This is a genomic window from Streptomyces sp. NPDC001933 (assembly GCF_042890955.1).
Lineage (GTDB): Bacteria > Actinomycetota > Actinomycetes > Streptomycetales > Streptomycetaceae > Streptomyces.
Window position 1 is genome coordinate 1 of sequence record NZ_JBIASS010000029.1, and the last position, 55,855, is coordinate 55,855.

56 protein-coding genes (1 of these 56 cut by a window edge) are annotated in these 55,855 nt (G+C 70.6%); 20 read left to right on the forward strand and 36 right to left on the reverse strand.

The window, feature by feature from the left end; translation table 11 throughout:
* Nucleotides 1-387: 387 nt before the first annotated feature.
* Complete coding sequence (locus tag ACFYY7_RS39350; protein ID WP_388669359.1) at nt 388-1,029, reverse strand: DNA-3-methyladenine glycosylase; 642 nt, start codon at nt 1,027-1,029, stop codon at nt 388-390.
* 73 nt (nt 1,030-1,102) lie between these two features.
* On the opposite strand from ACFYY7_RS39350, the gene ACFYY7_RS39355 reads away from it, so the two are divergent.
* The 3 genes from ACFYY7_RS39355 to ACFYY7_RS39365 all read left to right on the forward strand — a co-directional run bounded on the left by ACFYY7_RS39355 (nt 1,103) and on the right by ACFYY7_RS39365 (nt 3,141).
* Complete coding sequence (locus ACFYY7_RS39355) at nt 1,103-1,885, forward strand: sporulation protein (RefSeq protein ID WP_388669362.1); 783 nt, start codon at nt 1,103-1,105, stop codon at nt 1,883-1,885.
* Nucleotides 1,886-1,937: 52 nt separating this feature from the next.
* The gene (locus ACFYY7_RS39360) at nt 1,938-2,468 is read left to right on the forward strand and encodes a YbhB/YbcL family Raf kinase inhibitor-like protein (RefSeq protein WP_356080677.1); all 531 of its coding nucleotides are present in this window, start codon (nt 1,938-1,940) and stop codon (nt 2,466-2,468) included.
* Nucleotides 2,469-2,634: 166 nt separating this feature from the next.
* Complete coding sequence (locus ACFYY7_RS39365; protein ID WP_266421215.1) at nt 2,635-3,141, forward strand: HNH endonuclease; 507 nt, start codon at nt 2,635-2,637, stop codon at nt 3,139-3,141.
* A gap of 60 nt (nt 3,142-3,201) precedes the next feature.
* On the opposite strand, the gene ACFYY7_RS39370 is transcribed toward ACFYY7_RS39365, so the two are convergent.
* From ACFYY7_RS39370 to ACFYY7_RS39385, 4 genes are all read right to left on the reverse strand, one after another.
* A complete protein-coding gene (locus ACFYY7_RS39370; protein ID WP_388669365.1) occupies nt 3,202-3,969 on the reverse strand; it encodes a sulfite exporter TauE/SafE family protein in 768 nt (255 codons plus the stop codon).
* 61 nt (nt 3,970-4,030) lie between these two features.
* Entirely contained in the window at nt 4,031-4,960 is a 930-nt protein-coding gene (locus tag ACFYY7_RS39375) for an SPFH domain-containing protein (protein ID WP_093895790.1), read from the reverse strand.
* A gap of 146 nt (nt 4,961-5,106) precedes the next feature.
* Nucleotides 5,107-5,535, reverse strand: a complete 429-nt coding sequence (locus ACFYY7_RS39380; protein WP_266736316.1) for an NfeD family protein — start codon at nt 5,533-5,535, stop codon at nt 5,107-5,109.
* Nucleotides 5,536-5,655: 120 nt separating this feature from the next.
* Nucleotides 5,656-6,453, reverse strand: coding sequence for an ABC transporter ATP-binding protein (locus tag ACFYY7_RS39385; protein WP_388669369.1), 798 nt, complete (start codon nt 6,451-6,453; stop codon nt 5,656-5,658).
* 153 nt (nt 6,454-6,606) lie between these two features.
* Between ACFYY7_RS39385 and ACFYY7_RS39390 the strand changes: the two genes are divergently transcribed.
* Entirely contained in the window at nt 6,607-7,392 is a 786-nt protein-coding gene (locus ACFYY7_RS39390) for a hypothetical protein (protein ID WP_376319267.1), read from the forward strand.
* Between the two features lie 171 nt (nt 7,393-7,563).
* Here the strand turns inward: ACFYY7_RS39390 and ACFYY7_RS39395 are convergent, their stop codons facing one another.
* The 3 genes from ACFYY7_RS39395 to ACFYY7_RS39405 form a co-directional block, all read right to left on the reverse strand.
* Nucleotides 7,564-7,812 (reverse strand): chaplin family protein, encoded by a 249-nt coding sequence (locus ACFYY7_RS39395; RefSeq protein WP_388669373.1) that lies wholly within the window; start codon nt 7,810-7,812, stop codon nt 7,564-7,566.
* Nucleotides 7,813-7,988: 176 nt separating this feature from the next.
* Nucleotides 7,989-8,633 carry a response regulator gene (locus ACFYY7_RS39400; RefSeq protein ID WP_388669376.1) on the reverse strand — a complete coding sequence of 215 codons (645 nt, stop codon included), beginning with the start codon at nt 8,631-8,633 and terminating at the stop codon, nt 7,989-7,991.
* Complete coding sequence (locus ACFYY7_RS39405) at nt 8,626-9,771, reverse strand: GAF domain-containing sensor histidine kinase (RefSeq protein ID WP_388669379.1); 1,146 nt, start codon at nt 9,769-9,771, stop codon at nt 8,626-8,628. The genes ACFYY7_RS39400 and ACFYY7_RS39405 overlap by 8 nt, the downstream gene beginning before the upstream one ends.
* Before the next feature lie 541 nt (nt 9,772-10,312).
* Between ACFYY7_RS39405 and ACFYY7_RS39410 the strand changes: the two genes are divergently transcribed.
* A complete protein-coding gene (locus tag ACFYY7_RS39410; RefSeq protein WP_388669382.1) occupies nt 10,313-11,083 on the forward strand; it encodes a transglycosylase SLT domain-containing protein in 771 nt (256 codons plus the stop codon).
* A gap of 95 nt (nt 11,084-11,178) precedes the next feature.
* Here the strand turns inward: ACFYY7_RS39410 and ACFYY7_RS39415 are convergent, their stop codons facing one another.
* The gene (locus ACFYY7_RS39415; protein WP_388669385.1) at nt 11,179-13,755 is read right to left on the reverse strand and encodes an FHA domain-containing protein; all 2,577 of its coding nucleotides are present in this window, start codon (nt 13,753-13,755) and stop codon (nt 11,179-11,181) included.
* A 423-nt stretch (nt 13,756-14,178) separates the two neighbouring features.
* Between ACFYY7_RS39415 and serB the strand changes: the two genes are divergently transcribed.
* Entirely contained in the window at nt 14,179-15,465 is a 1,287-nt protein-coding gene (serB, locus tag ACFYY7_RS39420) for a phosphoserine phosphatase SerB (protein WP_382935733.1), read from the forward strand.
* A 156-nt stretch (nt 15,466-15,621) separates the two neighbouring features.
* Here serB and ACFYY7_RS39425 read toward each other — a convergent pair whose 3' ends face one another.
* From ACFYY7_RS39425 to ACFYY7_RS39440, 4 genes are all read right to left on the reverse strand, one after another.
* Nucleotides 15,622-16,140: a SixA phosphatase family protein gene (locus tag ACFYY7_RS39425; protein ID WP_388669388.1), complete on the reverse strand. Its 519-nt coding sequence runs from the start codon at nt 16,138-16,140 to the stop codon at nt 15,622-15,624.
* 74 nt (nt 16,141-16,214) lie between these two features.
* Nucleotides 16,215-16,421, reverse strand: coding sequence for a hypothetical protein (locus ACFYY7_RS39430; RefSeq protein WP_388669391.1), 207 nt, complete (start codon nt 16,419-16,421; stop codon nt 16,215-16,217).
* A 170-nt stretch (nt 16,422-16,591) separates the two neighbouring features.
* Nucleotides 16,592-16,702 (reverse strand): SGM_5486 family transporter-associated protein, encoded by a 111-nt coding sequence (locus ACFYY7_RS39435; RefSeq protein WP_323185911.1) that lies wholly within the window; start codon nt 16,700-16,702, stop codon nt 16,592-16,594.
* 26 nt (nt 16,703-16,728) lie between these two features.
* Nucleotides 16,729-18,042 (reverse strand): CynX/NimT family MFS transporter, encoded by a 1,314-nt coding sequence (locus ACFYY7_RS39440; protein WP_388669394.1) that lies wholly within the window; start codon nt 18,040-18,042, stop codon nt 16,729-16,731.
* Between the two features lie 176 nt (nt 18,043-18,218).
* On the opposite strand from ACFYY7_RS39440, the gene ACFYY7_RS39445 reads away from it, so the two are divergent.
* Nucleotides 18,219-18,893 (forward strand): FadR/GntR family transcriptional regulator, encoded by a 675-nt coding sequence (locus ACFYY7_RS39445; protein WP_266736333.1) that lies wholly within the window; start codon nt 18,219-18,221, stop codon nt 18,891-18,893.
* A 96-nt stretch (nt 18,894-18,989) separates the two neighbouring features.
* Here ACFYY7_RS39445 and ACFYY7_RS39450 read toward each other — a convergent pair whose 3' ends face one another.
* From ACFYY7_RS39450 to fabG, 3 genes are all read right to left on the reverse strand, one after another.
* On the reverse strand, nt 18,990-19,367 hold the full coding sequence (locus ACFYY7_RS39450) for a hypothetical protein (RefSeq protein ID WP_388669397.1): 378 nt from the start codon (nt 19,365-19,367) through the stop codon (nt 18,990-18,992).
* Between the two features lie 167 nt (nt 19,368-19,534).
* On the reverse strand, nt 19,535-20,302 hold the full coding sequence (gene fabI / locus ACFYY7_RS39455) for an enoyl-ACP reductase FabI (protein ID WP_388669400.1): 768 nt from the start codon (nt 20,300-20,302) through the stop codon (nt 19,535-19,537).
* A 5-nt stretch (nt 20,303-20,307) separates the two neighbouring features.
* Nucleotides 20,308-21,027: a 3-oxoacyl-[acyl-carrier-protein] reductase gene (fabG, locus tag ACFYY7_RS39460; protein ID WP_266736337.1), complete on the reverse strand. Its 720-nt coding sequence runs from the start codon at nt 21,025-21,027 to the stop codon at nt 20,308-20,310.
* 231 nt (nt 21,028-21,258) lie between these two features.
* On the opposite strand from fabG, the gene ACFYY7_RS39465 reads away from it, so the two are divergent.
* From ACFYY7_RS39465 to tyrS, 3 genes are all read left to right on the forward strand, one after another.
* Nucleotides 21,259-22,782 (forward strand): TldD/PmbA family protein, encoded by a 1,524-nt coding sequence (locus ACFYY7_RS39465; protein WP_351255111.1) that lies wholly within the window; start codon nt 21,259-21,261, stop codon nt 22,780-22,782.
* Nucleotides 22,779-24,173 carry a metallopeptidase TldD-related protein gene (locus ACFYY7_RS39470; protein WP_388669404.1) on the forward strand — a complete coding sequence of 465 codons (1,395 nt, stop codon included), beginning with the start codon at nt 22,779-22,781 and terminating at the stop codon, nt 24,171-24,173. The genes ACFYY7_RS39465 and ACFYY7_RS39470 overlap by 4 nt, the downstream gene beginning before the upstream one ends.
* Before the next feature lie 63 nt (nt 24,174-24,236).
* Nucleotides 24,237-25,502: a tyrosine--tRNA ligase gene (gene tyrS, locus ACFYY7_RS39475; protein ID WP_351255115.1), complete on the forward strand. Its 1,266-nt coding sequence runs from the start codon at nt 24,237-24,239 to the stop codon at nt 25,500-25,502.
* A gap of 75 nt (nt 25,503-25,577) precedes the next feature.
* Here tyrS and ACFYY7_RS39480 read toward each other — a convergent pair whose 3' ends face one another.
* Nucleotides 25,578-25,853 (reverse strand): GlsB/YeaQ/YmgE family stress response membrane protein, encoded by a 276-nt coding sequence (locus ACFYY7_RS39480; protein ID WP_388669407.1) that lies wholly within the window; start codon nt 25,851-25,853, stop codon nt 25,578-25,580.
* Between the two features lie 248 nt (nt 25,854-26,101).
* Between ACFYY7_RS39480 and ACFYY7_RS39485 the strand changes: the two genes are divergently transcribed.
* Nucleotides 26,102-26,467 (forward strand): DUF3099 domain-containing protein, encoded by a 366-nt coding sequence (locus ACFYY7_RS39485; protein ID WP_388669410.1) that lies wholly within the window; start codon nt 26,102-26,104, stop codon nt 26,465-26,467.
* Nucleotides 26,468-26,705: 238 nt separating this feature from the next.
* Complete coding sequence (locus ACFYY7_RS39490) at nt 26,706-26,969, forward strand: hypothetical protein (protein ID WP_388669413.1); 264 nt, start codon at nt 26,706-26,708, stop codon at nt 26,967-26,969.
* 8 nt (nt 26,970-26,977) lie between these two features.
* On the opposite strand, the gene moaA is transcribed toward ACFYY7_RS39490, so the two are convergent.
* The 3 genes from moaA to ACFYY7_RS39505 all read right to left on the reverse strand — a co-directional run bounded on the left by moaA (nt 26,978) and on the right by ACFYY7_RS39505 (nt 30,162).
* Nucleotides 26,978-27,967 (reverse strand): GTP 3',8-cyclase MoaA, encoded by a 990-nt coding sequence (gene moaA / locus ACFYY7_RS39495; protein ID WP_356080631.1) that lies wholly within the window; start codon nt 27,965-27,967, stop codon nt 26,978-26,980.
* A 192-nt stretch (nt 27,968-28,159) separates the two neighbouring features.
* Nucleotides 28,160-29,800, reverse strand: a complete 1,641-nt coding sequence (locus tag ACFYY7_RS39500) for a cation acetate symporter (protein ID WP_266736349.1) — start codon at nt 29,798-29,800, stop codon at nt 28,160-28,162.
* Nucleotides 29,797-30,162: a DUF485 domain-containing protein gene (locus tag ACFYY7_RS39505; RefSeq protein WP_266736351.1), complete on the reverse strand. Its 366-nt coding sequence runs from the start codon at nt 30,160-30,162 to the stop codon at nt 29,797-29,799. The genes ACFYY7_RS39500 and ACFYY7_RS39505 overlap by 4 nt, the downstream gene beginning before the upstream one ends.
* Nucleotides 30,163-30,453: 291 nt before the next feature.
* On the opposite strand from ACFYY7_RS39505, the gene ACFYY7_RS39510 reads away from it, so the two are divergent.
* Nucleotides 30,454-31,989 carry a S8 family serine peptidase gene (locus ACFYY7_RS39510; protein WP_388669418.1) on the forward strand — a complete coding sequence of 512 codons (1,536 nt, stop codon included), beginning with the start codon at nt 30,454-30,456 and terminating at the stop codon, nt 31,987-31,989.
* A 174-nt stretch (nt 31,990-32,163) separates the two neighbouring features.
* Entirely contained in the window at nt 32,164-33,648 is a 1,485-nt protein-coding gene (locus ACFYY7_RS39515) for a CoA transferase (protein WP_388669421.1), read from the forward strand.
* On the opposite strand, the gene ACFYY7_RS39520 is transcribed toward ACFYY7_RS39515, so the two are convergent.
* The 11 genes from ACFYY7_RS39520 to ACFYY7_RS39570 all read right to left on the reverse strand — a co-directional run bounded on the left by ACFYY7_RS39520 (nt 33,638) and on the right by ACFYY7_RS39570 (nt 47,862).
* Nucleotides 33,638-34,681, reverse strand: coding sequence for a zinc-dependent alcohol dehydrogenase family protein (locus tag ACFYY7_RS39520; RefSeq protein WP_388669424.1), 1,044 nt, complete (start codon nt 34,679-34,681; stop codon nt 33,638-33,640). The genes ACFYY7_RS39515 and ACFYY7_RS39520 overlap by 11 nt on opposite strands.
* A 21-nt stretch (nt 34,682-34,702) precedes the next feature.
* Nucleotides 34,703-35,392: a lysoplasmalogenase gene (locus ACFYY7_RS39525; protein ID WP_388669427.1), complete on the reverse strand. Its 690-nt coding sequence runs from the start codon at nt 35,390-35,392 to the stop codon at nt 34,703-34,705.
* The gene (locus ACFYY7_RS39530) at nt 35,389-36,267 is read right to left on the reverse strand and encodes a sterol desaturase family protein (protein WP_376415361.1); all 879 of its coding nucleotides are present in this window, start codon (nt 36,265-36,267) and stop codon (nt 35,389-35,391) included. Before ACFYY7_RS39530 ends, ACFYY7_RS39525 begins: the two co-directional genes overlap by 4 nt.
* A 452-nt stretch (nt 36,268-36,719) precedes the next feature.
* Nucleotides 36,720-37,433 (reverse strand): VIT family protein, encoded by a 714-nt coding sequence (locus ACFYY7_RS39535; protein ID WP_388669430.1) that lies wholly within the window; start codon nt 37,431-37,433, stop codon nt 36,720-36,722.
* A gap of 51 nt (nt 37,434-37,484) precedes the next feature.
* Nucleotides 37,485-38,099: a hypothetical protein gene (locus ACFYY7_RS39540; RefSeq protein WP_388669433.1), complete on the reverse strand. Its 615-nt coding sequence runs from the start codon at nt 38,097-38,099 to the stop codon at nt 37,485-37,487.
* Entirely contained in the window at nt 38,096-38,404 is a 309-nt protein-coding gene (locus ACFYY7_RS39545; RefSeq protein ID WP_383708679.1) for a hypothetical protein, read from the reverse strand. Before ACFYY7_RS39545 ends, ACFYY7_RS39540 begins: the two co-directional genes overlap by 4 nt.
* Entirely contained in the window at nt 38,383-43,575 is a 5,193-nt protein-coding gene (locus ACFYY7_RS39550) for a caspase family protein (protein ID WP_388669437.1), read from the reverse strand. The genes ACFYY7_RS39545 and ACFYY7_RS39550 overlap by 22 nt, the downstream gene beginning before the upstream one ends.
* An 88-nt stretch (nt 43,576-43,663) precedes the next feature.
* Entirely contained in the window at nt 43,664-44,893 is a 1,230-nt protein-coding gene (locus ACFYY7_RS39555) for an amidohydrolase family protein (protein WP_388669440.1), read from the reverse strand.
* A complete protein-coding gene (locus ACFYY7_RS39560) occupies nt 44,893-46,170 on the reverse strand; it encodes an amidohydrolase family protein (RefSeq protein ID WP_388669443.1) in 1,278 nt (425 codons plus the stop codon). The genes ACFYY7_RS39555 and ACFYY7_RS39560 overlap by 1 nt, the downstream gene beginning before the upstream one ends.
* Nucleotides 46,171-46,180: 10 nt before the next feature.
* Nucleotides 46,181-47,065: an SDR family NAD(P)-dependent oxidoreductase gene (locus tag ACFYY7_RS39565; protein ID WP_388669446.1), complete on the reverse strand. Its 885-nt coding sequence runs from the start codon at nt 47,063-47,065 to the stop codon at nt 46,181-46,183.
* Nucleotides 47,062-47,862, reverse strand: coding sequence for an acetoacetate decarboxylase family protein (locus ACFYY7_RS39570; protein ID WP_388669449.1), 801 nt, complete (start codon nt 47,860-47,862; stop codon nt 47,062-47,064). The genes ACFYY7_RS39565 and ACFYY7_RS39570 overlap by 4 nt, the downstream gene beginning before the upstream one ends.
* A gap of 155 nt (nt 47,863-48,017) precedes the next feature.
* Between ACFYY7_RS39570 and ACFYY7_RS39575 the strand changes: the two genes are divergently transcribed.
* From ACFYY7_RS39575 to ACFYY7_RS39600, 6 genes are all read left to right on the forward strand, one after another.
* Nucleotides 48,018-48,689 carry a TetR/AcrR family transcriptional regulator gene (locus ACFYY7_RS39575; protein WP_388669452.1) on the forward strand — a complete coding sequence of 224 codons (672 nt, stop codon included), beginning with the start codon at nt 48,018-48,020 and terminating at the stop codon, nt 48,687-48,689.
* Nucleotides 48,690-48,718: 29 nt separating this feature from the next.
* Nucleotides 48,719-49,693 (forward strand): DEDDh family exonuclease, encoded by a 975-nt coding sequence (locus tag ACFYY7_RS39580; protein ID WP_388669455.1) that lies wholly within the window; start codon nt 48,719-48,721, stop codon nt 49,691-49,693.
* 238 nt (nt 49,694-49,931) lie between these two features.
* The gene (locus tag ACFYY7_RS39585) at nt 49,932-50,165 is read left to right on the forward strand and encodes a hypothetical protein (RefSeq protein ID WP_072482991.1); all 234 of its coding nucleotides are present in this window, start codon (nt 49,932-49,934) and stop codon (nt 50,163-50,165) included.
* Between the two features lie 68 nt (nt 50,166-50,233).
* The gene (locus ACFYY7_RS39590) at nt 50,234-51,046 is read left to right on the forward strand and encodes an SURF1 family protein (protein ID WP_388669458.1); all 813 of its coding nucleotides are present in this window, start codon (nt 50,234-50,236) and stop codon (nt 51,044-51,046) included.
* A 99-nt stretch (nt 51,047-51,145) separates the two neighbouring features.
* Nucleotides 51,146-52,945, forward strand: a complete 1,800-nt coding sequence (locus ACFYY7_RS39595) for a glycoside hydrolase family 15 protein (RefSeq protein WP_388669461.1) — start codon at nt 51,146-51,148, stop codon at nt 52,943-52,945.
* 5 nt (nt 52,946-52,950) lie between these two features.
* Nucleotides 52,951-53,706, forward strand: a complete 756-nt coding sequence (locus ACFYY7_RS39600; protein WP_266736379.1) for an SDR family oxidoreductase — start codon at nt 52,951-52,953, stop codon at nt 53,704-53,706.
* Nucleotides 53,707-53,736: 30 nt separating this feature from the next.
* Here ACFYY7_RS39600 and amaP read toward each other — a convergent pair whose 3' ends face one another.
* The 5 genes in view from amaP to ACFYY7_RS39625 are tightly spaced (at most 32 nt apart) and all read right to left on the reverse strand, a layout consistent with a single transcriptional unit that may run on beyond the window.
* Entirely contained in the window at nt 53,737-54,324 is a 588-nt protein-coding gene (amaP, locus tag ACFYY7_RS39605; protein WP_388669464.1) for an alkaline shock response membrane anchor protein AmaP, read from the reverse strand.
* Entirely contained in the window at nt 54,321-55,007 is a 687-nt protein-coding gene (locus tag ACFYY7_RS39610; RefSeq protein ID WP_388669468.1) for a DUF6286 domain-containing protein, read from the reverse strand. The genes amaP and ACFYY7_RS39610 overlap by 4 nt, the downstream gene beginning before the upstream one ends.
* Nucleotides 55,004-55,366 (reverse strand): Asp23/Gls24 family envelope stress response protein, encoded by a 363-nt coding sequence (locus ACFYY7_RS39615; protein WP_388669471.1) that lies wholly within the window; start codon nt 55,364-55,366, stop codon nt 55,004-55,006. Before ACFYY7_RS39615 ends, ACFYY7_RS39610 begins: the two co-directional genes overlap by 4 nt.
* Nucleotides 55,363-55,554, reverse strand: a complete 192-nt coding sequence (locus tag ACFYY7_RS39620; RefSeq protein WP_388669474.1) for a hypothetical protein — start codon at nt 55,552-55,554, stop codon at nt 55,363-55,365. Before ACFYY7_RS39620 ends, ACFYY7_RS39615 begins: the two co-directional genes overlap by 4 nt.
* 32 nt (nt 55,555-55,586) lie before the next feature.
* Nucleotides 55,587-55,855, reverse strand: the 3' portion of a protein-coding gene (locus tag ACFYY7_RS39625; RefSeq protein WP_388669478.1) for an Asp23/Gls24 family envelope stress response protein. It continues 205 nt past the right edge of the window; the window shows 269 of its 474 coding nt (coding positions 206-474); the start codon falls outside the window, past its right edge; the stop codon is at nt 55,587-55,589.

Consider the following 55,855-nt stretch of genomic DNA (forward strand, 5'->3'; position numbering starts at 1 on the left):
GACTCTATCAGACTCTTTCGTGTCCGATTCCCGGTCGAAGCGGGATCCTGCTTTTCGCTTTCCAGTTCTTCGCTTTCGCGTTTCCCTTTCCGGCGGTTCCAACCTTACCAGACTCTTTTCGTTCCGTTTCCGGTCCGAATTTGAATTCCGGTGGCCTTGGAGGGGCCTTGCCTTTCGGCGTGTCCACTACATTAGCCGGTTTCCTTGGCGACTCATAATCGAGCCGAAAGGGATTGAATTACGGCATGCCGAATTCGCACCCGCCAGGGTGATTCGTAGGTAGTGGTTGGCCGCTTCGAGATGCTCGGATGGGGTCCGATGGACCTCATCGACAGCAGTGCCCGTCTCAAGCGGCTCGGACTACATTAGGCATCCCTCAAGGGCGAGTCAAGTTGCGCGGCGACGTGGCACATGGGCCCGGTAGGGGCTCACCGTGGGGTCCCCGTCGATCCAGAAGCGCCAGGGATGTGCGGCGCCGTCGCCGCCCACTCCGGTGCGGGGACCATTGCGTACCTGGTCACGTGGGGGTGGGGTGCCGTGCAGTACGGACAGCGAGGCCCCGGGGTGGGCGATGGCGTCGGTGCCGTTCAGTGTTCGGTCGACGTCGAGGGCGGTGGCCAGGCGGGCCGGGCCTTTGGCCAGTTCCTTGTCGTTGCGGGCCGAGTTTCGACGTTCACGGGTGAGTTCGGCGCCGACCTGGATGTCGCCGGCGCGGAGCAGGACCCCGCTCGCCCTGCCCTCGGGGCCGCACACCAGGTTGAGGCAGTGCCACATGCCGTAGGTGAAGTAGACGTACGCGTGGCCGGGCGGTCCGAACATGACGCTGTTGCGTGCGGTGCGGCCTCTGAAGGCGTGCGATCCCGGGTCGATCTCACCGGCGTACGCCTCCACCTCGGTCAGGCGCAGCTCGATGGGTCCGTCCGGTGTGGCCCGCACCAGGATCCGGCCCAGGAGGTCGGGTGCCACATCCAGCACGGGGCGGTCGAAGAAGTCGCGCGTCAGCGGCGTACGGTCCAAGCCCACGATCATGGCGGTCGAGGGTACCGGGAACCGAATACGGTCGTGGCACGTATGTAGAGGTCAAGACCAAGGAGGAGTAAATATGGGCTTCAAGCGGCTGCTCGCGAGCCTGGGTGCCGGTGGCGCTTCGGTGGAGACCGAGCTTTCCGAGCTCAACGTCGTACCGGGCGGCGTCGTCCAGGGCGAGGTGCGGATCCAGGGCGGTTCCGTGGATCAGCAGATCGAGGGACTCTCCGTGGGTCTGCAGGCCCGGGTCGAGGTCGAGGGCCAGGACACGGAGACCAAGCAGGACATCGAGTTCACCAAGCTGCGGCTCGGTGGCGCGTTCGAGGTGCGGGCCGGTGCCGTGCACGTCGTACCCTTCGGGCTCGAAATTCCGTGGGAGACGCCGATAACGATGTTCGCCGGTCAGCACCTGCACGGCATGAACATCGGCGTGACCACGGAGCTGGAGATCGCGCGGGCGCTGGACTCGGGCGACCTGGACCCGGTCAATGTGCACCCGCTGCCGGCCCAGCAGGCCATTCTCGACGCCTTCGGACAGCTCGGCTTCGGCTTCCGCAGCGCGGACATGGAGCGCGGTCACATTCGCGGTACGCGCCAGCGGCTGCCGTTCTACCAGGAGATCGAGTTCGTCCCGCCGCAACAGTACCGCGGGCTGAACCAGGTGGAGCTGACGTTCGTCGCCGACGACCGTGAGATGGATGTCGTCCTGGAGATGGACAAGAAGCCGGGGCTCTTCAGCGAGGGCAGCGACTCGTACCGCTCCTTCAAGGTCGGGCTGAACGACTTCCAGGGGACCGACTGGGCGGCGTACCTCAATCAGTGGCTGGCGCAGGTCGGCGGTCAGCGCAACTGGCTCTAGGGTCGGTGGGAGATCCACTGACAGCAGAAATGCGACCAGGAGAGGTGCTGACGTGACCGAGCCGAAGAGGGCGCCGCTGCCGCACGACTTCCATCCGGAGGTGCCGTCGTTCACGGTGGTGAGCGAGGATCTCGCCCCCGGCGCCGTGCTGGCGGACGCTCAGGTGTTCGCGGCCGGGAACACCTCGCCGCAGCTGCGGTGGGAGTCGTTCCCGGCGCAGACCAAGAGTTTCGCCGTGACCTGCTTCGACCCCGATGCTCCTACCGGCAGCGGGTTCTGGCACTGGGTGGTCTTCGACATCCCGGCGTCGGTCACGGAGCTGCCGGCCGGTGCGGGCAGCGGGAAGTTCGAGGGGCTGCCCGCCGGTGCCGTGCAGGTCCGCAACGACTACGGCTCGAAGGAGTTCGGCGGTGCCGCGCCGCCGGCCGGCGAGAACCACCGCTACGTGTTCACGGTGTACGCGGTGGACACCGAGAAGCTGGGTGTCGACAGCGATGCGTCGCCCGCGGTCGTCGGGTTCAATCTTCGGTTCCACACGCTGGGCCGTGCTCAGCTGATCGGTGAGTACACCGGCCCCGCCTAGTACTGGCCTGGTACTGGGTGAACCCGGAGTTCCCCTGCTGTTTGCCCTGCCCTGGTCCTGGAGAGATCAGGGCAGGGCATTTTTATTGCGTTGTCCATCACGGCCCGCCCGGACAGAGTTGATCCGGGCCTGCCAGGGGGCGGGCGGCACACGGGAGGTGGGCGAGATGCGGGACACTCTGGTACTGAACGCGAGCTTCGAGCCGCTGTCGACAGTGACGCTGAATCGTGCGGTGGTGCTGATTCTGCAGGACAAGGCCGTGGTCGAGCAGTCGCATCCCGATCTCCGCATGCGTGGCGCCGCCGTGGACATTCCGGTGCCCCGGGTGATCAGGCTCTGCCGGTACGTACGGGTGCCGTTCCGAAGACATGCCCCGTGGTCCCGGAGGGGTGTGCTGATACGGGACCAGCACCGGTGCGCGTACTGCGGGCGGCGGGCGAGCACCGTCGACCACGTCGTACCGCGCGCCCAGGGCGGTCAGGACACCTGGCTGAACACGGTGGCGTCCTGCGCCGAGGACAATCACCGAAAGGCGGCCCGGACGCCGGAGCAGGCGGGGATGCCGCTGCTGCGTCAGCCGTTCGTACCGTCTCCGGCGCAGGCGATGCTGCTGGCGCTGGGCGCCGGTGAGCGGTCGGAGCTGCCGGAGTGGCTGGACCGCGCCGCGGCGTAATCGGCGTACGCATTTCGTCGTGGTGGAAGCCCGTCTCCGGGGGAGGCGGGCTTCTGTATGTCAGCGGAGCAGCAGCTGGACGATGGCGACCGTGCCGACCGCGACGATGAGGACGCGCAGGACGGTGGGGCTGAGGCGGCGGCCAATTTTGGCGCCGATCTGGCCGCCCAGCGCGGAGCCGACCGCGATCAGTACGACGGCCGTCCAGTCGAAGTCGGCGACGAACAGGAAGAAGAGCGCGGCGATGCTGTTGACGACGGCCGCCAGGACGTTCTTGACGGCGTTGAGGCGCTGCATGGTGTCGTCGAGCAGCATGCCCATCAGGGAGAGGTAGATGATCCCCTGGGCGGCGGTGAAGTAGCCGCCGTAGACGCTGGCGAGCATCAGCCCGGCGAACAGGAGCGGTCCGCCGTCGGGGTGGGCGGGGGTGCCGCTGTGCTCGCGCCGGCGCTGGACCGCTTTGCTGATGCGTGGTTGCAGGATGACCAGGACGAGAGCCAGGGCCACCAGGATCGGCACGATGGTCTCGAAGGCCGTGGAGGGCAGGGCCAGCAGCAGGGTGGCGCCGGTGAGACCGCCGATGAGGGCACCGACGGCGAGCTTGAGAACGCGGCGGCCCTGTCCTTTGAGCTCCTCGCGGTAGCCGATGGCGCCGCTGACGGAACCGGGGATCAGGCCGAGGGCGTTGGAGACGGTCGCCGTGACCGGGGGAAGACCGGTGGCGAGCAGCACGGGGAAGGTGATCAGCGTTCCCGAGCCGACGATCGTGTTGATCGTGCCGGCGCTGATGCCCGCGGCGAAGACGGCGAGCATCTCCCAGATGTTCATTGCGGATCCCCCGTGCGTGATCGGTGCTTGGTGCACTGATCATGCACGGGGCGTGTACGCGTCAATCGACCGGGGGCTGTTCCCGGCGCTCCTTGCCCGTGTCGAACCCGGGGGCGCCGTTGCCGAGGTTGCCGAAGGCGCCGCTGAGACCCTTGAGGGCGTCGCCGATCTCGCTGGGCACGATCCAGAGCTTGTTGGCGTCGCCCTCGGCGATCTTCGGGAGCATCTGGAGGTACTGGTACGAGAGGAGCTTCTGGTCCGGGTCGCCGGCGTGGATCGACTCGAAGACCGTACGGATCGCCTGGGCCTCGCCCTCGGCGCGCAGGGCCGATGCCTTGGCCTCACCCTCGGCGCGCAGGATCGCGGACTGCTTCTCGCCCTCCGCGGTGAGGATCGCGGACTGGCGCGTTCCTTCGGCCTGGAGGATCGCGGCGCGCTTGTCACGGTCGGCGCGCATCTGCTTCTCCATCGAGTCCTGGATGGAGGTGGGCGGTTCGATCGCCTTGAGCTCGACGCGGTTGACGCGGATGCCCCACTTGCCGGTGGCCTCGTCGAGGACGCCGCGCAGGGCCGCGTTGATCTCCTCGCGGGAGGTCAGGGTCCGCTCCAGGTCCATGCCGCCGATGATGTTGCGGAGGGTGGTGACGGTGAGCTGCTCGATCGCCTGGATGTAGCTGGCGACTTCGTAGGTCGCGGCCCGCGCGTCGGTCACCTGGTAGTAGATGACGGTGTCGATGTTGACGACCAGGTTGTCCTGGGTGATCACCGGCTGGGGCGGGAAAGGCACGACCTGTTCACGGAGGTCGATGCGGTTGCGGATGGAGTCGATGAATGGAACGACGATGTTCAGGCCTGCGTTGAGCGTGCGGGTGTAGCGGCCGAAGCGCTCCACGATGGCGGCGCTGGCCTGCGGGATGACCTGGATCGTCTTGATCAGGGCGATGAAGACGAGCACCACCAGAATGATCAGAACGATGATGATCGGTTGCATCGTGTTCCTCGTTGCCCTTCGGTTGCCGACGGATCGCGATGATCGAGGTCGAGGTCGTGGGTGGGGCCGGAAGTCGTACCGGCCCCGATCTCATGATGATCGACTTCGAGTCTGACAGAACGCGCTCTGCATTGTGGGTGGTTCGGTCACATGACGACTGCCGTTGCTCCGTCGATGTCGACGACATCGACCTGTTGGCCGGGATCGAAGCTCTGGCCCTCGTCGAGTGCGCGGGCGGACCAGACCTCCCCGGCCAGTTTGATCCGGCCGCCGCTGCTGTCGACCCGTTCCAGTACGACGGCTTGACGGCCTTTCAGCGCATCGATGCCGGTGGCGAGTTGGGGCCGGTCGTCGCGGTGTCTGGCGGCGATGGGGCGGACCACGGCGATGAGCGCCACGGAGACCACGACGAACACCAGTACCTGGGCCACGATGCCGCCGCCGAGTGCCGCGACGACTGCCGCTGCGACCGCTCCGACGGCGAACATGCCGAACTCGGGCATCGCGGTCATGACGAGGGGGATGCCCAGTCCCACCGCGCCGATCAGCCACCACACCCACGCGTCGATGTCCACGTGGTCATGGTAGAACCGCGAACGCCCTCGCGGACAGGGCGCAAGCAGGCCGCTCGGCCCGTTGGGCCCTTCGGGCCGGAAGTCGTCGTCGGCCGTGCCCGGGAGAGCGGCAGGCCGTACCTACGAGAGCGGCAGGCCGTGGGCCGTGTAGCGGTCACCGGTGCGCTCGACGATGAGCGGCAGGCCGAAGCAGAGGGAGAGGTTGCGGGAGCTGAGTTCGGTCTCCATGGGGCCCGCGGCGAGCACCTTGCCCTGGCGGATCATCAGTACGTGGGTGAAGCCGGGGGCGATCTCCTCGACATGGTGGGTGACCATGACCATGGAGGGGGCGTACGGGTCGCGGGCCAGTCGGCCCAGGCGGCGGACCAGGTCCTCGCGGCCGCCGAGGTCGAGTCCCGCCGCCGGCTCGTCGAGGAGCAGCAGTTCGGGGTCGGTCATCATGGCGCGGGCGATCAGGGTGCGCTTGCGCTCGCCCTCGGAGAGGGTGCCGAACTTCCGGTCGAGGTACTCGGTCATGCCGAGCCGGTCGAGGAAGGCGCGGGCGCGGTCCTCGTCGACGGCTTCGTAGTCCTCGTGCCAGGTGGCGGTCATGCCGTACGCGGCGGTGAGCACCGTCTGCAGCACGGTCTGGCGCCGGGGCAGCTTCTCGGCCATGGCGATGCCCGCGATGCCGATGCGGGGGCGGAGCTCGAAGACGTCGGTGCCGACGCCGCCGAGCTGCTCGCCGAGGACCTTGGCGGTGCCGGTGCTCGGGAAGAGGTAGCTGGAGGCGATGTTGAGCAGGGTGGTCTTGCCGGCGCCGTTGGGGCCGAGGATGACCCAGCGCTCCCCCTCCTTGACCGACCAGGAGACGTCGTCCACCAGAGCGCGTCCGTCGCGGACCACTGATACGTCCACCAGCTCCAGTACATCGCTCATGGCGCGTTGTCTCCCCATGCAGTGTCGAGATCGTCGGTACCTGTGGGCACAGCTCCCAGGGAAATCTACGCCACCGCGCGAGTGCTCCCGGCGCTGGGCCCGAGTGACGACGGGCCCCGGCCCGTTCCCCCGGACAGACCCTAGGGTGTTCCCATGCTTTCGGAACCACGCTCAGGGCTGTTGGCCGCTTGGGGAAACGCGCTTCTGGCGGGACTGGTGTCGCCGGACGAGGCAGCGCTCGCCATTGTCGGGGAGGACGCGGTGCACCGCGTGGAGGGGCTGCCGGGCGAGGCGGGGCCGGTCGGGCTCACGCTGGCGCTGGGGCGGTTGCGGGGTCTGGGGGTGACGGGTTTCAGGGTGGCGCTGCCGGCGCCCGGCCATCCGCTGGGGCTGAGCGGTCCGCCGGAGTTCAACGCGCGGGCGCTGGAGGCCGAGGAGGCGGTGGTGGCCTTCGGCGCGCCGTACGGGCTGGTTCCCGAGGTGCGCGAGGTGGGGCCGGCCGGGGATCTGCACATCGAGGTGGTGTGGCGTTGTCTGCCGGTACGGGAGGCGCCGCCGGCCGATGTGCCGTCGCTGGGAGAGGCGGAGCGGGAGCTCGCCGAGGCGTTGCGGGACGCGACGGCGGTGCTGTCGCGGCTGGACGTGGCCGGTTCGGGGCCGGTGGCCGAGGCGGCGGTGGACGCGTACCGGGCGCGGGCGGAGCGGGGCCGCGAGGTGCTGGCTCCGGGGTATCCGCCGCGGGCGGTGCGGGTGCTGGAGCTGGCGCAGCGGGTGGGGCTGCTGATCTCGGTGGCGTACGAGAACGGGCACGGCGGCGCGGTGAGCGCTTCGGAGATCGCGGCCCGGGGTGAGGCGCTGCGGCCGGTGGAGCGGGTGGCCCGGCGGGCGCAGGTCGCCGCGTACAACGCGTATGTGGAGGAGCGCGAGCGGGGGCGGTAGGGCCTGGCGGGGCGGATCGGGGCCGGACACGGCCCCGGCCTCGGCCGGCGGATGGCGCGGGTGTCGCCGGACGGGCTCGGTCTGCCCGTCCGGCGAGATGCGACTGTGGAGCCGGTCAGCCGGACACGGGACCGGTCGGCCGTGGAGCCGGTCAGCCGGCCATGGGGTCGGTCAGCCGTTCAGGCCGAGGTTGCCGAAGGCCGGGTTGAGCAGGCCGACCACGTTGATCGTGTTGCCGACCACGTTCACCGGGACGTCCACCGGGACCTGGACGACGTTGCCGCTGACCACGCCCGGGGAGTGGGCCGCGACACCGTCGGCACCCGCGCCGTGTCCGGTGGCGGAGGCAGCGCCCGCGCCGGCGGCGATGATTCCACCGGCGATCATGGTGATGGCAGCGGCCTTCTTCAGGTTCTTCACTTCAGGATCCTCCTAGGTGGCTGCGGCCAGCCGCCGCAGCACCCTGGAGAACGCCTCGGAGCCGAGCAGGTTGCGCCGTCCGGGTGACATACACCCGACAGTATGAATCTCAGCCCGGAGCTGGAGGGTCCGTTTCATCACCGGCACGCTTCGTCACCGGCACGCTTCCTCGTCGGTCAGCCCGCCGCCCCGTGCCGGACGGCCCACAGCGCGGCCTGGGTCCGGTCCGAGAGGTCCAGTTTCATCAGGATGTTCGAGACGTGTGTCTTGACGGTCTTCTCGGAGAGGACCAGCGCTCGGGCGATCTCGCGGTTGGAGCGGCCGTCGGCGATCAGGCCCAGCACCTCCCGCTCCCGCTCGGTGAGCGTGCTCCCCCGGCCCGTACCGCTGCCCGAGTCCTCCTGGGCGAGCAGGGCCCCCGCGACCTCCGGCTGGAGCAGGACGTGGCCCGCGTGCACCGAGCGGATCGCACCGGCCAGGGCGTCCGGGTCGACGTCCTTGTACACATAACCGGAGGCTCCGGCGCGCAGGGCGGGGACCACGGTGCGCTGCTCGGTGAAGCTGGTGACGATGAGGACCTTGGCCGGGTTCTCCAGCTCGCGCAGCTTGCGCAGCGCCTCGATGCCGTCGGTGCCGGGCATCTTGATGTCCATCAGGACCACATCGGGGCGGAGCTCCTCGGTCCTGGCCACCCCCTCGGCACCGTCGGCCGCCTCGCCGACCACCTCTATGTCGTCCTGGATCTCCAGGAACGTACGCAGACCACGGCGGACCACCTGGTGGTCGTCGACCAGCAGCACCCTGATGATCTTGTCAGCCACCGGGTACCTCCATCTCGATCGTGGTGCCCTTGCCGGGCGCCGATTCAACGGTGAGCCTTCCGCCGACGCCGTTCGCGCGGTCCCGCATCGACACCAGGCCCAGATGCCGGCCCGCCTGCCGGATCGCCGTGGGTTCGAAGCCGCCGCCGTCGTCGGTGATCCGCAGCAGCGTGCCGCTGTCGTGCCGGGCCAGTGTGACGCCGACGTGCTCCGCCCCGGAGTGGCGCAGCGCGTTGTGCAGGGCCTCCTGGGAGACCCTCAGCAGCGCCTCCTCCTGGGCGGCGGGCAGGGCCCGTATGCCCAGGCTCTCGAAGGTGACCCTGGCCGTGTGGGCCCGGTCCAGGACCTGGATCTGGGTACGGAGGGTGGCGACGAGACCGTCCTCGTCGAGCGCGGCGGGGCGCAGCTCGACGACGGCGGCGCGCAGCTCGTCCACTGCCTCCGCGGCCAGTGCGGCGACCTGCTGGAGCTCGCCCTTGGCGCGGGCCGGGTCGCGGTCCACCAGGGCGGTGGCCGCCTGGGCCGTCAGCCGCAGCGAGAACAGCTTCTGGCTCACCGCGTCGTGCAGCTCGTGGGCGAGCCGGGAGCGCTCCTCGGCGATGGTGAGCTCGCGGCTGCGTTCGTAGAGCCGGGCGTTGGTGAGGGCTATCGCCGCGTGCTGGGCGAGTATGGCCAGCAGTTCCTCGTCCTCGGCGGTGAAACCGCAGCTGCCCTCGGGTTTGGGGCAGCGCTTGTTGGCGAGGAAGAGTGCGCCGATGATCTCCTCTCCGTCCCTGATCGGCAGGCCCAGGAAGTCGGACATGTCGGGGTGGGCGTCGGGCCAGCCCTCGAAGCGGGGGTCCTTGCGGACATCGGCGAGGCGCTCGGGCTTCGCCTCATGAAGCATCGAGGCGAGGATGCCGTGCTGTCTGGGCAGCGGGCCGATGGCCTTCCACTGCTCGTCACTGACTCCGTCGACGACGAACTGGGCGAAGCCGCCGTGGTCGTCGGGGACGCCCAGGGCCGCGTACTCGGCGTCCAGCAGCTCGCGGGCCGAGGCGACGATCGTCTTCAGGACGTCGCGCACTTCGAGATGCCGGCTCATGGCGAGCAGCGCGGCGCTCACGGCGGCGAGACCCGACGGTGGGCGATGGCTCATGGCTTCACCGTACCGGCGGGATTCGAACGCCGTATCGGCCTGTGGACGGCCGCGGATTAGTGCGCTGGGACTAGGTCCTTCCACCCATGCGTGAGGGGCGGCCCCGTATACGTGAGGGGCGGCCCCGTATGGAGGAGCGGCGCGTACGCGGGAGCAGTACGTACGCGGGTGCGGCCCGTGCTGCGGCCCTTACATGGGGCTGACGGCCGTGCCGGACACCCACCCAGATACGGAATCTCACACTCCGAATTGCTGAAGCAACGCTTGGTGAGGTTGTTGCACGTCCGATGTGAGGCCGCACATAGGACCCACATCACTTACGAAGCCTGCTAGTGGGCACGTAAGCGCCGCATCAGTGGTTATGAGCGCGGCCCGACGCGTTCGGGCGGAGCCCCGGCCGACTACCCGGGTTCGTACGTCACACCTTTGCCACCAGATTTTGCTGGCGCTAAGAATTGCTCTCGTCCCCGACGGAGATGCGAGACCGCTTCCCGTCTTCGTCCTCCGTGAGGACTCCCGCGATTCGAAGAGGTATGTCTGTATGTCCGTGTCCAGCATCCCCGGCCGTCGTCGTCGACTGAACAAGACCCAGAAGCTCTCCGTCGCGGGCATCTCCGCCATGGCCGTCGCCGCGCTCTCGTTCTCGCTCGTCCCCGCCAACGCCGACCCCAAGCCCGAGGCCGAGACCCCCGTGTCCGCCGAGCCAGTGGCCTTCGCGTCGGTCGCCGGTACTCCGCAGGCCAAGACCGTGCAGGCCAGCATCATCGAGCAGCACTCCACCGCCGAGCAGCTGGTGAAGGCCGCAGACCTCGCCAAGGCCAAGAAGGCCGCCGCCGCGAAGGCGAAGGCCGCCGAGGCCGCCAAGATCAAGGCCCGGGCCGAGGCAAAGGCGAAGGCCGAGGCCGCCGCCAAGGTGAAGGCGAAGGCCGTCGCCGCCGAGCGCACGCAGACGCAGGCCGCCAGCCGATCCGAGGCCCGCACCCCGGTGTACGCCAACAACCTGGACGGCTGGATCAGGGAGTCCCTGGACATCATGCGGGCCCACGGCATCCCCGGCTCGTACGACGGTCTGCACCGCAACATCATGCGCGAGTCGACCGGCAACCCGAACGCGATCAACGGCTGGGACATCAACGCCCAGAACGGCACCCCGTCCTGCGGCCTGCTCCAGGTCATCCGGCCGACGTTCAACGCGTACCACGTCCCGGGCACCTCGTGGAACATCTACGACCCGGTCGCCAACATCACGGCCGCGGCCAACTACGCGGCCGACAAGTACGGCTCGATGGACAACGTCAACAGCGCGTACTGACCGGCGCCGCGCATCGCCGGACAGCATCCGCACACGCCGAAGGGCGGCACCCCGCGCGGGGTGCCGCCCTTCGGCGTCCGGTACCGGGGTCCGCGCTACTTGCGCATGACCTCGGGCTCGTGGCGGCGCAGCAGTCGCGCGACCACGACACCGCAGACGATGCCGAGCAGCAGGAGCACCGAGATGTTGATCCCCCACTGGGAGGCCGAGTGCTCCCACAGCGGGTCGAGATCGGTCGGGTTCTTCGGGTCCCACGGCGCCATGAGGTGCGAGAGGTCGAGCGTCGTGCCCGCGCCGGCGATGGCCCAGCGGGACGGCATCAGCCAGGCGAACTGCTCCAGGCCGGGCGAGCCGAACACCTGGAAGAGGATGCCGGTGAAGACGACCTGGACGATCGCGAACATGACCAGCAGCGGCATGGTCTTCTCGGCGGTCTTCACCAGCGAGGAGATCACCAGGCCGAACATCATCGAGGTGAAGCCGAGGACGATGATCGTCAGGCAGAGCTCGACGGCCGGCGGCATGATCAGGCCCTCTTCGGGCAGCTCGCGGGTGGCGAAGCCGATGCCGCAGATGATGACGCCCTGGAAGGCGGTGATCACGCCGAGGACGATCACCTTGGACATCAGATAGGCGGAGCGGGACAGGCCGGTGGCCCGTTCCCGTTCGTAGATGACGCGTTCCTTGATCAGTTCTCGTACGGAGTTGGCCGCACCGGAGAAGCACATGCCGACCGCGAGGATCAGCATGATCGTTCCGGCGGCTCCGTTGAACCGGGACGGCGGCTTCGGCGGGGCCAGGCCGAAGTCGGCCGGGATGACCACGCTGACGACGCCGAGCACGGCGGGCAGGATCACCATCAGGCCCATGAAGCCCTTGTCGGACGCGATCACCGAGACGTAGCGGCGCATCAGCGTCCACAGCTGGGCCGACCAGCTCTGCGGCTTCGGCGGGCGCATCTGCTGCGGGGGCGGCATGTGTACGGACTGTGCGGCGACGGCGTCGATGTCCGCGGCGTACATCTGGTAGTGCTGCGATCCGCGCCAGCGGCCCGCCCAGTCGTAGTCGCGGTAGTTCTCGAACGCGGAGAAGACGTCGGCCCAGGTGGTGTAGCCGAAGAAGTTGAGCGCCTCCTCCGGCGGGCCGAAGTAGGCGACGGAGCCGCCCGGCGCCATGACCAGCAGCTTGTCGCAGATCGCCAGCTCGGCGACGGAGTGCGTGACGACCAGGACGGTACGGCCGTCGTCGGCCAGTCCGCGCAGCAGCTGCATGACGTCGCGGTCCATGCCCGGGTCGAGGCCGGAGGTCGGCTCGTCCAGGAAGATCAGCGACGGCTTGGTGAGCAGCTCCAGGGCGACGGAGACGCGCTTGCGCTGACCGCCGGAGAGCGAGGTGACCTTCTTGTCCTTGTGGATGTCGAGCTTGAGCTCGGCGAGGACTTCGAGGATCCGGGCCTGGCGCTCGGCCTCGCTGGTGTCCGCGGGGAAGCGGAGCTTGGCCGCGTACTTGAGCGCCTTGGTGACGGTGAGTTCCTTGTGCAGGATGTCGTCCTGCGGGACCAGACCGATGCGCTGGCGCAGCTCGGCGAACTGCTTGTACAGGTTCCGGTTGTCGTAGAGGACGTCGCCCTGGTTGGCGGGCCGGTAACCGGTGAGCGCCTTGAGCAGGGTGGACTTCCCGGATCCGGACGGGCCGATGACCGCGACGAGCGACTTCTCCGGGACACCGAAGGAGACGTCCTTGAGGATCTGCTTCCCGCCGTCGACCGTCACCGTGAGGTGACGGGCGGAGAAGGAGACCTCACCGGTGTCGACGAACTCTTCGAGCCGGTCGCCGACCAGGCGGAAGGTCGAGTGACCGACGCCGACGATGTCGTTGGGGCCGATGAGCGCGGAGCCGGACTTGGAGAGCGGCTGACCGTTGACGTACGTGCCGTTGTGGGATCCGAGGTCACGGATCTCGAAGCGGCCGTCGGGGGTCGCGTGGAATTCGGCGTGGTGGCGCGAGACCTGGAGGTCGGAGACGACCAGTTCGTTCTCCAGCGCACGACCGATGCGCATGACGCGGCCGAGGGCCAGCTGGTGGAACGTGGTCGGGCTGCGGTCTCCGTACACCGGCGGAGCCCCCGCGGCTCCGCCCGCGCCGGGCGTCTTCGCCATGCCCTGCTGCTGCGGGACGTGGGGTTGTACGGGCTGCTGCGGCGGCACTCCCTGGGGGGCCTGCTGCGGCCAGCCCTGCTGGGGCTGCTGTGCCTGCTGCGGCTGGGCAGGTGCCTGCTGGCCGGGCCAGCCGGCACCTCCGTGCTGGGGCTGCTGGACCGGTGCCTGCTGGGCACCCGCGCCCTGCCCGCTGTACACATCGGCACCAGCCGCGGCGGTGAGGCTCAGCCGCGGGCCGTCAGTGGCATTGCCCAGGTGCACGACGGATCCGGGACCGATCTCCAGCTGCTGGACCCGGCTGCCCTGCGCATAGGTGCCGTTGGTGCTGCCGTGATCCTCGATGAACCAACTCCGGCCACCCCAGCTGATCGTGGCGTGCCGCCACGACACTCTGGCGTCGTCGATCGTCAGGTCGCCCTGCGGGTCGCGCCCGAGGGTGTACGACCTGGACGGATCGAGCGTCCAGGTCCTGCCATTCAATTCCAGTACGAGTTCCGGCACTCCGCGCCCCACTAGTTGTCCCCCGAGTCGCCCCCGTCGCAGGGGGCCTAGGGATGCTGAACATCGTGAGGAACTATTCCAGGAGCAGTCCCCGATACGAAAGTCGGGCGGGGCGAAGACGCTGCCGAGACCTGCATCGTTACGGTGCCGACACGAACAGGGGGCGGCGGCTCGCGGCCAAAGGGAGCAGGGCGCGGCAAGCGACCCGAGTACGTACGAATCATCGGTGACCGGGGCATCCCGGTCGCCCCTGCCCGCCGCGTCCCGACCGCCCCCCCGAGTCCGCCGTATCCCCTCCGCGACCACTGGCTGAATCCGGACGCGCGCGGTCCGTCACCGCGGGCGTGCGCCGGGCGGGGTACGGGTCCGACGCGCTGTCCGGTCCTCGGGACGGGCGCCCTGAGCCCCGGCGCGGACCGATACGGTGGAAGCACCATGAGCGCATCTCAGCCACCTCGGTCCTCCTCGTCTCCTGAGCCCCCTGAGTCCCCCGGGTCCCGTAGTGAGCCCCCCGAGTCCCCTCGGGGCGCCGACACCCCCACCCTTCTCGTGAAGATCTTCGGGAAGGACCGCCCGGGTATCACCGCCGGGCTCTTCGACACCCTCGCCGCCTACTCGGTCGATGTCGTCGACATCGAGCAGGTCGTCACCCGTGGCCGCATCGTCCTGTGCGTACTGGTCACCGCCCCGACCGCGGGCGGCACCACCGAGGGCGACCTGCGGGCGACCGTGCACAGCTGGGCCGAATCGCTGAAGCTCCAGGCCGAGATTATCTCCGGTACCGGTGACAACCGGCCGCGTGGCCACGGGCGTTCCCATGTGACGGTGCTCGGACACCCGCTGACCGCGGAGTCGACCGCCGCCATAGCGGCCACGATCACTTCCACCGGCGGCAACATCGACCGTATCTTCCGGCTCGCGAAATACCCGGTCACGGCGGTCGAGTTCGCGGTGTCCGGCGCCGCGACCGAGGAGCTGCGGACCGCGCTGGCGACGGAGTCCGCCGGCATCGGTGTCGATGTCGCGGTGGTGTCGGCCGGGCTGAGCCGCCGGGCGCAGCGGCTGGTCGTCATGGACGTCGACTCGACGCTCATCCAGGACGAGGTCATCGAGCTCTTCGCCGCCCACGCGGGCTGCGAGGACAAGGTCGCCGAGGTGACCGAGCAGGCGATGCGCGGTGAGCTCGACTTCGAGCAGTCGCTGCACGCGCGGGTGGCGCTGCTGGCCGGGCTCGATGTGTCGGTGGTGGACAAGGTGCGTTCCGAGGTGCGGCTGACGCCTGGCGCGCGCACCCTGATCCGTACGCTGAAGCGGCTCGGCTACCAAGTCGGCGTGGTCTCGGGCGGATTCACCCAGGTCACCGACGATCTGAAGGAACGGCTCGGGCTCGACTTCGCCTCTGCCAACACCTTGGAAGTGGTCGACGGAAAGCTCACGGGACGGGTCGTCGGCGACATCGTCGACCGGGCCGGCAAGGCCCGGCTGCTGCGCAGTTTCGCCGAGCAGGCCGGGGTGCCGCTGGCGCAGACCGTCGCGATCGGTGACGGTGCGAACGACCTGGACATGCTGAACACCGCCGGGCTCGGGGTGGCCTTCAACGCCAAGCCGGTGGTCCGCGAGGCGGCGCACACCGCGGTGAACGTGCCGTTCCTGGACACCGTGCTGTATCTGCTCGGCATCACCCGCGAGGAGGTCGAGGCCGCCGACGGCCTCGTCGACTGACGCGTCCGCGGGTGCCTCCGGCACGGTCGGGGGTACGTCCGACGCGTCCGCGGGTGCGTACGGCACGGTCGCGCGAACGGAGCAGGGCCCCGGTGCTTTCCGCATCCGGGGCCCTGCTCCTTACCACGACGGGATCAGTCGTCGGTCAGTCGTTGTTCAGTCGTTGGGCGTCCAGTACTCGACCAGCTTGCCCACTCCGTGCTCCACGCCCTTCCAGGAGCCGGAGAACTCGACGACGGCGAAGGCAGCGGTGGGGAAGCCGCCGCGGGTCATCCGGGCCAGGGCGTCGCCCTCGGACGATTCCGAGAGGGCGTCGGCGATCGCGTGCATGCCGGGGTTGTGGCCGATGACCAGGAGGTTGTGCACGTCGTCGGGGGTCTCGTTGATCAGCGCGATGAGCTCGCCGAGGGACGCCTCGTACAGCCGGTCCTCGTACACGGTTTTGGGGCGCTGCGGCATCTCGTGGACGGCCAGCTTCCACGTCTCGCGCGTCCGGGCCGCGGTGGAGCAGAGGGCCAGATCGAGGACGATCCCGGAGTCGACGAGTCGGCGGCCCGCGACGGGGGCATCCTTGCGGCCGCGCTCCGCGAGCGGTCGCTCGTGGTCGGAGTCCTGCGACCATTCCGCCTTTGCATGCCTGAGAAGGACGATCCTGCGAGGTGTATCGACGCTCATACACCTCAGCTTCGCATGAAATGTGCCGCCCGGCGCAGGGTGTTGACGGGCTACCGCGGGGTGCGCGGGCGACGTCAGCCGGTCACCAGGGCCATGATTCGCGCGAGCAACCGGCTGATCGCCGGGTCGGCGGTCGCGGCGTGCGCCTCGCCGGACCCCATGATCAGCAGCAGCAGTGCGGCGAACGCGATCGCGGGCAGCGCGACGGCCCACCACGGCAGCCGGACCTCGACGCTGCCCGTGGCCGGGTGGATGGTCGGGGTGTGCGTTCGGGCCGGCATGTCCGCCTCCGTGGGTCTTCGGTACCGATACCGAAAACCTACGGATCCCGGGCCGCCGGACCCATCCGGCGACCCACCCACTTCACCCTGACCCTGGCCCCCTAGGGGATGGTGGTGCCAGCCCTACCATCGGGGGCCGGCGGCCGGGCCGCTCAGTGCGCGGCTCAGGCTCAGGGGGACGCGATCGAGGCGATCACTGCGACGATCACGGTGATCAGCAGCATCGCCCCGAGCACGGCGAGGAGCTTCTTCTGACCGTTCTGGGGATTCGGGTCGAGCACAGGAGACATGGAACCAGTCTCGCACTTCAGCATTCGTCCTCGATGGTCCGGTCCCGCCCGGCCAGGATTCCGATCGCCATCTGCGGCACCATGAGGCCCGCCATCAGCGCGATCGGCAGCTCCCAGCCGCCGCTGTGCTGGTAGAGCACACCGATCAGCAGCGGCCCCGGGATCGAGATCAGATACCCGACGGACTGCGCGAACGCGGACAGCCGGACCACTCCCGCACCGGTGCGCGACCGCATGCCGATCATGGTCAGGGCGAGCGGGAAGGAGCAGTTCGAGATACCCAGGAGCACCGCCCAGGCCCAGGCCCCGCCGGCCGGTGCGAGGTAGAGGCCCGCGTAGCCGATGAGGCCGCAGCTGCCGAGGAAGACGACGATCGCGCCCTGGTTCTTCATCCGGGTCGCGACCCCCGGGATGACGAAGGCGAGCGGCACGCCCATCGCCATGGTCACGGCGAGCAGCACACCCGCCGTACCGGCCGAGACCCCGGCGTCGCGGAAGATCTGCGGCATCCAGCCCATGGTGATGTACGCGGCGGTGGCCTGCAGCCCGAAGAAGCAGGCGAGGGCCCAGGCGGTACGGCTGCGGGTGATCTTCAGCGCGGGGGCGCCTTGCTGCTGGGCGGCCTGCTGCGCCGGGCCGCCGCGCCGGTCCCGTACCACCGTGATCCAGGGCAGGATCGCGACGGCAGAGAGCACGGCCCAGACGCCGAGCCCCAGCCGCCAGCTGCCGCCCATCGCGCTGGTCATGGGCACGGTCACCGCGGCGGCGAGCGAGGTGCCCAGGGCCAGGGCCATCGAGTAGAGCCCGGTCATGGAGCCCACCCGGTCCGGGAACCAGCGCTTGACGATCACCGGCATCAGGACGTTGCTGACGGCGATGCCCATGAGGGCGAGGGCGCTCGCGGCGAGGAAGCCGGCCGTACCGCCGACGAGCGGCCGTATGACCAGACCGGCGGTGATGGCGGTCATGCCGGCGCAGACCACCGCGCCCGGACCGAAGCGGCGGGCCAGGCGCGGCGCCATGATGCCGAAGATCGCGAAGCAGAGCGGCGGCACGGAGGTCAGGACACCGGCGACGCTGCCGCTCATGTGCAGCCCGTCGCGGACCTCTTCGAGGAGGGCGCCGAGGCTGGTGATGGCGGGGCGGAGGTTGAGCGCGGTGAGGACCAGCCCGACGACGACCAGCCGGAGGAGCCAGGGAGAGGCCCCGTCGGCGGCCGGTGCCGTCCGGGGGGCCTGCGGGGTCTGTGCGGCCGGGGTTTTCGTAGGGGCGTCCACCGTGGCGGCGGGGGTCAGGGTCCGGGTCTGGGGCCGGGTCTCGTCGTCGGGCATGAGGCCCATCATAGAATCATGGGATGATTGATTGTCCAATCAGCCGGGAGCCCCTCTGAGACGATTCGCTCCAGGCACCGCAACTGCAGACGACTCCCGCCCCCGTCACCACCCCTCGCCCCCTTCACCACTCCTCATCACTCCTCATCACCCCAGCAACCCGACCAAGGAGCACCATGACGCTGACGTCTCCGCGGCGTTCGGCCCTCGCCGACCAGGTGATTGCCCAGCTCAGGAATCAGATCACCTCGGGCGAGTGGCCCGTGGGTTCCCGCATTCCCACCGAGCCCGAGCTGGTGGAGCAGCTGGGGGTGGCCCGCAACACCGTCCGGGAGGCCGTGCGCGCCCTCGCGCACAACGGTCTGCTCGACATCCGGCAGGGTTCGGGCACCTATGTAGTCGCCACCAGCGAGCTGGCCGGGGTGATGCACCGCCGCTTCGCCTCCGCCGACCCGCGCCATGTCGCCGAGCTGCGGTCCACCCTGGAGTCGTCGGCGGCGAGGCTGGCCGCCGCCCGGCGCACCGAGCGGGATCTGAAGCAGCTGGACGCGCTGATGGCGCGCCGGGAGGAGACCTGGGCCGCAGGCGACGCCGAGGCGTTCGTCGCGGCGGACGCGACACTGCATCTGGCGGTGGTCGCCGCCTCGCACAACGACGTGCTGACCGGGCTCTACGCCGATCTGGGCGATCTGCTGCGCGACTATCTCCGGGGCGACATCGGTCATGAGCTGCGGCCGGAGAACCACATGGACCACGGTCGGCTGGTCGAGGCGATCCGGGCGGGTGACGGGGAGACGGCGGCGGCCGAGGCCGCGAGCCATGCGTTGAGCTGTCTGGTGGACCAGGTCTGAGGCCTGCATGCGTGGGACTGTCCGGTGGGCGCCGGGTCGGAGGGCCGCGTGCGTGGGACTGTCCGGAGGGCCGGGTCCGAGGCCCGTCCGGCGGACCTAGACCGCGCCCTGCACCTGGTGCGTGACCCAGGCCGAGCCGACTTCCTTCCAGCAGCGGTCGTCGATCCGCACGGTCCGCCCGGGGCCCACGTCGACCGGGGCGGCGTCGGCGTCTATGTCCCACCAGCGGCGGCATTCGGTGTGCAGCTGTACGCGGTCGGTGGAGGGGTACGGGTTGTGGCAGTAGGCGACGACCCGGGAGCCCCGGACCGACGTACGGCATTCGGCTCCGGCGGGGTCGGGGGTGGGAGCGGCGGGGGCGGACGCCCCGGCTCCCATCCGCCCCGCCACGGATATCCCCACCGGGGCGGCGAGTCCGGCGACGGCTATGGAGGCCGCCAGCAGGGCGCAGGTCCGGCGGCGTGTGGCGCGCACAGCGACCTCCTCCCCATAGCCTGACCCGAAGTCCGGTTCACCACATTCTGCGGTGGATCGACCGCCTTTTCGACTTGAGCAGGCCGGAGCCGGGGCCGTACACGACACAGCCGCGTACCGCCTGTTCGAAGGCGGTACGCGGCTGTGTCAGGGCCCGTCGTACGAGATCAGGCACCCATCATGTGCACGCCACCGTCGACGTGGATGATCTCGCCCGTGGTCTTCGGGAAGAAGTCCGAGAGCAGCGCGACGATGGCGCGGCCGGCCGGCTCCGGGTCCGTCATGTCCCACGCCAGCGGCGAGCGGGTGTTCCACACCTCGGCGAGCTCACCGAAGCCCGGGATGGACTTGGCGGCCATCGAACCGAGCGGCCCGGCGGAGACGAGGTTGCAGCGCAGGCCCTCCTTGCCCAGGTCGCGGGCGAGGTAGCGGGAGGTGGCCTCCAGCGCGGCCTTGGCCGGGCCCATCCAGTCGTACTGCGGCCAGGCGAACTGCGCGTCGAAGGTGAGGCCGACGATCGAACCGCCGTCGCTCATCAGCGGCTTGCAGGCCATGGCGAGCGACTTCAGCGAGAACGCCGAGACGTGCATCGCCGTGGCGACCGACTCGAACGGGGTGTTGAGGAAGTTGCCGCCGAGCGCGTCCTGCGGCGCGAAGCCGATGGAGTGGACGACGCCGTCGAGCGAGCCGAGCTCGTCCTTCACCAGACCGGCGAGCCGGTCCAGGTGCTCGGCGTTGGTCACGTCCAGCTCGATGACCTTGGCCGGCTTGGGCAGCTTCTTGGCGATGCGCTCCGTCAGCGTGGGCCGCGGGAAGGCGGTCAGGATGATCTCCGCGCCCTGCTCCTGGGCCACCTTGGCGGTGTGGAACGCGATGGACGACTCCATCAGCACCCCGGTGATGAGGATGCGCTTGCCGTCGAGAATTCCGCTCATGGTGATCAGTGACCCATGCCCAATCCGCCGTCAACGGGGATGACGGCTCCAGTGATGTACGACGCGTCGTCGGAGGCGAGGAAGCGCACCGCGGCGGCGATCTCCTCGGGCTGCGCGTAGCGGCCGAGCGGCACCTGGGACACGATGCCCTTGCGCTGCTCCTCGGTGAGCACCTGCGTCATGTCGGTGTCGACAAAACCGGGCGCGACGACGTTGAAAGTGATGTTCCGCGAACCGAGTTCACGGGCCAGCGACCGGGCGAAGCCGACCAGACCCGCCTTGGACGCGGCGTAGTTCGCCTGCCCTGCCGAGCCGAGCAGTCCGACCACGGAGGAGATGAGGACGACGCGGCCCTTCTTGGCGCGCAGCATGCCGCGGTTGGCGCGCTTGACGACCCGGAAGGTGCCGGTGAGGTTGGTGTCGACGACGGACGTGAAGTCGTCCTCGGACATCCGCATCAGCAACTGGTCCTTGGTGATACCGGCGTTGGCGACCAGCACCTCGACGGGACCGTGCTTCTCCTCGATCTCCTTGTAGGCCTGCTCCACCTGTTCGGCGTCCGTGATGTCGCAACGGACCGCCAGGCAGCCCGCTTCGGTGAGTTCCTGGGGCGGCTCGCCGGAGCGGTAGGTGATCGCGACCTTGTCGCCGTTGTCGGCGAAAGCGCGGGCGATGGCGAGGCCGATGCCCCGGTTTCCTCCGGTGACGAGAACCGAGCGGCTCAACGGATCACCCTTTCCCTAGCGGTCTGGTACATCGAAAACCTATCGGTACCAGGAGCTCCGCGAGCAATCGCCCCCTGACAGCGCCTTCCCCCGGGCACTGTGGGGTTCCTACAGACGGCCGTCCGTCGGACCGCGCCCTGTCCGGGCCGCGCCGGGCGGCATCCGGTATCCCCGGCACGGTCACCGTCCGGCATGGTTCACTGCCGTGGTGTATCGAGAAGGGAATCTCCTGTGCCCCACGAGGTAGATCAGTCGTTCCTGGCCCTGCCGCTGCGGGCCCTCGCCGACGCGGCGCTCGCCCGCGCGCGTGCGCTGGGTGCCGTGCACGCCGATTTCCGTCTGGAGCGGGTGCGCAGCGCGTCCTGGCGGCTGCGGGACGCCCGGCCCTCCGGGTCCTCGGACACCACCGATCTCGGGTACGCGGTGCGGGTGGTGCACGGCGGGGCGTGGGGGTTCGCGTCCGGGGTGGACCTGACGATGGACGCCGCGGCGAAGGTGGCCTCGCAGGCCGTCGCCATGGCGAAGCTGTCGGCGAAGGTGATCGCGGCGGCCGGCTCGGACGAGCGGGTGGAGCTGGCGGACGAGCCGGTGCACGGTGAGCGGACCTGGGTGTCGGCGTACGACATCGATCCGTTCGAGGTGCCGGACGAGGAGAAGGCGGGGCTGCTCGCCGAGTGGAGCGGCCGGCTCCTGGGCGCCGAGGGCGTCGCGCATGTGGACGCCTCACTGATGACCGTTCACGAGAACAAGTTCTACGCGGACACGGCGGGCACCGTCACCACCCAGCAGCGGGTGCGGCTGCATCCGCAGCTCACCGCGGTCGCCGTGGACGGCACGACCGGTGAGTTCGACTCGATGCGGACGATCGCCCCGCCGGTGGGCCGCGGCTGGGAGTACCTGACCGGGACCGGCTGGGACTGGGACGACGAGCTGGCGCGGATCCCCGGGCTGCTGGCCGAGAAGATGCGGGCGCCGAGCGTCGAGGCGGGAACGTACGACCTGGTCGTCGACCCGTCCAACCTCTGGCTGACCATCCACGAGTCGATCGGCCACGCCACCGAGCTGGACCGGGCGCTCGGGTACGAGGCGGCGTACGCCGGGACCTCGTTCGCCACCTTCGACCAGCTGGGGAAACTGACGTACGGCTCCCCCGTGATGAATGTGACCGGTGACCGCACCGCCGAGCACGGTCTCGCGACCATCGGGTACGACGACGAGGGCGTCGAGGCGCAGTCCTGGGACCTGGTCAAGGACGGGACGCTGGTCGGGTACCAGCTGGACCGGCGGATCGCGAAGCTGACCGGGCTGGGCCGTTCCAACGGCTGCGCGTACGCGGACTCGCCGGGCCATGTCCCCGTCCAGCGGATGGCCAATGTGTCGCTGCGGCCGGATCCGGGCGGTCTGTCCACGGAGGACCTGATCGGCGGGGTGGAGCGCGGTATCTATGTGGTCGGCGACCGGTCCTGGTCGATCGACATGCAGCGCTACAACTTTCAATTTACCGGTCAGCGGTTCTTCCGGATCGAGAACGGCAGGCTGGCCGGGCAGCTGCGCGACGTCGCGTACCAGGCCACGACGACGGACTTCTGGGGCTCGATGGAGAAGGTCGGCGGCCCGCAGACATATGTCCTGGGCGGCGCCTTCAACTGCGGCAAGGCCCAGCCGGGCCAGGTCGCGGCCGTCTCGCACGGCTGCCCCTCCGCCCTCTTCCGGGGCGTGAACATCCTCAATACGACGCAGGAGGCCGGACGATGAGCCGCGTCAGCAAGCCGCACGAGATCGTCGAGCGGGCGCTCGAACTGTCCACCGCCGACGGCTGCGTGGTCATCGCCGACGAGGAGTCGTCCGCGAACCTGCGCTGGGCCGGCAACGCGCTCACGACGAACGGGGTGACGAGGGGACGGACCCTGACCGTCATCGCGACCGTCGACGGTGCGCAGGGCACCGCGTCCGGTGTGGTGTCGCGGTCCGCGGTCACCGCCGACGACCTGGAGCCGCTGGTCCGGGCCGCCGAGGCCGCGGCGCGCGGGGCCGGTCCGGCGGAGGATGCGCAGCCGCTGGTCACCGGGGTGCCCGAGTCGCCCGACTTCACGGACGCACCGGCCGAGACCGGCTCGGACGTCTTCGCCGAGTTCGCCCCGGCGCTCGGCGAAGCATTCGCCCGCGCCCGCTCCGGCGGCCGTGAGCTGTACGGCTTCGCCAACCACGAGCTGACCTCGACCTACCTCGGTACGTCGACGGGGCTGCGGCTGCGCCACGACCAGCCGACCGGCACCCTGGAGCTCAACGCCAAGTCCCCGGACCGCACCCGTTCGTCCTGGGCCGGCCGTTCGACGCGCGACTTCAAGGATGTCGACCCGGCCGAGCTGGACGCGGAACTGGCGCAGCGGCTGCGCTGGGCACAGCGCCGTATCGAGCTGCCCGCCGGGCGGTACGAGACGCTGCTGCCGCCGACCGCCGTCGCCGACCTGCTGATCTACCAGCTGTGGTCCTCGGCCGCGCGGGACGCCGCGGAGGGCCGGACGGTGTTCTCCAAGCCTGGCGGCGGGACGAGGATCGGCGAGCAGCTCTCCGGGCTGCCGCTGACGCTCCGCAGCGACCCGAACGCACCGGGCCTGGAGTCGGCGCCGTTCGTGATCGCCCACGCCTCCGGGGACAGCGCCTCCGTCTTCGACAACGGCCTGCCGCTGGCCCCGACCGACTGGATCCGGGACGGCAGGCTGGACCACCTGACGACCACCCGGCACACGGCGGGGCTGACCGGGCAGCCGGTCGCGCCGGCCATCGACAACCTGGTGCTGGAGGCCGGCGGTGAGCGGTCGCTGGAGGAGATGGTGGCCGCGACGACCGGGCGCGGGCTGCTGCTGACCTGCATGTGGTACATCCGCGAGGTCGATCCGGCCACCCTGCTGCTGACCGGGCTGACCCGCGACGGGGTGTATCTAGTCGAGGACGGCGAGGTCGTCGGCGAGGTGAACAACTTCCGGTTCAACGAGTCGCCGGTGGACCTGCTGTCGCGGGCCACGGAGGCGAGCCGTACCGAGAAGACGCTGCCGCGCGAGTGGGGCGACTGGTTCACCCGGGCCGCGATGCCCGCGCTGCGGATCCCGGACTTCAACATGAGCTCGGTGAGTCCGGGCGTCTGACCCGCCTAGACTGAGCGGGAAAGCCATTACCCGTACCCGTACACCACGAGGAGACACGGAACCGTGACGGACATCGTCGACGAGCTGAAGTGGCGTGGGCTGTTCGCCCAGTCCACTGACGAGGACGCACTGCGCAAGGCTCTCGCGGACGGTCCTGTCACCTTCTATTGCGGCTACGACCCCAGCGCGGCCAGTCTGCACGTCGGCCATCTGGTGCAGGTGCTCACCATGCGCCGGCTCCAGCAGGCCGGTCTGCGGCCGCTCGCCCTGGTGGGCGGGGCCACCGGTCAGATCGGTGACCCACGGCCGACCGCGGAGCGCACGCTGAACGATCCGGAGACGATCGCCCACTGGGTGACGCGGCTGCGGTCCCAGATCGAGCCGTTCCTGTCCTTCGAGGGCGAGAACGCGGCGGTCATGGTGAACAACCTGGACTGGACCTCGGGCATGTCCGCGATCGAGTTCCTCCGGGACATCGGCAAGCACTTCCGGGTCAACAAGATGCTGACCAAGGAGTCCATCGCCCGGCGGCTGGAGTCCGACGAGGGCATCAGCTACACCGAGTTCAGCTACCAGCTGCTCCAGAGCATGGACTTCCTGGAGCTGTACCGGCGCTACGGCTGCACCCTCCAGCAGGGCGGCAGCGACCAGTGGGGCAACCTCACCGCCGGTCTCGACCTGATCCACCGCCTGGAGCCGGGCGCCGAGGTGCACGCGCTGGCGACGCCGCTGATGACGAAGGCGGACGGGACCAAGTTCGGCAAGTCCGAGAGCGGGGCCGTCTGGCTCGACCCGACGATGACGACGCCGTACGCCTTCTACCAGTTCTGGCTGAACGTGGACGACCGGGACATCTCCCGGTACATGCGCATCCTCAGCTTCCTCAGCCCCGCGGAGCTGGAGGAGCTGGAGAAGGTCACCGAGGAGCGTCCGCAGGCCCGGACGGCACAGCGCGCGCTGGCCGAGGAGCTGACGACGCTGGTGCACGGCGCCGATCAGTGCGCCGCGGTCATCGCGGCGTCGAAGGCGCTCTTCGGCCAGGGTGAGCTCGGCGAGCTGGACGAGGCAACGCTGAGCGCCGCGCTGTCCGAGGTGCCGCACGCGCAGGTCACCGAACTCGGCCCGCTGGTGGACCTCCTGGTCGAGGTCGGCCTGGCGCCGAGCAAGTCGGGCGCCCGCCGCACGGTGAAGGAGGGCGGTGCGTACGTGAACAACGTCAAGGTCTCGGACGGCGAGAGCGCGCCGGCCCGCGAGGAGCTGCTGCACGGGCGCTGGCTGGTGCTGCGCCGCGGCAAGAAGAACCTCGCCGCCATCGAGGTCACCGGCTGATCCCGGATGCATCGGCTACTCGGCCGGACACGCGTGACGCGTGTCCGGCCGAGTCGCGTTCGGGTGCCCGGTGGGTCAGGTCCTCTGTTTGGGGCGGCGGATCGAGGCCCACAGCATGTCGCCGACGCCGACGACGACCACCGCACCGATCAGCTGGAACAGATGGCGGATCCAGTCGATGCCCTTGGTGTCGTTGACACCGATCCAGGTGGCGACGGAGTTGCCGAGGACGCTGCCGATGATGCCGAAGATGACCGTCAGCCAGAGCGGGATGTTCTGTTTGCCCGGCAGGATCGCCTTCGCGATCAGACCGAGCACCAGACCCACGATGATTGCCCACAACCAGCCCATGTCGCCTCCTCGTGCGACGCGATGTCGCGCATGTGGGCCCAGTCTCGGCCCGTGGGGCGTACGCCGCATGCCGGAGGGGCCCGTACGTGCGGCACGGATACCGATATGTACGAACAGGGCGTGCCCCGGTCTCGAAGCCGCAGGGCGCCGGGCGTACCGTGGTTCCGGTCCGGTCCGGGGAGCGTCCGGTGCGGGAATGAGGTGTCCCCCGGCCCGTCAGGCGCTGGGGGAAGGGTGATGGAGACGTGATGCGGAAGCAGAGCGGCGGTGAGGTCTTCCGGATCACGGGGGCCCGGCAGGGGCTCGCGGACGATGTGCGCGGCAGGCAGCGGCGCTATGTGATCTCGATGTCCGTACGGACGGTTTCGGTGATCCTGGCCGCGGTACTGTGGAACGTCGAGCGCTACGTCGCGATCGTGGCGCTCGCGCTCGGGGTGCTGCTTCCCTACGTGGCCGTGGTCATCGCCAACGCGGGCCGGGAGAACACCCCTTCACTGCCGTCCACCTTCGCACCGGCACCGATGCAGCCGGTGCTCGACGCGGCGCCGGTGGCCGGTGGAGCGGAACCCGGTCCGGAGGGTGACGGGGTGCGCCACGGCGGGGAATCGGCCTGAGCCGCTTGGTTGTGCACTGCACTCGAGGCTCAAGAAAACCTCAGATCAATCGTGAAGTTACGGTGCACCGCACCCCGGTCTGCGTGACATACTTCGTAGGCGCTCCGCATCCCCCGTCGGAGCGACGGACCGACGCCGGGCAGCTCCCCCCGTGGCTGCTCGGCGTCGTTTTTTCTGCGGCCGCTGCCGCCCTTCGGGCGACGCCAGCGGTTCGATGACAGGCCCTAGGGTTGAGTCCGTGAACTCCCCTGAAACCGCGGCCGACAGCGCCGCCGCCGCTCCGATCTGTTCCGCCAAGGGCTGCCGGGCCGATGCCGTATGGGTGCTTGCCTGGAACAACCCGAAGCTGCACACCCCGGAGCGCCGCAAGACCTGGCTGGCCTGCGAGGAGCACCGGGAGCACCTCTCCTCGTTCCTGGACGTCCGGAGCTTCCTCAAGGAAGTCGTGACGCTCGCGGAGTGGGAGTCGCGCGCCGACGACCGGGGCGAGGGCGGCGGCTGACGGGCCCGTCAGCCGCCGATCGCCGACATGGGCCGGTCGGGCTGGAGGAAGGACGGGTCGTCCAGACCGGATCCGGCCTTTTTTCCCCACATCGCGAGTGTCCAGATCCGGGCGATCTCCTCGTCCGGCGCGTCCGAGCGCAGGGCGCCGCGCAGATCGGTCTCCTCGCGGGCGAAGAGGCAGGTGCGCACCTGGCCGTCGGCGGTGAGCCGGGTGCGGTCGCAGGCCCGGCAGAACGGGCGGGTGACGGAGGCGATGACGCCGACCCGGTGGGGGCCGCCGTCGACGGTCCAGCGCTCGGCGGGGGCGGAGCCGCGCTCCCCGGTGCTCTCCTCGGTGAGGGTGAAGCGGGTGCGCAGCGACTGGAGTATGTCGCCTGCCGTGATCATGCCGTCGCGCTTCCAGCCGTGCTGGGCGTCGAGCGGCATCTGCTCGATGAAGCGGAGCTCGTACCCGTGCTCGACGGCCCAGGCGAGCAGCTCGGGGGCCTCGTCGTCGTTGAGCCCCGGCATCAGGACGGTGTTGACCTTGACCGGGGTGAGCCCGGCTTCGCGGGCGGCTTCGAGACCGGCCAGCACGTCGTGGTGGCGGTCGCGGCGGGTGAGGGTCTTGAAGACGTCGGGGCGCAGGGTGTCCAGCGAGACGTTGACCCGATCGAGACCTGCGGCCCTGAGTGCGGCGGCGGTGCGCTGCAGACCGATGCCGTTGGTGGTGAGCGACATCCTGGGGCGGGGGGCCAGGGCGGCGCACCGCTCGACGATGGAGACGAGCCCGGGGCGCAGCAGCGGCTCACCGCCGGTGAAGCGGACCTCCGTGATGCCGAGCCGGGTGACGGCGATGCCGATCAGCCGGACGATCTCGTCGTCGGTGAGGAGGTCGGGCTTGGCCAGCCATTGCAGGCCCTCTTCCGGCATGCAGTACGTGCACCGCAGGTTGCACCGGTCGGTCAGCGAGACGCGCAGGTCGGTGGCTACCCGGTCGTAGGTGTCGATGAGCATGTGGGCCCCCTCCCCCGATTGCTTCCCGGCGCCGATTCCGCTCTCCGTACGGCCCTTCCGGCTGACTTCTCCGAGACTACGCGAGAGCTGTGACATCGGCGGGGCCCGTTTGACACGAGGTGCGGCGCGGCCGTGTCGTAGGACCCTACGACACGGCCGCTGAGCGGGAGGGGCGCCCGGGGCGCCGCTCGCTCAGTGCGCTCCGACGCCGGTGAGGGACTTGACCTCCAGTTCGGCGTACTTGCCCTTGTCCGGCTCCTCCTTCGAGAGGAGGGAGCCGATCCAGCCGAGCAGGAAGCCCAGCGGGATCGAGATCAGGCCGGGGTTCTCCAGCGGGAACCAGGCGAAGTCGACGCCCTTGAACATCGACGTCTTCGGGTTGCCGGAGACGACCGGCGAGAACAGCACCAGGATCACCGAGGTCGCCAGACCGCCGTAGATCGACCAGAGCGCGCCCTGGGTGGTGAACCGCTTCCAGAAGAGGCTGTAGAGGATGGTCGGCAGGTTGGCGGAGGCGGCGACGGCGAACGCCAGCGCCACCAGTCCGGCGACGTTCATGTCGCGGGCGAAGGCGCCCAGGGCGATCGCGACCGCGCCGATGAGGACGGTGGCCCAGCGGGCCGCCCGCATCTCCTCCTTCTCCGTCGCCTTCCCCTTGCGGATGACGTTGGCGTAGATGTCGTGCGCGAAGGAGGACGAGGAGGCGAGCGTGAGCCCCGCGACGACGGCGAGGATGGTGGCGAAGGCGACGGCCGAGATCACGGCGAGCAGCACGGCGCCGCCGGTGGTGCCGACCCCGCCGAGGTATTCGGCGAGTTGCGGTGCGGCCGCGTTGCCGGCCGGGTTCTTCGCCTTGATCTCGTCGGGGCCGATGAGGGCCGCGGCGCCGAAGCCCAGGGCGATCGTCATCAGGTAGAAGGCGCCGATGATGCCGATGGCCCAGTTGACCGACTTGCGGGCGGCCTTGGCGGTCGGCACCGTGTAGAAGCGGATCAGGATGTGCGGGAGGCCGGCGGTGCCGAGGACCAGGGCGATGCCGAGCGAGAGGAAGTCCAGCTTCGAGGTGCCGGTGGCACCGTACTTGAGGCCGGGCTCCAGGAACGCCGCGCCGTGGCCGCTCTTCTCGGCGGCCGTGCCCAGCAGGTCGGAGATGTTGAAGTCGAACTTCAGCAGCACCAGGAAGGTCATCAGGAGGGCGCCGGCGATGAGCAGTACGGCCTTGACCATCTGCACCCAGGTGGTGCCCTTCATGCCGCCGATGGTGACGTACACGATCATCAGTACGCCGACGAGGGCGACGATGAGGATCTTGCCCGCGTCGCTGGTGATGCCGAGGAGCAGGGAGACCAGGACGCCCGCGCCCGCCATCTGGGCCAGCAGGTAGAAGATCGAGACGACGATGGTGGAGACGCCGGAGGCGGTGCGGACGGGGCGCTGACGCATCCGGTAGGCGAGGACGTCGCCCATCGTGTAGCGGCCCGAGTTGCGCAGCGGTTCGGCGACCAGCAGCAGGGCGACGAGCCAGGCGACGAGGAAGCCGATGGAGTACAGGAAGCCGTCGTAGCCGAAGAGCGCGATGGCCCCGGCGATGCCGAGGAAGGACGCGGCGGACATGTAGTCGCCGGAGACCGCGAGTCCGTTCTGGAAGGCGGTGAACTGGCGGCCGCCCGCGTAGAAGTCGGAGGCGCTCTTGGTCTGCCGTCCGGCCCAGACGGTGATGCCCAGGGTCGCGGCGACGAACACGGCGAAGAGCGTGATGATCAGCGGCCGGTGCTCGGTGGTCGAGGAGGCGGCCAGCTGAACGGCGGTGTGCGAGTGGTACGCGGCGCTCATGCGTCGGCCTCCATACGGGACTTGATGGCCTCGGCCTTCGGGTCGAGCTTCGCGGCCGCGTGCCGTGAGTAGAACCAGGCGATGAGGAAGGTGGTGACGAACTGGGCGAGGCCGAACACGAAGGCCACGTTGATGTTGCTGTACACCTTGGTGCCCATGAAGCCGCCCGCGTAGTTGGACAGCAGCACGTAGAGCAGGTACCAGAGGACGAACGCGATGGTCAGCGGGAAGGCGAACGAGCGGTACGAATGGCGCAGTTCGCCGAACTCCCCGCTCTCCTGCATCTCGATGAAGTCCTCGGTGGTGGGCGGGGCAGGGCGGGTCTCCGTACTGGCCTCGGGCGGGGGTGCATCGGTAGCCACGGAATCTCCTCACGACGCGGGTGCGGTGGTGTCGGTGACGGTGGATCTCACTGGGAACGCTGGGTGCCGGGGGGTGTCGGTGCACCTCCCCCGACAACGGCACGGAGAGCGCGCCGAAGCGGTTCATCGCGGCTCCGTACTTCTCCCAGGCGCCGTTTCACGTCCGTCCGGCCGAACCCGGTCCCCCGAACTCATTGAACAGCGGGGCTGATCAGCGATAACTTCCTCGTCATGTACGCGACTGGATGCGCCCCGTGTCCGGTCGACCGGTACGGATGATGTGGAGACCCCATGGCTCATCTGGGATCCAGACGGACGCGCGCACTGTCGTTGCCCGTCGGATTGGCACTCACGGCTTCGCTCGGCTTCCTGCCGACTGCGGCCGCCTCTGCCGCACCCCTGGACGCGCAGCCCACGGCTGCGGTGTCGACGGACGGCCCGAAGCTCTCGTACGTGGTCAACACGCGGGGCAACCACGGGACCGTCAAGCAGGTGAAGAAGGCGATAGCCGCGGCCGGCGGCACGGTGGTGGTCGCCTACGAGCAGATAGGCGTCATCGTCGTCCACTCGCAGAACCCGGACTTCGCGCAGTCGATCCGCCGGGTCAAGGGTGTCGATTCGGCCGGGGCCACCCGCACCAACCCGATCGTTCCCCAGGCCACCACGGACACCGGGGTCGAGCAGCCGCTGACCGCCGCGCAGGCGAAGGCCGCGTCGGCCGAGGCGACGGGCGACCAGGATCCGATGGAGCCCCTGCAGTGGGATCTGCCCGCCATCAAGGCGGACCAGGCGCACAAGCGGACGCTCGGCAGCAGCAAGGTCACGGTCGCGGTCATCGACACGGGTGTCGACGACACCCACCCGGACCTGGCACCGAACTTCGACCGCAAGGCGTCGGCGAGCTGCGTATCCGGGGCGCCGGACACCACGGACGGGGCCTGGCGTTCGGCGCCGACCGAGAGCAACCACGGCACGCACGTCGCGGGCACCATCGCCGCCGCGAAGAACGGCGTAGGGGTGACGGGTGTCGCCCCGGGCGTCAAGGTCGCCGGCATCAAGGTGGCGAACCCGGACGGCTTCTTCTACACCGAGTCGATCGTCTGCGGCTTCGTCTGGGCAGCCGAGCACGGTGTCGATGTCACCAACAACAGCTATTACACCGACCCGTGGATGTTCAACTGCAAGAACGACCCGGACCAGGGCGCCCTGGTCGAGGCCGTCACGCGCGCCACGCGGTACGCGGAGAGCAAGGGCACGGTCAACATCGCCTCGGCCGGCAACAGCAGCTTCGACCTGGCCTCCGACGCGATCGAGGACACCACCAGCCCGAACGACACCTCGGCCGTCACCCGGACGATCAACCCGCGTGAGTGCCTCGACATCCCGGTGCAGCTGCCGGGCGTCGTGACGGTCTCCGCGACCGGTGCCAAGGGCCTGAAGGCCTCTTACTCGAACTACGGGAACGGCGTCATCGACGTCGCGGCCCCGGGCGGCGACTCCACGGTCTACCAGACGCCCGCCCCGCCGGCCACGAGCGGCCTGATCCTGTCCACGCTGCCGAACGGCAAGTACGGCTACAAGGCCGGTACGTCGATGGCCTCCCCGCATGTCGCGGGTGTCGCGGCCCTGATCAAGTCGACGCACCCGCGCGCCTCGGCGGCCGCGGTGAAGGCGCTGCTGAGCGCCGAGGCCGACGCCACCGCGTGCGGTGCCCCGTACGACATCAACGGTGACGGCAAGATCGACGCCGTCTGCGAGGGCGGCAAGAACCGCAACGGCTTCTACGGCGCCGGTGTGGTGAACGCTCTGAACGCGGTCCGCTGGTAGTCGGAACGCGGCGCGGTGGGAGGGGCCGGTCAGGAGGCTTGACGCTGTTGGCACCAACGGCGTCCGGAGTCTCCGGCCGGCCCTTCCCGCCGCCGTTCCCGGGCCCGGCCGGCGGCTGCCGCGCGGTCCCCGGGACCCTTCCCGTCCGGTGGCACTCAGTGCCATAGTGCGGGGATGAATCACGCACTTCTGTCCGGCACCGAGCAGGCCTGGGCGGCGCTCGGCGGTGACCCTGCGCTCCTCGCGCACCTCGGGTCTTCGGCGCACCTCGGGTCTTCTGCACACCTCGGGACGGGCGGCTCCGACGGGCTGCTTCCCGCCCGGCTGCCCGTCATGGAGCTGGCCCGTTCCGCCGTCGCGGTCTGTTCGCTGGCCGCCGCCGAACTGGCCGCGCGCCGCACCGGGCACCCCGTGCCCCGGGTCCGGATCGACGACGGCGCGGTGGCCACGGCGTTCACCAGCGAGCGCCATCTGCGGATCGACGGGCGCGCGGCGACCACCTTCGCCCCGCTGTCCCGGTTCTGGCGCACGGCCGACGGCTGGGTGCGCACGCACGCCAACTACCCGCACCACCGGGCCCGGCTGCTCGCCACGCTGGGGCTGCCCGCGGACACCCCGGACGACCTCGCCGTGGACACCGCCGCCGACTCGTTCGCCGGGCGCCCGAGCGACGAGATCGAGCGGACGGTGTACGCGGCGGGCGGCCTGGCGGTGGCCGCCCGTACGCCCGGTCAGTGGGCGGCCGATCCTCGGGGCGCGGCGCTCGCGGGCACACCGCTGGTGGGCAGGGAACGCATCGACGGCGCTCCGGTGCGCCGGACCGCGGCGCTCACCGGTGAACCGCTGCTGCCCGCCGCCGGGTTGCGCGTGCTGGACCTCACCCGGGTCATCGCGGGGCCGGTCGCCACCCGTACGCTCGCGCTGCTCGGCGCGGATGTCCTGCGGATCGACGCCCCGCAGCTGCCGGAGAGCCCGGACGCGCACAGCGACACCGGTTTCGGGAAGCGGTCGGTGGAACTGGATCTCGCCGGCCGCTCCGGCAGGGCGGCCTTCGACGGGCTGCTGGCCGACGCGGACGTGGTCGTCATCGGCTACCGGCCCGGTTCGGTCGAGCGGTTCGGGCTGACGCCCCGGTCCCTGGCCGCGCGCAGGCCGGGGCTGGTGATCGGGCGGCTCTCGGCCTGGGGGCACGGCCCGTGGGCGCGGCAGCGCGGCTTCGACAGCCTGGTCCAGGTGGCCACCGGCATCGCGTCCGTCGAGGCCGCCGGGCCCGGGGGCCGGCCCGGGGCGCTGCCCGCCCAGGCGCTCGACCACGGCACCGGCTATCTGCTGGCCGCGGCCGTGCTGCGGGCGCTGACCGAGCAGCACGACGAGGGCGGCTCCCGGCTGGTCACCCTCTCGCTCGCCCGCACCGCCGCCTGGCTGCTCGACGAACTCCCGTCCCGCCGGGAGCCGGACGAAGACGCAGATGAAGACGCAGATACGGAAACGGCGGCTGATCCGTCGTACGACCCGGACAAGTGGCTCACGGAGACGGACGGCCCGCTGGGCCGGCTGCGGCACGCGCTGCCGCCGGTCGCCTTCGACGGCTCCCCCGCCGACTGGTCGCGCCCGCCCGGCCCGCTGGGGGCGGACGCGACCGCCTGGCTCACGGCTTGATGAGCACCTTCAGCGCCGTGCGCTCGTCCATCGCCTTGTAGCCGACCGGGACGTCGTCGAGCCCGACGGTCAGGTCGAAGACGGGCGAGGGGTCGATCGTGCCGGCCAGGATGTCGGGGAGCAGCTCCGGGATGTACGTGCGCACGGGGGCGACGCCACCGCGCAGGGCGATGTTCCGGTCGAACATGACGCCGAGGTCCAGGCCGGTGCCGCTGCCGTGCGGCACGCCGACGTAGCCGATGGAGCCGCCGTCGCGGGTGATCCCGATCGCGGTGCGCATCGACTGCTCGGTGCCGACGGCCTCGATCACGGCCTGTGCGCCCTCGCCGCCGAGCAGTTCCCGTACGGCTTCGACGGCCGCCTCGCCGCGTTCGGCGACTACGTCCGTGGCGCCGAAGGTGCGGGCGATGTCCGTGCGCGCCCGGTGGCGGCCGAGCGCGATGATCCGCTCGGCGCCGAGCCGCTTGGCGGCCATGACGCCGCAGAGCCCGACCGCCCCGTCACCGACGACCGCGACCGTGGAGCCGGGCTTCACGCCCGCGCCGACGGCGGCGTGGTGTCCGGTGCCGAGCACGTCGGACAGGGCGAGGAGCGCGGTGAGCAGGTGGTCGTCGGCGGCCGCGGCGGCGGGGAGCTTGATCAGCGTGCCGTCGGCGTACGGGACGCGCACGGCCTCGCCCTGCCCGCCGTCGGAGCCGACCGAGCCCCAGAACCCGCCCTGCGGGCAGGAGGTCGTCAGCCCCTCGGCGCAGTGGGCGCAGGTGCCGTCGGACCAGACGAACGGGGCGACGACCAGGTCACCGACGGCGAAGCCGGCCACCTCGGAACCCGCCTCCTCGACGATCCCGAGGAACTCGTGCCCGATGCGCTGGCCCGGCTGCCGGGCCGACTCGCCCCGGTACGCCCACAGGTCGCTGCCGCAGATGCAGGCCCGCAGGACCCGCAGCACCACATCGGTGGGCTGCTGGACCGAGGGGTCGGGCACCTCCTGCACGCGTATGTCGTGGGGGGCGTGGATGACGGTGGCGCGCATGCGTGGGGGTCCTTGCCGTTCTCAGCTGCTGATACTGCGTTCACGGTACGCCCCGGGAGTGACACCACCCCATTTCGGCCCCGGTGCGAGCACTCCGACGGTCAGCAGGAACTGCGCAGCGATGTAGGTGAGCATGATCCAGAAGTCGGGGGCGGGCAGCTGCGGCCAGTCCGCGATGCCGGTGGCGATCAGCGCGTCGGAGAGCAGGAAGAGCGCCCCGCCGGCGGCCGCGTACCGGCCGAGGGTGCCGGCCCTGAACGCCATCGCCGTGAGCAGCACGCTGTAGCCGGTCACCGGGATCCGCAGATCCGCGGGCAGCCCGTCCCAGAGCAGCGCGACGAAGACGGTCAGGACGACGGCGTACGCGATCCCGGCCGGCAGCGAACCGCGCGCCCGTCCGAAGAGCCACAGGTAGCAGACGTGACCCGCGGCGAAGGAGCCCATCCCGATGAGGAAGGCGGCATCGGCGTCGGCCAGCAGGAACGTGTCGCCGCCCCAGCCGAACAGCAGCGCCGCGACGAGCAGCCGGGGCCCGCGCCGGGCGGCGGCGTACCCAGCCAGCAGCGGCATCAGCAGCGGCTTGGCGACGAGGTGGGCGACCGGGACATCGGCGAGCAGGCCGACGAGGTCGACGGCCGAGGCCACGAGGAAGGCGATGAACAGCGGGCGTACGAGGCGCTCCCGCCGGTCCGGTACGGTGTCCGCGCTCATCCGGCGCTCTCCTGGGCGGGGGCCGCCTTACGGGCTGCCGTTCCGGCCGGCTGCCAGCCGGGCCCGCGGAAGATCCGCCCGGCCCGCTCGCTCCAGCTGCCCGCCGACCGCACGTCACGGGCGATGGCGGCGTACTCGTGGGTGGCGACGCGAAGCGGATTGAAGGTGTCGATGTTCTTGGTGAGCCCGAACACGGGCCGCTCGGTCTCGGCGGTGAAGGACCCGAAGAACCGGTCCCACAGGATCAGGATGCCGCCGAAGTTCCGGTCCAGGTAGCCGCCCTGCGAGGCGTGGTGCACCCGGTGGTGCGAGGGCGTGTTCAGTACGTACTCGAAGGGCCTGGGGAGCTTGTCGATGCGCTCCGTGTGCACCCAGAACTGGTAGACGAGGTTCGCCGACGAGCAGAAGGCGAGCGCCGCCGGGTGGACTCCGCACGCGATCATCGGCAGGTAGAACGGCCAGACGGTCAGCGAGGTCCAGGGCTGGCGCAGCGCGGTGGAGAGGTTGAACTTCCGGCTGGAGTGATGGACCACGTGGCAGGCCCAGAGGATCCGGATGACGTGGTGGCCGCGGTGCGACCAGTAGTAGAAGAAGTCCTGCGCGAGCAGCATCAGCAGGACGGTCCACCAGAGCACGGGGACGCGGAGCGGGGTCAGCTCGTAGACCGCGGTGTAGATCGCGACGATGGGCACTTTCCACAGCAGGTCGAAGACCAGGCTGCCCAGCCCCATGGTGATGCTGGTGACGGCGTCCTTCGCCTCGTACCCGGCGGCGTCCTCGTCGGGATGGAAGTGGTGCAGGGCCATTTCCAGAACAGTGAGCAGCACAAAGGCCGGTATGGACCAGAGCACTACATCGGGCAGGTTCGTCGGCATGTCTGCACCGTAGAGCCGCAGGTCGGCCCGGCACCAGACGTAGTTACCAACAAGTATGCAAGACGCGGTGTCAGCAGTCTTTGGTGACTTCTGACAGTGCGGACGTCGTACGACCCCTGCACCGGAGCTTCCACGGGGAATGAGCTGCCTTGCAGGGGGTCTGGAAGTTGCGCTGGTCCGGCCGGCCACCACGGTGATCGGCACGGTCACCAGGTCGCTGGTGACGCCGAAGCCCGGCGCGGGTCTGGTCCGGGACCCAGTGCGCCCCCTCCCCCGCCCGGAGCTCCCCGCACTGACAGAGTTCTGTCCTTACGCCGACCTCGATGAGGGCCCCTTCGACCTGACCCCCTGGCCGGTCTCGACGGACTCAGGATCACCCTCGGCAGCGAGACGAGGGCCACCGGCACCGACCTCTTCCCGCCCGAACGGATCGTGCGGCTCGCACAGAACCCTCAGACCCCCACCGCCCCCAACAAATGCCCCGCCCCATACGTGACCGCCATCGCCAACGCGCCCCCGCCCATGTTCCGCAGCACCGCCGGCCCCACCCGCGCCTCGCCCAGCCGGGCGCTCCACCACCCGGTGAGGGCCAGCGCCGCCAGTACCGACAGCACGGTCACCAGGAGCCGCAGCGACGACGGGGGCAGCACGATCGCCAGCAGCGGCAGCAGCGCGCCGACCGTGAACGCCAGGAAGCTCGCGCCCGCCGCGTGCCACGGGTTCGTCAGCTCGTCCGGGTTGATGCCCAGCTCCACCACCGCGTGGGCGCGCAGCGCATCGCGTTCGGTGAGCTGGAGGGCCGCCTCCCTGGCGACTTCGCGGCTCAGGCCCTTGCCCTCCAACAGGCCGGTCAGCTCGACCAGTTCCGCCTCGGGGGCCTCCTTCAGCTCCTGCTTCTCCGTCGCCAGCGCGGCCATCTCCGAATCGCGCTGGGTGGAGACCGACACGTACTCGCCCGCCGCCATCGACATGGAGCCGGCCAGCAGCCCCGCCAGGCCGGCGGTGAGCAGGGTGCCCCGGTCGGCCGTGGCACCGGCCACGCCGACGACCAGGCCCGCGGTGGAGACCACCCCGTCGTTGGCACCGAGGACCGCGGCACGCAGCCAGTTCAGCCGCGTGCCGAGGCCATTGCCGTGCGGTTCGTCGTGCGCCTGGGTATCCGTCACCCCGGGATGGTCTCACTCCGCCCGGTCACCGGCCGCGTACCGACACCATGCTCAGCACCGTGGTGTCGGCGTGAGCGACCGGACATCACCTGCCGGTATGCGCCGCAACTTCCCCTTGCCGCCCGTCTTGACGGTCACCGCGTCGCCATTGCTCAGCACCAGTTCGCCGCATGTGATGCCGACGGGCGTCGAGACCAGGACCTTCGGCCCGGCCGGCTTCTCGTCCTTGGCCGCTTCGGCCGGCACGACCCAGGAGACCGCGATGGCCGCCACGATCGCCGACAGCCCGACGACCGAGCAGCGCCGCGCCGCGGTCAGTGCGTCGTGGGTGCGCTCGACCTCGTCCATCACGGCAGACAGCAGCTTGTCCCCGCTCAGCCACATACGCTGCCCGAGCTGACCGTGCGCGGCACGCACCGCGACGAGCGCTCCGGTGAGCAGCAGAGCGAACGCCAGAACGAGGAGCGCCGCCGTCGTCCAGCGCCATACCGCGGGCATGCCCGCGACGCTTTCGCGGCCCTTGAGGACGAAGACGACACCGACGAGCCCCGTCAGTGCCGTGAGCCCGTTCCGCCAGCCCTCGGCCTGTTTCCGTACGACGGTGAGCTGTTCGAGCTGGAGCTGCTGGCCGAGCTGCGCGAACCGTTTCCTCGTCAGATCGGTCATGGCACCGGCACGTCCCAGAACGCGCCGCAGCCGGTGTCCGGCAACTCGGACGGCCGGTCCGGATGCGGGAATCCGCACTGGCAGTAGACCAGGATGCTGCCGGTGAGCCGCTCCGGTGCGCGCCGTCGGCCTTTGTACGGGCCGAGCACGCCGTACGCCACCCGGAACACGCTGCTCGCGTGGCAGTTCGGGCAGGGGCCCGTGACCGTGTACCAGCGGCCGTCGGCGGAGAGCGCGACGGTGGGGCTGCCGGCCGGTGCGAGCTCCTGTTCCCGGAACGGTGTCAGATCGTGGGCCGGGGGCATCCGGTGCTCCTTTCGTTCGCCGCCGCGCGGTACGGCTCCGCGGGCGGTGTCGGTGCCGGGGCGTCGGGGTACGTGTCGGGCACTTCCAGGCCGAACACTCCCGCGTACAGCTTGAGCCGCTCGACGACTGCGGCGGTGGTCCATTCGAGTTCCCGTGCGCTGACGGCGATCCGCTCGCCGGAGACCCGGCCGCCGAGCGCCGGGGCGCGGCCGGTGTACTCCTCGGTGAGCAGGATCAGATCCTGCCACAGCGGGATGCCGGAGAACTCCGGGCGCTCGACGAGCAGTTCGACCCCGAAGGGACGGTAGAGCGCGAGCCGGTCCCAGGCCCGGTCCAGCGGCCAGCCGAAGCGTGCGGCGACCCGCAGGAGATCGAGCGGGGCGACCGGGCGGCTCCCGGCCAGGTCGTCGAGGAACATCGCCGTGTCGTGCTGCGTCGGACGCCACTTCACCCACTCCGCGGCGACCATGTCGTCCTGGGGCTTCCATGGACTGCCGAGCGCGGCGAACCGGCTCAGCTCCCGCACGCTGTCTCCGAGCGTGCCCTCCCTGCTCCGGGCGTGCTGCACCAGTTTGGCGACATCGGGCTCCGGCAGCCAGCGCACCCCTTCCGGCGTCCACTCGAAGCTGGCCTCCGCGTCCGCCGCGCTGACCCGCGCCTCGGCCAAGCCGTCGGGCAGGGGCAACATCTCCGGTTCCACAGCCAGCAGCGGGGCCATCTCCGCGAGTCTGGCGTACACCGCTCCGAGCGACAGACCACGTCCGGCGGCCGCCAGAACGGCGTACGCCGAATCCAGGCGAGTCGGGCCACCGATGTCTTTCAGCCAGGTCAGATCCCACGTCCATGGCATGAGGAGTCCCATGGCATCGGGCGGAGCGGCCAGCCAGCGGTCGACGAGCCCCGGGGCAGCAGCGTCCACCAGACCGGATTCCGCAAGGCTCGTCAGCGCCACGCCGATATCGGCGGTATCCGCCGGGGACCTGCGTACATTGACGGCGATCTCGGCCAGCGGCGCCAGATGAGGAGACACCCATTCACGCCCCTCGTACCACCCATACCTTTCGACGGACAGGGTGGGCTCCGCCACCAGCGCGGACTCCAGTTTGGTGAAGCTCCTGTCCTTCAGGCCGTCCAGGTCGGGAAGGCTCAGTTCCTGCGACACGAACCACGGAGCGAAGCACTCGTGGACCTCCCCCACCGTCGTCGATGTCCTGGCAGCGGCCAGTGCCCAGAATCGCGGGGACGGGCCGTGCTTCTGCCAGTGTCTGTACTCGAACGCGGCTTCCACGTCTGCGAACATCCGCATGACGTCGAAGCTGCCCGCGAACTCGGCCATCTCTGCGTCCGCGGACATCCCGAGCCACCCGTACCGGCGGATCACCTGCTCGTACTCCTCCGCGGAGGGCGGTTCGTCGAGCCGGAGCGGGTGTGCGTCCCCGGCGAATTCGGGGTGCAGGCGCAGTACCTGGATCTCCCGCTCCGTCGCGACCGCGTCGGCGTCCGCCGGAACGGTGCCGAGATCCAGGCCCAGTGGCTTCAGCGGAAATCCGGCGGCGCTGAACCGCTCGGCCCGCGTCAGTGCTTCCCGCCAGGAAAGTCGCGCCCGTAGAGAGAAGTCATTCAGTACGGACAACACGAGGTCGCGCTTCGGCTCCGCGTCCTCGGTGTTCCTCGCCCACGTCCTGATCGACGACTTACTGAAAAGTCGGCTGTCCGCGAGCAACTCGCAGTCCACGGAATCGAGTTCCACCGCATGCGCGGCATCGAGATCGGGAACGGCGGGAACGCGGACGCCGGCGATGGCGTATCTGCGCAGCCTGCGGAGCAGTCCGGCAAAGGTCGTGGGCCGGTCCCCGGGCTGCGGTACCACAGCCTCTTCGAGGTAGATGCGGCTGCCGTAGTCTCCCGCGGCCATCCTGCTCTCCCACGGCACCGGTTGCGGATATCCCGCCAGCGAGTCCGGCGACGGCACGTCCGCGAATTGGTCGTCCACGGGGATACGGACGGCGCGCAGGGCGGCCACCCGCCATGCCACCAGCCCGGGCGGCGCCGATCCGAGGCTGCCGTGCCGACCGTCCCGGGGCTTCACGCCCGTGTGCAGCACCACGTCCGCCGGAAGACAGCCGACCCTGCGCAGGGAAACCCCCGCGCCCCGGTCCCAGCTGGTCGTACTGGGCACCACAGCATTCGCTTCGAGAAGCTTGTCGACCAGCAGTTGCGCGCCGCCTCGATGCCTGTGCGCGAAGTTCCACAGCCACTCCACACTGAACCAGTGCGGGCGGCCCATGTGCTCGGCGAGTTCGCGGACATGCCCCGACACCCAGTCCTGGTCGAACTCAAGAATTTTCGTTCTGCTGGTGTCCAGGTCCGGGGAGTGCGTCTCTCTGAGGTCGACCACGCACCCGTACATCGGTTCGTCACCGAAGGTGGGACGCGAGCCGAACGACATGGCCGCCTCCGCGTCGCGACTGCCCGTCGGCGTCCAGATCCCGTCGACGAGCAGACAGCCCGGGCCGGGCACCCACCACACGTTCCGGTCGGCCCGGACCGGGCTCGCGCTGTCCCCGTCGTAGTAGAGGACGTCCTTCTCCCACTCCTTGACCACGGCGCCGCTCCGCTCCACCCGCATGGTGTAGTCGCAGAGCCATACCCGCTTGGCCAGTTCGTCCGCCACGTCGATCGCGTCGCCGTTGAGATAGAGCCGCACCCGGGTCCCGCCTCCCGGCTGGGCGGCGTCGCTCTCCTTGATACGGAAGAGGCTTCCGCTCGACGCGATGTCCACCCTCAGCCCGCGGCTGGATTCCGGGCGGCCGAACTCGTCCGTGACCCGGGTCCAGATGCTGATCTCGTCGGCCAGCATGAAGTAGCTGAACACACCGATGCCGAAGCGGCTGTTCGGATAGAGCCTGAGGTCCTTGTCCACCGCGCGCCAGCGGGCCTGTTCCCTCCGGTACTCCCTGGACTGCTCGAACCGGCGGCCCGCACGCGAGAAGGTGCTGCGCAGCGCGGTCTGGCCCATTCCCACGCCGTTGTCCTCGCACTCGACGTACGGGCGGCCGTCGTCGTCGACACCTTGCCGGAATACGATCTCGCCGTCCCAGCTCTGCCGGATGCCCTCCTTCAGCTCGCCGTACCGCACCCGTGCGTTGCGGTAGCGGCAGGCGTCGAGGGCGTTCTGGTAGAGCTCGCGCAGGGCCAGGGTCCGGTCGCCGTACAGCTGGGGTCCCATGAGGAGTTCACGCATCTCGTCCTCGGCGAGGCTGAAACGCATGAGCGGCAGTCCGTAGGCGTCACCACGGCCCGCGGCGTCGTACTGAGGACGCAGTTTGCGGCAGGTCACACGTTCGGGGAGGTGAGTGAGCGGGCCTCCGGTCTCGCCCGGCGAGAGGTGCTGCTTGATGTGCTGCACGGCGTCGTCGGCCCAGCCGGTCAGCGTCTCCAGTGCGGCGTGCACCGCGGGGTGCGGGCACGGCAGGTCCAGGTCGACCGAGGCCCCGAGGCGGTCTCTGGACCAGCGCAGTTCCTGGACACCGGCGACCGCCTGGGCGGGGACGAGGCCGTCCGTGACGCCGACGTTGTCCACCAGGACGCCCGGCATGTCTCGGAGGTCTCCGCCGAGGAGACCCGCGAGGCCGATCAGCCAGGACAGTTCACGCGGTCGCCACCGTTCGGCAGGGCCGGTGCGCGGGACGACTTGTTCCGGGCCCTGCGGCCCCTCGGCGGGTTCGCGTTCCCCGGCGTACGGCTGCGCCGGCACCACGGCGGTCTGGCGGCAGACCCGCATCAGCCCGTCCATGAGCTCCGCGGACCGGGCGGACGCCTCACCGGTGCCGAGCAGGGCGGAGGCGAGCGGGGCGAGCAGGCCCGGCGCGTAGGTGTCCCAGAGCTCTTCGCGCCCCGCGACATGGCGGTGCATCAGCCAGGCGGCGACGGCCCCCGCCTCCTCCTTCGCGCCCCGGCCCGCCAGTTCGCGCCCCTTCCGCCAGATCAGCGGATGCGCGGCGAAGGTGTGCTCGAGGTCGATCCGGGCTTCGTCGAACCCCAGCTCACTCACCGCCGGTTCGAGCTGGAACGGACTGGCGGCCGCCGCCTCCTTGACGCCCATCGCGTAGACGGCCTCGCGGACGAACGGCGCGGCCAGGAGCACGGCCAGCTCGGACGGGTCCAGCAGCGGACCGCCGAGGGTCACCGACGGTGCCAGCAGCGCCCGCAGTCCGCTCGCCAGCACCCGTACCGGATAGCCGTCGTCGGCCCAGGGGTCGGGGATCTCGGTCAGTGACTGCGCCCGCAGCCTTGCGCACTCCAGGGCCAGCCGCTCCAGGGCCTTCTGCAGTTCGCTCCTGCGGTCCTCACCGCACTGGACGGCCGCCCAGAGCTCCGGGTCCCGGATCGCGACGGACCACTCCTCCTGAAGTGTCTTTCCGGTGCAGAGTTCGGTGCCGGCGATGGCCGCGGGGCCGCTCGGTGCGTAGTGCACGGTGGGCCGTTGCTCGTGCTGGGCGGTCCGGGCGAACTCCGCGGTTCTGCGGACGGTGTGGAAGATGACGTCGCTGACGGTCCGCGGGGACGTGTCCGAGGCCAGGGCGTCCGCGAGCGCCCTGGTGAAGTGGCTGCCCTGGAGTTCGTCCGAACCACAGGTCTGGCCCGCCGCACAGCCGAAGACGACGGCCACCCGGTCCCGCCACGACGGGAAGTTGGTCGCGGGCCCGCCGAAGGAGCCCACGCCGTCGGGTTGTTGCGCGTCACGGCAGGCGTCGATGGTGAGCAGGACCGTGCCCGCCTTGCAGCCCTTGAGCAGCGTCGTCAGATCGAGGCCGATCAGGCTGTCGGCGTCGACGTGCGGCGGATCGGTCGACCAGTTGAGCTGTGCCTCCGAGGGCACGAGGTAGTCGGCGCCGTCGACGGACAGTCCATGGCCGGTGAAGTGGATCAGTACCGTGCCGTCCTCCGGCGCCGTGCAGCAGACCCGGCTGATGGCACTGACGATCCGGGAACGCAGAGCCGGCCGGTCCGAGGAGAGCCCCAGTGTCTCGACGCTGTATCCGGACGAACGCAGCGCGGCATCCATCAGCTCGACGTCCCGCTGCACTGCTTGGGTCAAGTCCGGGAAATGGTCGCTCAGTTCGTACTGCGGCACAGCGATGAGCAGTGCCTGCCTGCTGTTCCCCACGGCCGTCGCCTCCCCCCGTCGGGCCTGATCGTGCAGATCACCATGCCACAGGTGAACGGCGGCCCGGACGGGGTTCGGCGACCGCGGGTCACCAGACGCGTACCGACCCGCCCGGTGCGAAGGCGGGGCTGGTCGCGCCGGCCGGGATCTCCTTCAGTGGTTCGGCGATCTCCTCGACCGTCGGGCCGGCCTCGGCCGCGATGCGGTCGAGCGCCGCCAGGTCGAAGCCGTAGACGCGGGCCGCGTTGCCGCCGGTCATCGCAGCGACCTCCTCGGGCTCCACGCCCGCGTACGCGATCCGCAGGGCCTCCCGTGTGTACGGGGCGGTGCCCTCGTCGTGCGGGTAGTCACTGCCCCACATGATCTTGTCGAGGCCGATCCGGTCGCGCAGCGGCACCTCGTGGGGGCGCATGAAGCTGGCGCCCACGTAGCAGTTGTCGCGCCAGACCTCGCTGGGGCTCGCGCCCATCGAGGCGGCCAGCCCCGCACCGAACCTGGATTCGGCGGTGGTTGCCCGGGTCGCCGCCGCGACCAGGCGGCCGTGGTAGTAGTCGAGCATCTCGACGACGCCCGGGATCCAGCCGGAGCCCTGTTCGGTGAGGACCAGTTTCAGCCCGGGGTGGCGGCGGAAGGCCCCGCCGAAGATCAGGTGCCACAGCGCCCGGTGGGAGAACCAGGTCGTCTCCACCATGAAGACGGCGCGGGCCGCCGGTTCGTCGCCGAGCGGCGGGGAGGCCGAGCCGCCGTGGTGGTTCACCGGTACGTCCAGTTCCTCGCAGACCGCCCACAGCGGGTCGTACGCCTGCGAGTACAGCTCAGGGACGCCCGAGCCGGGCGGTGCGCCGGGCAGCAGGATGCCGCCGGTGAGGCCCGCCTCCTTGGTGCGGCGGACCTCGCGGACCGCTTCGGCCGGGTCGTTGAGGAGGATCTGTGCCACGCCCGCGCGCCGGCCCGGAGCCTGCGCGCAGAAGTCGGCGAGCCAGCGGTTGTGGGCGCGCAGGCCGGCCCAGCGCTGTTCGTACTCCTGCCGGGAGGGCGCGGGGGCCATCAGTGAGGCGGAGGGGAAGAAGGGCGGGATGGTGTTGGGGAAGACGACCTCCGCGACGATGCCGTCCGCCTCCAGTTCGGCGAGGCGGCGCTGCGAGTTCCAGTTGCGGTCGGCGGTGTCGGCGACCAGGTCCTCGTACGGGTTGACGTAGGCCGCCGCCCAGGCGTCGAAGTCGTCGTGGTGCTTCGACTCCAGGTAGGGCCGGTAGTCCAGGAGGTCGGCGCCGGCATGGCAGTCGGCGGAGATGACGGTGTAGCGCTCGCGGGGCATCAGCCGGCCCCCAGGACCGGGAAGTCGTGGCCGGTCAGCCAGTGCCGGCCGGTCTCGCGCGAGCGCGCCCAGGACGCCTCGACCGCCGCCTGGTCGGTGCTCTGGCCCAGGTCGGCGGGGGTGGGGCCGATGCGTTCGGCGATCGGGGCGAGCTTCGCCGTGTCGAAGCCGAACACCTCGGCCGCCGCGAGGCCCAGCATGCGGCGGGTCTCGGCGACGGGGATGTCGTGGAAGGTGTCGCGCAGCCACTGGGCGGTGTTCGGCCAGGTGCCTTCGGGGTGCGGGAAGTCGCTGCCCCACAGGATGTTGTCGACGCCGATCTCGTACCGCTGGGCGAGTTCGCGGCGCTTGGTGTTCGTGGCGCAGATGAAGACCTGGCGGTCGAGGTACTCGTGCGGGGGCCGCTTCAGTTCGGCGAACGGGGAGAGTTTCTTGCCGCCGTGGGCGCCGAGGTAGAGCCGGTCCATGAACCAGAGGAGGTTCGGCAGCCACCAGCAGCCGGACTCGGCGACGCCGAACCTCAGCCCGGGGTGGCGTTCGAAGGCGCCCGACCAGAGCAGGAACCAGAGCGGGCGGGACGGCCACCACGTGACCTCGGAGACGTAGATCCCGAGGTGGTCGCCGTACTCGTGGCGCGGCGCCGCGCCGGAGTGCGTGACCACCGGCATGCCCGTCTCGGCGGCGGCCGCCCACACGGGGTCGTAACGGCGGTCGTGGTAGGGCGCCTTGTCCACCCACATGGAGGGGATCATCAGCGCGCCGAGGCCGGACTCCTTCGCCCGGTGGATCTCCGCCACGACCCGGTCGACCTCGCCGGTGACGGGCAGCAGGGCGACCCCGCAGTGGCGTTCGGGGTTCTGCGAGACGAAGTCGGCGAGCCAGCGGTTGTGGGCCTGCGCGCCCGCCATGCCCAGTTCGGGGTCCTGGTCGCCGGAGAGGCCGAGGCCGACGCCGAAGGGCGCGGCGGTACGGCTGTCGACGGCGTCCGCGTCGGGGAAGACGACCTCGGCCGCCACCCCGTCGCCGTCGAGTTCCTTCAGCCGCCGGGCGGCGTCCCAACCGCCTTTCAGACCTTCCTCGTTGTCGTGGAACCACTTGTCGGCGAAGGCCTCGTTGCGTACACCGAGGCGGGTCATCTCCTCGCGGCGGCGGTCGCGCCCGGCGAGGAAGTCGTCGAAGTCCCGGTGGAAGCGGGGGTCGAGATAGGGCCGGTACTCCTCCGTGGGCAGCCCGGCGTGGCAGTCGGAGGAGATGATCAGGTACGGGTCGTCGGTCATCGCTCGCTCCTCAGTCGAGTATGAAACTCTCCAGGTACGACGGGTTGGCCCGCTCCAGCATCGACCGCGACCTGGCGCGGATCTGCCGGTCGCTGTGTTCGCTGTCCGGCAGCATCCAGAAGCGGTCGGCACGTATCCCGTCCACGACGGTCGCCGCGACGTCCTCCACCGGGGTGAACTCCACCTCGTGGCCCGCCGCCCGCATCGCGGACTCCCACTGGCCGAGGCTGCGGTACGGGGTCCTGCGCGGGCGTTCCTTGGCGTACCGCTCCGGCCGGTTGCGGTGCGACTCCCACAGTCCGGTGCGGAGCATGTGCGGGCCGGGGAAGAGCACCGAGGCGCCGACGGCGACGCCCTCCGCCTTCAGGTGTGCGTACAGCGACTCGGTCATCGTGACGACGGCGGACTTGGTGACCGCGTACACGGAGGCGGTCGGCAGCGGGGCGATCCCGCCGTCACCGGACGAGGTGTTGACGACGTGGCCGGGGGCGCCGCCCGCGATCATGCGCGGCACGAACGCCTGGATGCCGTGGAAGACGCCCCAGACGTTGACGGCGAACGCCCATTTCCAGTCGTTCGGTTCGTGCTCCCACATCCGGCCCTCGGCCCCGGAGCCGACACCGGCGTTGTTGCACAGCACGTGCACGGCGCCGAAGGCGTCGTACGCGGCCTCGGCCAGGGCCTGCACGGAGTCGCGTTCGGCGACGTCGACGACCCTGGCCAGCACCCGCGCACCGTCCTGGCGCAGTTCGCCCGCCGCCTTGTCGAGCGCGCCCTCCTCCACGTCGGCGAGGACCACCTTCAGTCCCTCGGCGGCGAACCTGCGTGCCATCGCGAGGCCGATGCCGCTCGCGGCGCCGGTGACGACGGCGACCTGGCCCTCCTCCAGCCTCATCGGGCGCTCCCTTCCGGCGGGCCGTCGTGGATCTGCTGCGGGTCGTCGTAACGCTGGTGGATGTACGGCAGCAGGGCCTTCGCGCTCACTCGCTCCACGGCCCTGCCCCGCTGGTCGCTGGTCTTCTCGCCGATGGTGAGTTCGACCAGCCGCCGTACGGGGAGGTCGGCGACCGGGTCGTACACCGACTCGCGCAGCACCACGTCGCCCGAGACGCGTTCCAGCCTGCGGACCTTCTCGTGGCGGGTGCAGTGGATCAGCACGGGGTCGGAGTCGAAGCCCTCGCCGTCCACGGCGGGCAGGAACTTGAAGTAGAAGTCGAGTTTGTCGGCCGGTTCGGGCAGGGGGAGCGGTCCGCTCACCGCGCCGCGCACCTCGACGAACTCGATGCCGTGCCGGGCGAGCGCGGCCCGGACGACGAGGCCGTCGCGTTCGACGGTCACCTCGCCGAGCTTCTTCGGTTCGCCGAACACCTCGCGGCCGCCGATCAGCGCCCGTTCATGGGTCATCGGCATGACGAGCGGATACCAGCCCTCGTGGCCGTCGTGGACGGCGGCGACCGCGACGGAGCCGGCACCGAGCGGGTAGCCGGGGAGTTCGACCGTGCTGATACTGGCCCGGACGAGCGGGCGCCCGGCCGGCTTGAGGGGCGGCGGCAGGACGGCCGCCACCGCGTCGGGGTCGCTCTCCCAGAGGGCCACCACGCCGGTGGACCAGATGTCGGGGAGCTGGGAGCGGGCCGCGCGGGCCGCCGCGATCTCGGCCCCGGTGCGCGCGCCGTACCGTACGCGTGCCATGTCGTACCACCCTTCTCGGTCGTCCGTGAATCGGTTCTCCGTGGATCGGTCTTGGTGTCCCGGTTCTCCGTGCGGGTTCTGTAACACAGTTACACCGACGCCGATGAAGGGTAAATAGGCATGCACGCAACGGAGTTCGAGAATCAAGGAGCGCTGTGGCGCGATCGTCGCTGACCCGCGAAGAGATCCTGGACACGGCCGCCGCCCTGGTGAAGCGGCACGGGCCGCAGGCCCTCACCATGCGCGCCCTCGCCGCGGAGCTGGGCACCGCGGTCACGTCGATCTACTGGCACGTCGGCAACCGTGAATCGCTGCTGGACGCCCTCGTCGAGCGCACCGTGCGCGAGATGGGCACCCTCCGCCCGGCCGGCCGGACCCCGGCGGCCCGCATCGTCTCCGTCGCCCGCGGCCTGCGCCGCGAGCTGCGGGCCAGGCCGCATCTGATCGCGATGGTCCACGAACGGGGGCTCACCGAGCGGATGTTCCTGCCCGCGCAACAGGCCCTCGTCCACGAGGTGCACGCCGCGGGGCTGCGCGGGGCGCGGGCGGCGGCGGCGGTGCGGGCGGTGCAGTTCCAGACCGTCGGCTTCCTGCTCGTCGAACGCAACCGGGAGCGGTCCCCCGTCCAGTCCCCCGGCGAGGGCGATCTGTGGGCCGCGTCCACCGCTGACGACGACCCGGCGCTGGCCCGCGCGCTGGCCCGGCCGGCCGACCAGGACCGGCTGTTCGCGGATTCCGTACGGGCCCTGGTGGAGGGGCTGCTGGCGGGCCCCGTGCGACAGGGGCCGGGCCGCGGAACCGGGGCGCGGGGGCGGGCGGCCGAATAGGAGACTGTCAGTCGCGGCCCGTATTGTCTGTGACCATGCTCGACGACCGCCAGACCGCAGCACCGTGGCCGACCGCCTACCCGCAGGGGTACGCGGTCGTCGACGTGGAGACCACCGGACTCGCACGGGACGACCGGATAGTGTCCGCCGCCGTCTACCGTCTGGACGCGCAGGGCAACGTCGAGGACCACTGGTACACCCTCGTCAACCCCGAGCGCGATCCCGGCCCGGTCTGGATCCACGGCCTGACCAGTGAGGTGCTCGAAGGCGCCCCGCTCTTCCCGGAGGTCGCCGCGCAGCTCTCCGAGCGGCTCGCGGGCCGCGTACTCGTCGCGCACAACGCCGCTTTCGACTGGTCGATGCTGGCCCGGGAGTACGCACGGGCCTCGGTCGTCGCCCCCGTCGAGCAGCGGCTGTGCACCATCGCGCTCGCCAAGGAGCTGCGGCTGCCGCTGCCCAACCACAAGCTGGCGTCGCTGGCCGCGCACTTCGGCGTCGTGCAGCAGAACGCCCACCACGCCCTGGACGACGCCCGGGTGCTGGCCGAGGCGTTCCGGCCGAGCCTGCACGCGGCGGCGCGGGACGGGGTGCGGCTGCCGCTGCTGGAGTGCCGGCCGCTGACCGAGTGGTCGGACTCCCCGGTCACACCGCGGATCGGCTTTCAGGCCTCGTACGGTCAGAACAGCTGGCGCGCCTCGCGCAAGCGCCCGGCGTGCCCGTATCCGAACCCCGGGCGCTACCAGAAGGACAAACCCCTCATGCAGGGCATGCGGGTGGCCTTCTCCGGGGACACCTCCGTCGACCGCGAGCTGCTGGAGGACCGGGCCGTGGAGGCCGGGCTGCATGTGGCGACCAGCGTCTCCCGGCTGACCAGTCTGCTGGTCACCAACGACCCGGACGCGGCGACGTCGAAGACGGTCAAGGCGAAGTCGTTCGGCACACCGATCCTGGACGAGAGCGCCTTCACCCACCTGCTGCGCGATGTGGCACCCTCGGCGGCCTAGGGCCTCCCGTTTGGATCATGCCGGGCTCGCGGGGTCTGGCACGCACACTCGCCGCGTTGTCGTCGGTCGCCATGGCTCCCTCCTCCGCCTTGCGATCGCACGCACCGGACCCCGCTCCCCGATCCGGCCTGATCCAAACGAAAGACCCCGGGTGCCCGCGCCGTCATCGGAGTGAACCGGCGCGACTCGCCCGCCCGCCGCTCGCCCGCCGCCGCCCCCGCGTCCGACCCTGTGGCGCATGGCACGTTGTGAGGTTTGCGGAAACGACTACGGCATGTCCTTCGAGGTGCACGCGCAGGGCGCGGTGCACGTCTTCGACTGCTTCTCCTGCGCCATCCACCGCATGGCGCCCATCTGTGAGCACTGCCGGGTCCAGATCATCGGCCAGGGTGTCGAGGTCGACGGGCACTGGTTCTGCGGCGGGCACTGCGCCCGCGCCGAGGGGAAGGTGGGCATCATCGACAAAGTGTGAAGCGCGGTCGCGTCCCCTTCCCCGACCCCTGCGCGTCGCACCCCACGGCACAGTTGTACCGTCGTGGGGTGTACCGCTTCCTGTTGACCCGGCAGTGGCTGATCCTCGCCCTCCTCGCCCTCGTCCTGATTCCCACCATGGTCGAGCTGGGCTTCTGGCAGCTGCACCGGCATGAGCACAAGGTCGCGCAGAACTCCCTGATCTCCCGCAATCTCAAGGCGGAGCCGGTTCCGGTCGCCTCGCTCACCGCTCCGGGTCACACGGTCCCGCGCTCCGACTACTGGCGGACGGTGACCGCCACGGGTACGTACGACACCGCGCACCAGGTGGTCGTGCGCCGCAGGACCTCCGCCGACGGCCGGATCGGCGTCCATGTGCTGATCCCGCTCGACCTCAAGGGCGGCGGCACGGTCCTGGTCAACCGCGGCTGGGTGCCCTCCGCCGCGAGCCAGCAGGCCTTCCCCGACGTACCGGCCGTGCCCAGGGGCGAGGTGACCGTCACCGGGCGGCTCAAGGCCGACGAGACGACCGACGCCAGCGGCATCAAGGACATCTCGGACCTCCCTGACCGCCAGGTGATGCTGATCAGCAGCGCCCAGGAGGCCAAGAGGCTCTCCCGGCCGGTGCTCGGCGGCTACATCGAGCAGACCGCGCCCGAGCCCGTCGGAGACTCCCCGGAGCTGATCGAGGCCCCCGACGACAGCTCGATCGGCCCGCACATGGCGTACGCCGTGCAGTGGTGGCTCTTCGCCGCCGGTGTCCCGGTCGGGTACGTGGTGCTGGCGCGCCGGGAGAAGCGCGACCGGGCGGAGGCGGCGAAGGCCGCTGCCGGGGAGCAGCAGCCCGCCGAGCCGGAGAAGCCGGAACCCGCCACGGCCTGACACCGTGTCCGCCGGATGCGGGCCGGGGCGTGCCCGGCCGGGTGACTCCCGCGGCCCGGGACTGCTTAACAGGGCCCAGGTTCGGGAACACGCCAGAACGTGACCCCACACATCGAGGACTACGCCCTCATCGGCGATCTCCAGACAGCCGCCCTGGTCGGCAGAAACGGTTCTGTCGACTGGCTCTGTCTGCCCCGCTTCGACTCGGGCGCCTGCTTCGCCGCCCTGCTCGGCGACGAGGACAACGGCCACTGGCGGATCGCCCCGAAGGGCGCGGAGACCTGCACCCGGCGCGGCTACGTGGGTGAGTCCCTCGTCCTGGAGTCGTACTGGGAGACCCGCACCGGCACGGTCAAGGTCATCGACTTCATGCCGCAGCGCGACCAGGAACCCGACGTCATGCGGATCGTCGAGTGCGTCAGCGGCACCGTCGAGATGAGCTCCGTGATCCGGCTGCGCTTCGACTTCGGCTCGGTCGTGCCGTGGGTGCGCCGCTCGGAGGGGCACCGGGTGGCGGTCGCGGGGCCGGACTCGGCCTGGCTGCGCAGCGAGCCGCCGGTCAAGACCTGGGGCCAGCAGTTCTCCACCTGCTCGTCGTTCACCGTCTCCGCGGGCGAGAAGGTGGCGTTCGTACTGACCTGGCACCCCTCGCACTCGCCCCGTCCCGAGCTGGTCGACCCGTACGAGGCGCTGGAGAACACCCTGTCCGACTGGACCGAGTGGTCCGCCCGGTGCAAGTACCGGGGCCCTTACCGGGAAGCGGTGATCCGCTCGCTGATCACGCTGAAGGCACTGACCTTCGGCCCGACCGGCGGCATCGTGGCGGCGCCCACCACCTCGCTGCCGGAGGAGATCGGGGGCGTCCGGAACTGGGACTACCGTTTCTGCTGGCTGCGGGACTCCACGCTGACCCTCGGCGCCCTGATCTCGGCCGGCTACCTGGAGGAGGCCGGCGCCTGGCGGGACTGGCTGCTGCGGGCGGTCGCCGGGGACCCGGCCGACCTCCAGATCATGTACGGGCTCGCGGGCGAACGCAGACTGCCCGAGGCGGAGCTGCCGTGGCTGCGCGGATACGAGAACTCCGCCCCGGTCCGGATCGGCAACGCCGCGGTCCGCCAGCGCCAGCTCGATGTGTACGGGGAGGTCATCGACTCCTTGCGGCTGGCCCGTGAGGCGGGGCTCGACGACAAGCCGCACGCCTGGAGTCTGCAGCTCAGCCTGCTCGGCTTCCTGGAGTCCACCTGGCGGGAGCCGGACGAGGGGCTGTGGGAGATCCGCGGCCAGCGCCGTCACTTCGTGCACTCCAAGGTGATGGCCTGGGTCGCCGCCGACCGTGCCGTACGCACCCTGGAGAACAATCCCGCGCTGGCCGGCGACGCCGACCGGTGGCGGGCGATGCGGGACGCCGTGCACCGGGAGGTCTGCGAGAAGGGGTACGACCCGGAACGGAACACCTTCACCCAGTCCTACGGCTCACGGAACCTGGACGCCGCGACCCTGCTGATCCCCCGGACCGGTTTTCTGCCGCCGGACGATCCCCGGGTGATCGGTACGGTCGACGCGGTCCGGGCCGAGCTGGGCCGGGACTGCCTGGTCCGCCGCTACAGCACGGACGGCGCCTCGATCGACGGGCTGCCCGGCAGCGAAGGGGCCTTCCTGGCGTGCTCGTTCTGGCTGGCCGACGCACTGCGCCTGACCGGGCGCAGCGAGGAGGCCCGGGATCTCTTCGAACGGCTCCTGGCGCTCCGCAACGACGTGGGGCTGCTCGCCGAGGAGTACGACACCGTCGGCCGCCGCCAGCTGGGCAACTTCCCGCAGGCGTTCAGCCACATCGGCCTCGTGGGCACCGCCATGGCACTGGCCGGTGAGGACACGCTGGAGCCCGACGCGGCAGGATAGGGGGCATGGATCTTGGACTGAAGGACCGTGTGTACATCGTCACCGGAGCGACCCGGGGGCTCGGCAACGCCACGGCGCGGGTGCTCACCGACGACGGGGCGAGGGTGATCGTCACCGGCCGGGACGGACGGCGCGCCGAGGCGGCCGCCGCCGAACTGGGGCCGGACGCGGTCGGCCTCGCCGCCGACAACGCCGACCCCGCGTCCGCGCAGCGTCTGGTGGACGAGGCGCACGAGCGGTTCGGCCGGCTGGACGGCATTCTCATCAGCGTCGGCGGGCCGGCCCCCGGCTTCCTCGCCGACAACACCGACGAGCAGTGGCAGTCGGCCTTCGAGTCGGTGTTCCTGGGCGCGGTACGGCTGGCCAGGGCCGCGGCGGCCGTGCTCGGCGAGGGCGGTGTGATCGGCTTCGTGCTCTCCGGCTCCGTGTACGAGCCGATCCCCGGGCTGACCATCTCCAACGGGCTCCGTCCCGGCCTGGCCGGTTTCGCCAAGTCGCTGGCGGACGAGCTCGGTCCGCGCGGCATCCGGGTGGTGGGCGTGCTGCCGTCCCGGATCGACACGGACCGGGTGCGTGAGCTGGATGCCCTCTCGGGCGACGCCGAGGCCGCCCGGACGGCCAACGAGGCGCAGATCCCGCTGCGGCGCTACGGCACCCCGGAGGAGTTCGGCCGGACCGCGGCGTTCCTGCTCTCCCCCGCGGCCTCGTATCTGACGGGCATCATGGTGCCGGTCGACGGCGGCACCCGGCACGGCTTCTGAACCGGAGCCCTGCCCCGGCCCAGGCGGCGGTCAGATCACCCGTTCCGCACGGTGCTTGACCGCCCTCAGCCGCACCTCGGCAGGCAGCTCGGCCAGCCCCGCCGAGTCCCGCGCATGGGCCAGCGCCTCGTCGGCGAGGCGGCCGAGCGCCTCGTCCGGCGCCGCGTGCGGTTCCATCAGCAGGCGGATCCTGGCGTGCGGCGAGCTGCGCCGGCCGGTCAGCGCGACCTGGGCGCGGGCCACCCCGTCCAGCGTTCCCGCCTCACCGGCGAGCACTCCTTCCAGGGCCCGGCCCCGCAGCAGCGCCCCCTCGCCGTCCCCGCTGTCCACCAGCACCTCGGCGAGGCGGGCGCGGCGCAGCTGGGCCAGCAGCCACCACAGGGCGAGGACGACCGCGACGGCGAGGGCGGCGATGACCGCCGGCCACCACCAGCCCTGGTCGCGCCAGCGGTTCCGGTCGGCCTCGCTGATGAGCACATCGCCCTTGCCGTACCAGGGCCACCAGGACGGCACGGCGAGGCCGAGACCGGCGGCGAGCACCGCGCCGCCGCCGCAGATCAGTACCAGCCCGGCGAGGCCGAGCAGTACCCGGTTGACGGTCCTGAGCAACGGGTTCACCCCTTCTTCGCGGGCCGGCGGACATGTACGGACAGGCTCGGCGGCCGGGCCAGCCCGAGTTCCCTCATGCCGGTCCCGAGCACGGTGTCCAGATCGGCCCGTACGTCGTCGAGTTCCCGGAAGTGCGAGACGGCGCGCACCACCGCCCTGCCCCGGCCCATCCGGACCCGTACCGACTGCACTCCGGACACCTCGACGGCCCGGTCGCGCAGGACCAGCGCGGCCGCCGACCGGTCGAGTGCGGCGCGTACGCCGGGACGGTCGCGGCGCATGGGCAGCAGGGCGCGGAGGCCGGGGGTGACGGCGAGCACGAGGAGCCACACTCCGACGGCCACGGCGAGCGCGGCGGCGGCGAGCAGCCAGGCGTTCCCCAGCGGGCGCTCGGCGAGCTGGTCGGACAGCTCCCGGCGCCACCGCATCGCCGGGCGGTCGGCCCGCACCGCGGCCACGTCGTAGAGCAGCAGCCCGCTGCCGCCGAGGACCACGAGCGCGAGGAGCGTCGCGGGGATCCGGCGCGCCGACCAGAAGCGGCCCGCCCCGGCGGCGTCCTCCTGGCGCGCGGGCACCGGGTCGTACGCGGCGGACGAGGCGGACTGGTCGAGTTCGAGCACGTCCCCCTCCTCGGCGGGGCCGGTGGCGGGCGGCCGTCCGGTACGGTGCTCCGGTTCGTGGGGCTCGGTCACTGGATCCTCCCCTGTGCCGCGGCGCTCGCTCCCGTCGGATGCAGGCGCTCGACCTGTACGGCCACCTCGGGCACTTCCATCCCCGCCAACGCTTTTACCCGTTCGGCGACATGACGACGCACCCCGCCGCACTGGCGGCCGATGTCGCAGGGATATCCGAGCTCCAGGCTCACCCGCACCCGGGCGGTGCCCCGGTGCACCGTGACCGTGGCGCGCGGGGCACCACCCTGTTCCGGCGGCTCGTCGATCGCCTCCCTCGCCGCCTGCGCGGCGATCTTCGCGACCACCCGGTCGGCGATCCGGGTCTCGCCGCGCTCACCGGCGGCGATCCGGTCCTTCACCCCCGACAACGCCGTCACCGCCGTCGGTCGCCGCGCTCGCGACCCCGGAAGAAGTCGCCGAGCTCCAGGTCACCCTCCAGGAGGCGACCGGCGACGAAGCCGACCGCTCCCAGGGCGGCCACCAGCAGGAAGGCCCCGAACCCGCCGAAGTACCCGGCGAATGCGAGCGCCATGCCGGCCAACATGCCGACCACAGCCATGCTCATCGTGCGCTCCTCAACTGCCTTGCGCCGGAGGTCTAATGGAGACGTGACTCGGACTGGTCCTCGTCCTCGGCCTCGTCGGGCAGCTTCACGTCGCTCACCGCGATGTTGACCTCGACGACCTCCAGCCCGGTCATCCGCTCGACCGCGGCGACCACGTTCTCCCGTACGTCACGCGCGACATCGGAGATCGAGACGCCGTACTCGACGACGATCTCCAGATCGAGCGCGGTCTGGGACTCACCGACCTCCGCCTTCACCCCGCGGGTGACGGACTTGCCGCCGCCGGGTACCCGGTCGCGCA

Coding starts and splice junctions, on each gene's coding strand:
- ACFYY7_RS39430 (WP_388669391.1), bottom strand. CDS start 16,421: ATGCCGGCCCGAACGCACACCCCGACCATCCACCCGGCCACGGGCAGC.
- ACFYY7_RS39555 (WP_388669440.1), bottom strand. CDS start 44,893: ATGCCCCGCGAGCGCTACACCGTCATCTCCGCCGACTGCCATGCCGGC.
- ACFYY7_RS39515 (WP_388669421.1), top strand. CDS start 32,164: ATGAATCACGCACTTCTGTCCGGCACCGAGCAGGCCTGGGCGGCGCTC.
- ACFYY7_RS39570 (WP_388669449.1), bottom strand. CDS start 47,862: ATGGCACGCGTACGGTACGGCGCGCGCACCGGGGCCGAGATCGCGGCG.
- ACFYY7_RS39565 (WP_388669446.1), bottom strand. CDS start 47,065: ATGAGGCTGGAGGAGGGCCAGGTCGCCGTCGTCACCGGCGCCGCGAGC.
- ACFYY7_RS39600 (WP_266736379.1), top strand. CDS start 52,951: ATGGATCTTGGACTGAAGGACCGTGTGTACATCGTCACCGGAGCGACC.
- moaA (WP_356080631.1), bottom strand. CDS start 27,967: ATGCTCATCGACACCTACGACCGGGTAGCCACCGACCTGCGCGTCTCG.
- ACFYY7_RS39440 (WP_388669394.1), bottom strand. CDS start 18,042: ATGCCCGACGACGAGACCCGGCCCCAGACCCGGACCCTGACCCCCGCC.
- ACFYY7_RS39370 (WP_388669365.1), bottom strand. CDS start 3,969: ATGAACATCTGGGAGATGCTCGCCGTCTTCGCCGCGGGCATCAGCGCC.
- fabI (WP_388669400.1), bottom strand. CDS start 20,302: ATGAGCGGAATTCTCGACGGCAAGCGCATCCTCATCACCGGGGTGCTG.
- ACFYY7_RS39525 (WP_388669427.1), bottom strand. CDS start 35,392: ATGAGCGCGGACACCGTACCGGACCGGCGGGAGCGCCTCGTACGCCCG.
- ACFYY7_RS39485 (WP_388669410.1), top strand. CDS start 26,102: ATGCGGAAGCAGAGCGGCGGTGAGGTCTTCCGGATCACGGGGGCCCGG.
- ACFYY7_RS39445 (WP_266736333.1), top strand. CDS start 18,219: ATGACGCTGACGTCTCCGCGGCGTTCGGCCCTCGCCGACCAGGTGATT.
- ACFYY7_RS39350 (WP_388669359.1), bottom strand. CDS start 1,029: ATGATCGTGGGCTTGGACCGTACGCCGCTGACGCGCGACTTCTTCGAC.
- ACFYY7_RS39385 (WP_388669369.1), bottom strand. CDS start 6,453: ATGAGCGATGTACTGGAGCTGGTGGACGTATCAGTGGTCCGCGACGGA.
- serB (WP_382935733.1), top strand. CDS start 14,179: ATGAGCGCATCTCAGCCACCTCGGTCCTCCTCGTCTCCTGAGCCCCCT.
- ACFYY7_RS39410 (WP_388669382.1), top strand. CDS start 10,313: ATGTCCGTGTCCAGCATCCCCGGCCGTCGTCGTCGACTGAACAAGACC.
- ACFYY7_RS39405 (WP_388669379.1), bottom strand. CDS start 9,771: ATGAGCCATCGCCCACCGTCGGGTCTCGCCGCCGTGAGCGCCGCGCTG.
- ACFYY7_RS39540 (WP_388669433.1), bottom strand. CDS start 38,099: ATGACCGATCTGACGAGGAAACGGTTCGCGCAGCTCGGCCAGCAGCTC.
- ACFYY7_RS39520 (WP_388669424.1), bottom strand. CDS start 34,681: ATGCGCGCCACCGTCATCCACGCCCCCCACGACATACGCGTGCAGGAG.
- ACFYY7_RS39620 (WP_388669474.1), bottom strand. CDS start 55,554: ATGAGCATGGCTGTGGTCGGCATGTTGGCCGGCATGGCGCTCGCATTC.
- ACFYY7_RS39390 (WP_376319267.1), top strand. CDS start 6,607: ATGCTTTCGGAACCACGCTCAGGGCTGTTGGCCGCTTGGGGAAACGCG.
- ACFYY7_RS39470 (WP_388669404.1), top strand. CDS start 22,779: ATGAGCCGCGTCAGCAAGCCGCACGAGATCGTCGAGCGGGCGCTCGAA.
- ACFYY7_RS39530 (WP_376415361.1), bottom strand. CDS start 36,267: ATGCCGACGAACCTGCCCGATGTAGTGCTCTGGTCCATACCGGCCTTT.
- ACFYY7_RS39480 (WP_388669407.1), bottom strand. CDS start 25,853: ATGGGCTGGTTGTGGGCAATCATCGTGGGTCTGGTGCTCGGTCTGATC.
- ACFYY7_RS39375 (WP_093895790.1), bottom strand. CDS start 4,960: ATGCAACCGATCATCATCGTTCTGATCATTCTGGTGGTGCTCGTCTTC.
- ACFYY7_RS39545 (WP_383708679.1), bottom strand. CDS start 38,404: ATGCCCCCGGCCCACGATCTGACACCGTTCCGGGAACAGGAGCTCGCA.
- ACFYY7_RS39365 (WP_266421215.1), top strand. CDS start 2,635: ATGCGGGACACTCTGGTACTGAACGCGAGCTTCGAGCCGCTGTCGACA.
- ACFYY7_RS39425 (WP_388669388.1), bottom strand. CDS start 16,140: ATGAGCGTCGATACACCTCGCAGGATCGTCCTTCTCAGGCATGCAAAG.
- ACFYY7_RS39560 (WP_388669443.1), bottom strand. CDS start 46,170: ATGACCGACGACCCGTACCTGATCATCTCCTCCGACTGCCACGCCGGG.
- ACFYY7_RS39510 (WP_388669418.1), top strand. CDS start 30,454: ATGGCTCATCTGGGATCCAGACGGACGCGCGCACTGTCGTTGCCCGTC.
- ACFYY7_RS39355 (WP_388669362.1), top strand. CDS start 1,103: ATGGGCTTCAAGCGGCTGCTCGCGAGCCTGGGTGCCGGTGGCGCTTCG.
- ACFYY7_RS39500 (WP_266736349.1), bottom strand. CDS start 29,800: ATGAGCGCCGCGTACCACTCGCACACCGCCGTTCAGCTGGCCGCCTCC.
- ACFYY7_RS39585 (WP_072482991.1), top strand. CDS start 49,932: ATGGCACGTTGTGAGGTTTGCGGAAACGACTACGGCATGTCCTTCGAG.